This window comes from Blastococcus sp. SYSU DS0669 (genome assembly GCF_054050895.1).
This window is the reverse complement of record NZ_JBJHAE010000022.1, coordinates 1-57,671: the sequence shown is the minus strand read 5'-3', so window position 1 is coordinate 57,671 and position 57,671 is coordinate 1. Positions and strand designations below refer to the sequence as shown.

Annotated in this window: 45 protein-coding genes and 1 pseudogene (1 of these 46 running past the window's edge); 18 read left to right on the top strand and 28 right to left on the bottom strand. The window is 71.2% G+C overall.

Features of this window, described 5'->3' with window-relative positions; all coding sequences use genetic code 11:
• The 4 genes from ACI792_RS17710 to ACI792_RS17695 form a co-directional block, all read right to left on the bottom strand.
• On the bottom strand, positions 1-343 hold the 5' portion of the coding sequence (locus tag ACI792_RS17710; protein ID WP_456603756.1) for an AIPR family protein. It extends 1,613 nt beyond the left edge of the window; 343 of the gene's 1,956 nt are visible here — the first part of the coding sequence; its start codon is at positions 341-343; its stop codon lies beyond the left edge, outside the window.
• 101 nt (positions 344-444) lie between these two features.
• The gene (locus tag ACI792_RS17705; RefSeq protein WP_456603755.1) at positions 445-1,455 is read right to left on the bottom strand and encodes a PD-(D/E)XK motif protein; all 1,011 of its coding nucleotides are present in this window, start codon (positions 1,453-1,455) and stop codon (positions 445-447) included.
• Positions 1,452-4,271 carry a Z1 domain-containing protein gene (locus ACI792_RS17700; RefSeq protein ID WP_456603754.1) on the bottom strand — a complete coding sequence of 940 codons (2,820 nt, stop codon included), beginning with the start codon at positions 4,269-4,271 and terminating at the stop codon, positions 1,452-1,454. Before ACI792_RS17700 ends, ACI792_RS17705 begins: the two co-directional genes overlap by 4 nt.
• A gap of 16 nt (positions 4,272-4,287) precedes the next feature.
• Positions 4,288-5,832: an ATP-binding protein gene (locus tag ACI792_RS17695; RefSeq protein WP_456603753.1), complete on the bottom strand. Its 1,545-nt coding sequence runs from the start codon at positions 5,830-5,832 to the stop codon at positions 4,288-4,290.
• Between the two features lie 296 nt (positions 5,833-6,128).
• Here ACI792_RS17695 and ACI792_RS17690 point away from each other — a divergent pair, with 296 nt between their 5' ends.
• Positions 6,129-7,121, top strand: a complete 993-nt coding sequence (locus ACI792_RS17690) for an IS481 family transposase (protein WP_456603752.1) — start codon at positions 6,129-6,131, stop codon at positions 7,119-7,121.
• Here the strand turns inward: ACI792_RS17690 and dcm are convergent.
• From dcm to ACI792_RS17650, 8 genes and pseudogenes are all read right to left on the bottom strand, one after another.
• On the bottom strand, positions 7,118-9,130 hold the full coding sequence (gene dcm, locus ACI792_RS17685; RefSeq protein ID WP_456603751.1) for a DNA (cytosine-5-)-methyltransferase: 2,013 nt from the start codon (positions 9,128-9,130) through the stop codon (positions 7,118-7,120). The genes ACI792_RS17690 and dcm overlap by 4 nt on opposite strands.
• On the bottom strand, positions 9,127-10,407 hold the full coding sequence (locus tag ACI792_RS17680; RefSeq protein WP_456603750.1) for an ATP-binding protein: 1,281 nt from the start codon (positions 10,405-10,407) through the stop codon (positions 9,127-9,129). The genes dcm and ACI792_RS17680 overlap by 4 nt, the downstream gene beginning before the upstream one ends.
• Positions 10,408-10,455: 48 nt before the next feature.
• Positions 10,456-10,839 carry a very short patch repair endonuclease gene (locus ACI792_RS17675; RefSeq protein WP_456603749.1) on the bottom strand — a complete coding sequence of 128 codons (384 nt, stop codon included), beginning with the start codon at positions 10,837-10,839 and terminating at the stop codon, positions 10,456-10,458.
• A 152-nt stretch (positions 10,840-10,991) separates the two neighbouring features.
• On the bottom strand, positions 10,992-12,308 hold the full coding sequence (locus ACI792_RS17670; protein WP_456603748.1) for a hypothetical protein: 1,317 nt from the start codon (positions 12,306-12,308) through the stop codon (positions 10,992-10,994).
• The gene (locus ACI792_RS17665) at positions 12,305-14,377 is read right to left on the bottom strand and encodes a sensor histidine kinase (RefSeq protein WP_456603747.1); all 2,073 of its coding nucleotides are present in this window, start codon (positions 14,375-14,377) and stop codon (positions 12,305-12,307) included. Before ACI792_RS17665 ends, ACI792_RS17670 begins: the two co-directional genes overlap by 4 nt.
• Before the next feature lie 202 nt (positions 14,378-14,579).
• Positions 14,580-15,295 (bottom strand): annotated as a pseudogene (locus ACI792_RS17660) (enoyl-CoA hydratase/isomerase family protein).
• A 155-nt stretch (positions 15,296-15,450) separates the two neighbouring features.
• Entirely contained in the window at positions 15,451-18,732 is a 3,282-nt protein-coding gene (locus tag ACI792_RS17655; RefSeq protein WP_456603746.1) for a TM0106 family RecB-like putative nuclease, read from the bottom strand.
• A gap of 751 nt (positions 18,733-19,483) precedes the next feature.
• Positions 19,484-19,831, bottom strand: a complete 348-nt coding sequence (locus ACI792_RS17650) for a nucleotide pyrophosphohydrolase (RefSeq protein WP_456603745.1) — start codon at positions 19,829-19,831, stop codon at positions 19,484-19,486.
• A gap of 128 nt (positions 19,832-19,959) precedes the next feature.
• Here ACI792_RS17650 and ACI792_RS17645 point away from each other — a divergent pair, with 128 nt between their 5' ends.
• Both ACI792_RS17645 and ACI792_RS17640 read left to right on the top strand, forming a co-directional pair.
• Positions 19,960-21,834: a DNA/RNA helicase domain-containing protein gene (locus ACI792_RS17645; protein WP_456603744.1), complete on the top strand. Its 1,875-nt coding sequence runs from the start codon at positions 19,960-19,962 to the stop codon at positions 21,832-21,834.
• 51 nt (positions 21,835-21,885) lie between these two features.
• On the top strand, positions 21,886-22,797 hold the full coding sequence (locus tag ACI792_RS17640) for a phosphorothioated DNA-binding restriction endonuclease (RefSeq protein WP_456603743.1): 912 nt from the start codon (positions 21,886-21,888) through the stop codon (positions 22,795-22,797).
• Here the strand turns inward: ACI792_RS17640 and ACI792_RS17635 are convergent.
• The 4 genes from ACI792_RS17635 to ACI792_RS17620 form a co-directional block, all read right to left on the bottom strand.
• Complete coding sequence (locus ACI792_RS17635; RefSeq protein ID WP_456603742.1) at positions 22,780-23,301, bottom strand: hypothetical protein; 522 nt, start codon at positions 23,299-23,301, stop codon at positions 22,780-22,782. The two genes, ACI792_RS17640 and ACI792_RS17635, sit on opposite strands and share 18 nt — an antisense overlap.
• Before the next feature lie 80 nt (positions 23,302-23,381).
• Entirely contained in the window at positions 23,382-24,146 is a 765-nt protein-coding gene (locus ACI792_RS17630) for an endonuclease/exonuclease/phosphatase family protein (protein ID WP_456603741.1), read from the bottom strand.
• A gap of 5 nt (positions 24,147-24,151) precedes the next feature.
• The gene (locus ACI792_RS17625; protein ID WP_456603740.1) at positions 24,152-25,024 is read right to left on the bottom strand and encodes a hypothetical protein; all 873 of its coding nucleotides are present in this window, start codon (positions 25,022-25,024) and stop codon (positions 24,152-24,154) included.
• Between the two features lie 150 nt (positions 25,025-25,174).
• A complete protein-coding gene (locus tag ACI792_RS17620) occupies positions 25,175-25,408 on the bottom strand; it encodes a hypothetical protein (RefSeq protein ID WP_456603739.1) in 234 nt (77 codons plus the stop codon).
• Positions 25,409-25,860: 452 nt separating this feature from the next.
• Here ACI792_RS17620 and ACI792_RS17615 point away from each other — a divergent pair, with 452 nt between their 5' ends.
• On the top strand, positions 25,861-26,877 hold the full coding sequence (locus ACI792_RS17615) for a patatin-like phospholipase family protein (RefSeq protein WP_456603738.1): 1,017 nt from the start codon (positions 25,861-25,863) through the stop codon (positions 26,875-26,877).
• A gap of 87 nt (positions 26,878-26,964) precedes the next feature.
• Here the strand turns inward: ACI792_RS17615 and ACI792_RS17610 are convergent, their stop codons facing one another.
• The 3 genes from ACI792_RS17610 to ACI792_RS17600 form a co-directional block, all read right to left on the bottom strand.
• On the bottom strand, positions 26,965-27,684 hold the full coding sequence (locus ACI792_RS17610; RefSeq protein WP_456603737.1) for an alanyl-tRNA editing protein: 720 nt from the start codon (positions 27,682-27,684) through the stop codon (positions 26,965-26,967).
• A gap of 112 nt (positions 27,685-27,796) precedes the next feature.
• A complete protein-coding gene (locus ACI792_RS17605; RefSeq protein WP_456603736.1) occupies positions 27,797-28,174 on the bottom strand; it encodes a YybH family protein in 378 nt (125 codons plus the stop codon).
• 192 nt (positions 28,175-28,366) lie between these two features.
• Positions 28,367-29,119, bottom strand: a complete 753-nt coding sequence (locus ACI792_RS17600) for a hypothetical protein (protein WP_456603735.1) — start codon at positions 29,117-29,119, stop codon at positions 28,367-28,369.
• A 117-nt stretch (positions 29,120-29,236) separates the two neighbouring features.
• On the opposite strand from ACI792_RS17600, the gene ACI792_RS17595 reads away from it, so the two are divergent.
• The 4 genes from ACI792_RS17595 to ACI792_RS17580 all read left to right on the top strand — a co-directional run bounded on the left by ACI792_RS17595 (position 29,237) and on the right by ACI792_RS17580 (position 32,191).
• Positions 29,237-30,559 (top strand): ABC1 kinase family protein, encoded by a 1,323-nt coding sequence (locus ACI792_RS17595; RefSeq protein WP_456603734.1) that lies wholly within the window; start codon positions 29,237-29,239, stop codon positions 30,557-30,559.
• A 257-nt stretch (positions 30,560-30,816) separates the two neighbouring features.
• On the top strand, positions 30,817-31,440 hold the full coding sequence (locus tag ACI792_RS17590; RefSeq protein WP_456603733.1) for an antibiotic biosynthesis monooxygenase: 624 nt from the start codon (positions 30,817-30,819) through the stop codon (positions 31,438-31,440).
• A gap of 260 nt (positions 31,441-31,700) precedes the next feature.
• Positions 31,701-31,934 (top strand): hypothetical protein, encoded by a 234-nt coding sequence (locus tag ACI792_RS17585; RefSeq protein ID WP_456603732.1) that lies wholly within the window; start codon positions 31,701-31,703, stop codon positions 31,932-31,934.
• 50 nt (positions 31,935-31,984) lie between these two features.
• On the top strand, positions 31,985-32,191 hold the full coding sequence (locus ACI792_RS17580) for a tautomerase family protein (RefSeq protein ID WP_456603731.1): 207 nt from the start codon (positions 31,985-31,987) through the stop codon (positions 32,189-32,191).
• Between the two features lie 21 nt (positions 32,192-32,212).
• Here ACI792_RS17580 and ACI792_RS17575 read toward each other — a convergent pair whose 3' ends face one another.
• The gene (locus tag ACI792_RS17575; protein ID WP_456579863.1) at positions 32,213-32,599 is read right to left on the bottom strand and encodes a hypothetical protein; all 387 of its coding nucleotides are present in this window, start codon (positions 32,597-32,599) and stop codon (positions 32,213-32,215) included.
• Between the two features lie 147 nt (positions 32,600-32,746).
• Here ACI792_RS17575 and ACI792_RS17570 point away from each other — a divergent pair, with 147 nt between their 5' ends.
• From ACI792_RS17570 to ACI792_RS17560, 3 genes are all read left to right on the top strand, one after another.
• Positions 32,747-33,547, top strand: coding sequence for an alpha/beta fold hydrolase (locus tag ACI792_RS17570; RefSeq protein ID WP_456603730.1), 801 nt, complete (start codon positions 32,747-32,749; stop codon positions 33,545-33,547).
• An 8-nt stretch (positions 33,548-33,555) separates the two neighbouring features.
• Positions 33,556-34,443, top strand: coding sequence for an alpha/beta fold hydrolase (locus ACI792_RS17565; RefSeq protein ID WP_456603729.1), 888 nt, complete (start codon positions 33,556-33,558; stop codon positions 34,441-34,443).
• 120 nt (positions 34,444-34,563) lie between these two features.
• Positions 34,564-35,808, top strand: a complete 1,245-nt coding sequence (locus tag ACI792_RS17560; protein ID WP_456603728.1) for an MFS transporter — start codon at positions 34,564-34,566, stop codon at positions 35,806-35,808.
• 60 nt (positions 35,809-35,868) lie between these two features.
• Here the strand turns inward: ACI792_RS17560 and ACI792_RS17555 are convergent, their stop codons facing one another.
• The gene (locus ACI792_RS17555) at positions 35,869-36,951 is read right to left on the bottom strand and encodes a hypothetical protein (protein WP_456603727.1); all 1,083 of its coding nucleotides are present in this window, start codon (positions 36,949-36,951) and stop codon (positions 35,869-35,871) included.
• Positions 36,952-37,038: 87 nt separating this feature from the next.
• Complete coding sequence (locus ACI792_RS17550) at positions 37,039-37,956, bottom strand: hypothetical protein (protein WP_456603726.1); 918 nt, start codon at positions 37,954-37,956, stop codon at positions 37,039-37,041.
• Positions 37,957-38,251: 295 nt separating this feature from the next.
• On the opposite strand from ACI792_RS17550, the gene ACI792_RS17545 reads away from it, so the two are divergent.
• Both ACI792_RS17545 and ACI792_RS17540 read left to right on the top strand, forming a co-directional pair.
• Positions 38,252-40,006 (top strand): putative bifunctional diguanylate cyclase/phosphodiesterase, encoded by a 1,755-nt coding sequence (locus tag ACI792_RS17545; protein ID WP_456603725.1) that lies wholly within the window; start codon positions 38,252-38,254, stop codon positions 40,004-40,006.
• A 122-nt stretch (positions 40,007-40,128) separates the two neighbouring features.
• Positions 40,129-41,367, top strand: a complete 1,239-nt coding sequence (locus tag ACI792_RS17540; RefSeq protein ID WP_456603724.1) for a polyhydroxyalkanoate depolymerase — start codon at positions 40,129-40,131, stop codon at positions 41,365-41,367.
• Positions 41,368-41,386: 19 nt separating this feature from the next.
• Here ACI792_RS17540 and ACI792_RS17535 read toward each other — a convergent pair whose 3' ends face one another.
• The 5 genes from ACI792_RS17535 to ACI792_RS17515 form a co-directional block, all read right to left on the bottom strand.
• Entirely contained in the window at positions 41,387-42,517 is a 1,131-nt protein-coding gene (locus ACI792_RS17535) for an aromatic ring-hydroxylating oxygenase subunit alpha (RefSeq protein ID WP_456603723.1), read from the bottom strand.
• Positions 42,514-43,665 carry an N-methyl-L-tryptophan oxidase gene (gene solA / locus ACI792_RS17530; protein ID WP_456603722.1) on the bottom strand — a complete coding sequence of 384 codons (1,152 nt, stop codon included), beginning with the start codon at positions 43,663-43,665 and terminating at the stop codon, positions 42,514-42,516. The genes ACI792_RS17535 and solA overlap by 4 nt, the downstream gene beginning before the upstream one ends.
• 2 nt (positions 43,666-43,667) lie before the next feature.
• A complete protein-coding gene (locus ACI792_RS17525) occupies positions 43,668-46,097 on the bottom strand; it encodes a GcvT family protein (protein WP_456603758.1) in 2,430 nt (809 codons plus the stop codon).
• A gap of 154 nt (positions 46,098-46,251) precedes the next feature.
• Positions 46,252-47,025, bottom strand: a complete 774-nt coding sequence (locus ACI792_RS17520) for an IclR family transcriptional regulator (protein WP_456603721.1) — start codon at positions 47,023-47,025, stop codon at positions 46,252-46,254.
• Positions 47,026-47,185: 160 nt separating this feature from the next.
• Positions 47,186-47,719 carry an NUDIX hydrolase family protein gene (locus ACI792_RS17515; protein ID WP_456579877.1) on the bottom strand — a complete coding sequence of 178 codons (534 nt, stop codon included), beginning with the start codon at positions 47,717-47,719 and terminating at the stop codon, positions 47,186-47,188.
• 117 nt (positions 47,720-47,836) lie between these two features.
• On the opposite strand from ACI792_RS17515, the gene ACI792_RS17510 reads away from it, so the two are divergent.
• From ACI792_RS17510 to fmdA, 5 genes are all read left to right on the top strand, one after another.
• Positions 47,837-49,771, top strand: a complete 1,935-nt coding sequence (locus ACI792_RS17510; RefSeq protein WP_456603720.1) for a primary-amine oxidase — start codon at positions 47,837-47,839, stop codon at positions 49,769-49,771.
• A gap of 108 nt (positions 49,772-49,879) precedes the next feature.
• Positions 49,880-54,388: an HAD-IC family P-type ATPase gene (locus ACI792_RS17505; protein WP_456603719.1), complete on the top strand. Its 4,509-nt coding sequence runs from the start codon at positions 49,880-49,882 to the stop codon at positions 54,386-54,388.
• Positions 54,389-54,564: 176 nt separating this feature from the next.
• Complete coding sequence (locus ACI792_RS17500) at positions 54,565-54,849, top strand: zinc ribbon domain-containing protein (protein ID WP_456603718.1); 285 nt, start codon at positions 54,565-54,567, stop codon at positions 54,847-54,849.
• Positions 54,850-54,935: 86 nt separating this feature from the next.
• Positions 54,936-55,619, top strand: a complete 684-nt coding sequence (locus tag ACI792_RS17495) for an AmiS/UreI family transporter (RefSeq protein WP_456603717.1) — start codon at positions 54,936-54,938, stop codon at positions 55,617-55,619.
• Between the two features lie 69 nt (positions 55,620-55,688).
• Entirely contained in the window at positions 55,689-56,942 is a 1,254-nt protein-coding gene (gene fmdA / locus ACI792_RS17490) for a formamidase (RefSeq protein WP_456603716.1), read from the top strand.
• A gap of 58 nt (positions 56,943-57,000) precedes the next feature.
• Here fmdA and ACI792_RS17485 read toward each other — a convergent pair whose 3' ends face one another.
• Positions 57,001-57,480 carry a hypothetical protein gene (locus ACI792_RS17485; protein WP_456603715.1) on the bottom strand — a complete coding sequence of 160 codons (480 nt, stop codon included), beginning with the start codon at positions 57,478-57,480 and terminating at the stop codon, positions 57,001-57,003.
• Between the last annotated feature and the right edge of the window lie 191 nt (positions 57,481-57,671).

Sequence of the window (57,671 nt, the reverse complement as noted above, 5' to 3'; positions counted from 1 at the left end):
GAGTCGTGGCGTTAGTGAAGAGAAAGAAGCGGACCTGCGTGGCTGCTTTGAGAGTCCGCTCGATGTCTTGAACCATATCGAACACCGGCGATGAGTCATCGACGTCCAGCCGATACCCGCCGCGGCACTTCGTCATGAAGCTCTTGAGCCTTCTGGAGAGGGCCTCGAGTTCGGTCGCCGGCAGCGTCGGGTTCGCCACATCGTGACGAAAATGTGTGATGAATACATCCACTCGGGACTCGTCCGCCGCGATGGCGTAGCCGCTCACTTCTAGGCCGCGTGCACGGTGATAGCAGACCAACCCGTCGTCGAGTTCGCCAGCTTCCGTGAGGTGCTCGATCATTCGCTGAGTGAAGGCATCTGGGAGGGTGACGTCTGTGGCCTCCGCGGTGGCGAGGACGTCTTGGACGAGGCCTCCGGCGAAGTCGGCTAGCTCGTTCACCATCACTGCACTTCCCAGTCCTTGATCCGACGATGAACGACCGCCCGGTCAACCTCGTACGGAGCGCAGGCAGCCAAGGTGACCGTATACCGCACCTGACCCACCCCTTCTCGGAGGTCGCGTTCGGTTATGCGCGGAAAAGAGCCTTGGATGTCGTAATACCGACGCGACCGCATTCGATAGCGCGGCTCGCTGTACAGGCCCTTGTCGCCCTTCACATATCCGGCACGGGCCAAACGGGTCAGGAAGACTTGAGGCGCTGCGGGATGTGTCGAGAGTAGGGCCTCAACATCGGCGACGAGGTCATTAAGAGTTACCCCGTCTCCACCGCGCCTTTCGTCGAGCGATACATGAACCAGGTGTAGACGGCCCGCTCCCTGCTCGTCGAGCTCACGCTCATTGCTGACCACGAAGCCCAACGGGTTAAGTCCGGCAGTCGCCTTTACCTCGAGTGCCACCCCGGGGAGTTGGAAGTCCTGGTTCTTCCGTAGCGGACCAGTCCATGCTGCGATCGCGGCCGCGGGCGGGACGTGAGGCAGGATGTCGTCGCGCAAGATCATCAGCTCGGCGAACAGTCCGCGTCGCTCGAGGTCCCCCAGACCCCGACGGGACAGCGCTCGGAAAAGCTCCTGCCAGCTCTCCAGACGGCTCGCCAGGGCCTTGACGGCTTGGTCGTCCGACTGGGCGTCCACGACTGACGCAGCCAGGTCTCCGGCGACCGTAGTGAACACGTCGGCGAGCGCTGGGACGTGCAAGTCGACGCTGATCGTCAATGAGTCGCCAGTGTCGCTGAGCCGACAGGCTGAGTCGAGTGCCTGAGTGCGTGGCAGCGTGGGGAGTTGGCTCGTCCCCCCCGGCCACGGTCGCCTGTAGATAAGCCGTCGGACGCGAGTGCCGAGGTCTACAGCGACGTACAGATCTCTATCCGAGTCGGGATGGATCCGCCGTAGGACCGTGCCTGTAGCGCCCGGCTGCTCCTCCAGCGCCAGCCAGTCATCGGCGGTGATCGTCATTCGCTGTCCTCGTCGACAGCCATGCCCGCCGCCTGCAGCTGCTGCCAGATGGGGTTGACGAGGTACTCCGCCGTCACATTGCGCTTGGAGTGCGGAAAACTGACGTAGAAGCCGACCATAGGTCGGTCGACTACTTCCTGGTACTTGCTGTTGTCGATGATGTACAGCAGTAGCAGTGCCTGCTCGGGTCGCCGCTGGAACCGGATTGCGGGACCGCTCGGTGTTTTCGGCCGAGTTGTCCGCTTACCGGGGTCGTCGTCGTACCACTCCTGGGTCAAGGCCAGCGCGGCGTCGCGTTGTTCCTGGGTGAGGTCGAGAAGCTCGTCGGCAGGACTCAGAACGCGTCTGATCGCGTACCGGCTTTCGGCGTGTAGCTCTCGTTCCCGCTGACCGGGCTCACCATCGGGGATCAACGAGCGGGTCACGGGCCTCAGCTTGAGGTTCGCGAACTCCACTTCCGGTCGCGATTCCCCCTGTCCGACCGCCCTCTTCGAGTTCGAGACGAGGACTACGGTCCAGTCAGAAAGCTCGTCGGCTCGGACACAGGCCTTGATGTACTGAGAGATGAGGTCGGGTCGAACACGCCACGCCATCGGGTCGGAATTGTATGCATCGAAGAACTCGCGCGCGACAAGATCCCCCTCGATGTGGCGCCAAACGTAGTTCCCCTGCTCTTGGCTGGGCTGCCCCTGACCGTGCGGGAGCTGCTCCAAGAACGAGGCCACAACTTGTTCGTTGTTCGCGAGAGTGCTGGGGCGGACATCGAACAGAACCGTCTCGGGGTTGGCGCCACTGAACGAAAGCTTGACCTTCTGCGCCCTGCGCATCTTGTTGGCCGCCGTGACGCTGAGACCGGCCGGTGAGGTACGAACGCGCAGTCCATAGTCGATGGGGGTTGCTCCCTGGGCGGCCATCTCCTCCAACTCAGCCCGCAGCTCGTTGGCAGCGAGTGTGATCTCGCGATACCACGACCTCAGGTCCGGCGTGGTGTAGAGCCGGCAGAGGTCCTCGTAGCCCGGGCGGTAGCCGAACCAGCGCCCCATCTGCATCAGGGTGTCGTACATGCGGGATGCGCGGAGGTAATAGCTGACGCTGAGGCCCTCGAGCGTCAGCCCACGTGACAGTTTGTCGCCTCCTACGGCTATGACCGACAGTCCCGAAGCTCGGTTCTCATAGTAGTCGAGCGATTCCTTGGAGTAGCCGTTCATGGTCCTGACCTTGATCTTCTCGACCGCGGGCAGGATATGCGGCTCTACGTCGTGCCAAGACAATGGTTCGACTGGGTCACCCGAGACGTGGAACCACTCGGTGGTGGGAACGAAGTCGTTCTCCCAACGCTCTCGGAGCTCGTCTCTGATCTGAGACTCTGAGCGCGCGTCGCCGTAACGGAGACGGTCCCGGATGGTCAGCAACGCGTCGTTGACTTGTTCGGTCACTCGCTGTTGGACGTCCTGGAAGCGAGTCACGTGAACCAGCATGGAGTTGTGCGCGGTTCCCTGCCCGCGGGCACGGCGTACTGCGTTGGAGAGGACGAAGTCGAGCATGGCCGCTGCCAAGGAGGCGGGAAAGTCCTCCGCCGCCGGCTGCCAGTCCTTGCGATGCCCCGCCGGCATCCAAGCGGACTCATCCTGGATTGCTCGGTGAATCGGTACGGCGCCCATACCGTCCGAGTCGTCGAGGCCGAAGACGCGGTCAGGACCGAAGTAGTTGCTCGGCGCTTGGAGAACCTCGATGAAGCTTCGAGGGAAGATGTCGTCTCCGAAGTCCTCGTGGTCCTCGTGCGGATCCGCGTAGATGTTCGCGAACGGCGTGGCCGTATAGCCGACATAGGCGGACCGATCGAAGGCGTGCAGAAGTCTTCTGATCTCTCGGTTGATGGCAGAAGGAGTGTCGGAATCCTCGCTACTCGTGTCGATGGACGCGTTGTCCGCCTCATCATCTATGAGGAGCAGCGGCACGTCGCGGACAATCTTGCGGCCAGACTCTGGGTCAACGGTTCCCTGCATACCGGTGATCCAACTGTGGATGTAACGGATGATCTTTGCGTGCTTCTTGACCACGAGAAGGACAGGTACGTCGACGACGGGCAGAGCCAGGCTCTTGGCGCGGGCGGCCTTGAAGTCACCGCTTTCCAGGCTCGTGGTCAATGATCCTGCATACAAGCGCTCGAAGCCGGGTAGCAGACCGGCGCCGATGAAGTGGTTTTCGCCGGCCTCGTCACTTCGGGTTTGGAATTGGCTGTCGAAACCGAGGAATCCCTCGTCGAGCCGCAGCTGAGTCTGGCTCCGCAGGCTGTTATGGACGCCTGCGAGGACAACGATCAACCGGTAACCGGCGTCTGCCGCCTTGCAGATGAGGCCGGTGTAGTTGCTTGTCTTCCCCGACTGGACGTGACCGACGACCAGGCCACGCCGGTCCCACGGGCCCGGCCTGAGCGGATCCTCGAGCTTGCTCAAGATGCTGTCGGTGACGTCGTCTAGGCGCCGCACCACCTTCGGTGGCATGAGGAGCTGGTCCTCCATGTAGCGGCGGTAGCGCTCCCAGAACTTCCACTGGGTCTCGGCTCGGCGTTCGCTCAGCCACTCCTCATGACCCTTGGTGTCAACGAGCGACGTGCCGACGTCTTGAAAGACGATGGTCAGCGATTCGACGTGCCGGACAAGCTCCTCAAGGCTGGGGACATCGCCTCGGCGTGACAGCATCAAGTGGACGTCTTCTGCTGCTCCGCGGATATCCTCGGTTGTCACTCCCTGCTCGGGTAGCAGGTTGAGGACCAGCCGAACGGCTGTCTGCAGGCCATCGTCATTGGATGTCACTGTTCTCCCCCGTGAATCATGCTGGGTTTGTTCCGCTCAGCAGAGACGCAAGAGCGGGGTACTCACTGAACGGCGGCATGCGGGTCACTCGCGCGAGGGCCTCCGCCGCGGCCACGCGGCGGTTAAGGAGCACTTCGAGCATGCGTGACGCCATATCGAGGACATCGTCTGGGACCACGTCGTCGCCGAGTGCTGAGGGGCGAGCGCTGGCCTCGGGCGTGGCGCGGATCAGTCCAACTGGGAGCGTGGACTCGATCATGGTGAAGAGCGCGTTCAGGTCACTGCGCGCGGTGGGATTCCGCTCGATCAGCTCGCGGACTAAGGCGTGCTCGCGGTTGATTACGAACCGAGTCTGCCCGAACTGGCTAAGGGTCTTCCACGTGAAGTCCTCAGACGTCGTCTGCCGGTCGCGCACAACCCGCCCCCGGTGACTGATTACGGCGCCGGCTCTCTCGCGAGTCGCCTTGCCCACTCTGGTGAGGTGTCTCACGAGCGCGGCTGGAGGCGTCGCGCTCGACTTCTTGACGTCCAGTCCCCACTCGAGGTCCTGCTCTGGGGGCAGATCAACGGCGATTCGGGCGAGAACGTGCTTCTCATCCTTGCGGAAGCCGCCAAGCTTCAGCCAGTCGCCGGCCACGATCAAGCGGTCTCGCCGATACACGTAGAAGCCCTGTTGGTCCAGCCATCCTCGGGGTCCGCCTCCTTGGAGGTGTTCCTCCTCTGTCAGGCGGCTGCGGTGCGGAAGGACGAATCCTTGGACTGCGACTCCCGGGAGCGGCCTTTCTAGCGGCAGTTCCTCGACGAACTTGTGTCCCGCAAGAAATGGGTCCCATGCGGCCACGGGCCTGCCGTTAAGCGTCATCGAGAGCTTTGACGAGCGCTTGCTCAGATAACGAGCGAACACCATCCCGAGATGCCGTTCGATCCTCTCAACCAGCCCGTAGAATTCCTTCTTTGCCCAGTCGTCGCCAGGGCGACTGTCGGGAGCAACGAGCCGGGTGAGCCGCCTCCACAGAACAACCGTTCCGGCCCCCTCGACCGCTGCCGTCAGTTCGTCAAGGACAGACGCCGCCGAGGGCGGGCAGCCCCTCATCAGCTCCCAGTCGCCGACGGCCAAGACGTGGTCCACGTCCCAGGTCCTGATCGACCAGGGCCCCGGGTCGGTGCGAGACGCGACAATCAGCTGGCGAGCTTGGGAGAAAGACGCAGTCTTGAGCCCCATGCCGAAGCGGCCTAAGTCCTCCCGGCTGCGGTCGTCCAAGCCTCGACCGCCGACGGTAAGCCCCTTGACGAGCGCAGGCTCGTCCATCCCGTCGCCGTCGTCGACGATGGCGGCCCAAGACTCGTCGGCACCCTCCCATCGGAACTCGACACGGATGCGCTGGGCGTTGGCGGCGACGCTGTTGTCGACGAGGTCAGCTACAGCGGCTTCGGGTGTATACCCAAGCGATGCGAGCGATTGGATGGTCCCAGCGGGGTCAGGCCTAACCACTTCGAACATCGCCTCGGAGGACGACTCGGGATGCCCGGTCCGGCCTGCCGTCTTAGTGAGTCGCGCCATAGCTGTGGCAGCGTAACCCGCAGCGACTCGGAACAGCGACGTTCCGAAGGCGGGTCGCTCCGAAGAGTCACGCCAGTTCTAGAAGCCGGCGAAACATCCGGCGCTTACAGCGCGCTCAGGCTGCTGACGGCCGTGCGAACCCGGTTCGCGGTCTCGTCGGACCTAGATGTACTGACCGGAGACGTTGGTCAAGGACGTGTGACGACGAGATCTGAGTAGGTCTTGTCCGGGGAGGACCTCCGGGCGTGGATTGGAGCTGTCGAAGGCACCCATTCCACGAGCACCGGAGGTCCTCGGTGTCCCACGCTAATGCCGCCCTGACCCCGCGTCATCGACTGCGTCTGGCCCGAGCTGTGGTCGAGGACGGCTGGTCGATTGCCTATGCCGCGGCGGTATTCAACGTCGCCTGGCCCACCGCCAAGCGGTGGGCCGACCGCTACCGGCTCGAGGGGCCGGCCGGGATGGTCGACCGCAGCTCGCGGCCGCACTCCTCACCACGCCGCACGCCGCAGCCGGTGGTGCGCAAGATCGTGCACCTGCGGTGGAAGCAGCGGTTGGGCCCGGTGGCGATCGCCGACCGGGTCGGCGTGGCGCCCTCGACGGCGCACGCGGTGCTGCGCCGGTGCCGGATCAACCGGCTCTCCCACGTCGACCGGGCCACCGGGGAGCCGATCCGCCGCTACGAACGCGATCGGCCCGGTGAGCTGATCCACGTCGATGTGAAGAAGCTGGGCAACATCCCCGACGGCGGCGGCTGGCGCTACGTCGGCCGCGCCCAAGGCGACAAGAACCGGATCGCCACTCCGGGCAAGCCGCGCAACGCCCACCGCAACCCGAAGATGGGCACCGCGTTCGTGCACACCGTGATCGACGACCACAGCCGGGTCGCCTACGCCGAGATCCACGACGACGAGACCGCCGCCACCGCCATCGGCGTGCTGCGCAACGCCATGGCCTGGTTCGCCGCCCGGGGCATCACCGTCGAACGCGTGCTGAGCGACAACGGCTCGGCCTACCGCTCCCACGCCTGGCGCGACGCCTGCGCCGAGCTGGCCATCACCCCCAAGCGCACCCGCCCCTACCGCCCGCAGACCAACGGCAAGATCGACCGCTTCCACCGCACCATGTCCGACGGCTGGGCCTTCCGACGGCAGTACCTCAGCGAGTCAGCCCGACGCAAAGCACTGCCGGCCTGGCTGCACAAGTACAACCATCACCGGCCCCACACCGCGACCGACAACCGCCCACCCATCACCCGCTTGACCAACCTGTCCGGTCAGTACACCTAGAACAGCATCGAAGCGCGGCGTTCGTCCGCTCTTGAGCTTGCGCAGGCGCCTTGAATCGGACAGATGTCGCAGAGCGGCTCCACAGGGCGACACACGCTGGCGGCCACCTCAATCAAAGCGAGGTGGGCAGCGCGCGCCTCGCTACCGCCACCGATGAGACGGGCAACGGCCAAACGGCCGTCGGTCAGTCGGTTCTTCCGGTCGACGTTCTCACCCGTGACTCTGGCCGCCACACGTAGAACGCCCTTGGTCGAGAGGACCGGTTCCTCTGAGTCGTCGACGCCCGCCACTGGCACGATCAGTGCCGCCAACTCCCGTACGGCAGATGAGACGTGCGGAATCGCACCCGAGGCGTCCTCTGTCTCCTCTAGGGCGCCCGGGTGCTCGACGAGCCAGTCAGCAAGCTCGAGTAGTTGCGTTGCCCGTGCGCTGCGCCCGATGAGCGTGCCCATCTCGCGAAGCAGCTCATCGTTGTCCTGCGTCAGCTCTGGCGTTCCCCACGCAGCCAGGACTGGCCACACCAGCTTGATCACGTCCGCTGTCGCGCGGTCGAGTAACAACTCGGCTGACACCACCTGCCACCTCGTTGAGGCCTTGAGCCAGGGGACGCTCCGAGGCTCGACGTCCCGGAACCATCCCTGCAGCATCGCGGCAATTTCTCGGGTTGGTGGACCCGCCTTCTCCCCGCCGTCCAGCGCTGCGAGGATAGCGTTTCCCAGGTTCTCCGCGAGCAGTGGCGGAACCGCATTTCCGATCTGCTTGAACGCCGCGGACGGCGGTCCTGCAAATCGGTACCAATCCGGGAAGGTCTGCAGTCGGGCGGCCTCTCTGACGGTAATGGTGCGACTCTGACGCGGATGGATATACCAGTATCCATCTTTGGCGATGTGTGCGGTGATAGTTCGGGACAGGTCGTTTTCGTCGAGACGCTTATACTTGTCGTCGAAGATGTCGTCCCGGTAGCGCTTCATCTCCGCCGGCAGATCGGAGTATCGCGTGTTCGAGTCCATAAGATCGAACGCGCGCGCGTCGTCCTCGCGCACGGGCCGAGTGATGTGATCGTAGAGTTTCGAACGCTCACTGGGCTTGACACCCGCACGCATGTTCTTCTGGAACGTCGTCAGCGGACCGTCATAGTCGGCCCAGCCGTGCTCCCCGCCTTCAGGACGCCAACCGCCGTCCACCTCCGGCAGGTCACCGATTGCATTCCAGACGGACACGCGCTCAGCCGACTCCCTCGGCCACTCAAACCGGAGACCGCCACGGAGCGCGACCAGAATGAGGCGTTGGCGAAACTGGGGCACGCCGTAGCGCCACGTGTCGACAATTCGCTCCTCGACGCTGTATTCGAGTGCCTCCAGCTCTTCCACCATTGCGCGCAGGATGAACATCTCGCGATCCAAGGCCATGTCCGGAACGTTCTCCATTAGAACGGCCGGCGGCTGGACCAGCTGGATGACCTCTAGGAACGATCGCCACAGATCACGGCGCTGATCATGGGGGTCGCGAAGCCCGTTGCGCACGCGGTGGCGGATGCCGGACCGGCCTGCCTTAGAAAACGGCTGACAGGGAGGCCCGCCGGCAATGACATCCACCTTGATCTCCGACAGCATGTCAGCCAACTCTTCAACGCGATCGACATGCGAAAGATCCCAGTCGACACTCATGCCCGCAAAGTGATGACCATGCGTCTCGACCGCCTCCGAATAGTGGTCGACCGCTACGACAGTCGTAAAGCCGGCGCGCTCAAGCCCAAGGCTGATCCCCCCCGCACCACTGAACAGGTCCGCCGCCAACCGGATGTTCGGGTTGTCCGCGCGAAGTCGCCCTACCAGGTCGACCAGCTCGGCGCGCGAGGATGCTCGATCAGGGTTCGAGGGCAGCCTCAGGAAGGGCCCGCGCACCAACTTGACTCCGTAGGGAGCCCTCGGGGATGTCGTCGGAGCTCCCGCGACGTGCGTTTCGAAGGTCTCGGTGGGGGCGGTGAACATCTTCTCAAGTTCTGTCATGACGACGCGAACCCAAGGGCGCGCCAAACATCTGGGGCGACGTCCTTCAGGCGGCTCGCTATCCGTTTAAACGCGTCATACTCGCCGGCTTGCAGGGCCGCCGACCTCAGAGCCAACCCAGCCATGGCGGGAAGCTCTCCCGCAGCAGCTGCTTCGGCCCGATCCGCGGGCGACCGTCGCGCCGAATGCTCCCGGTAAACTTGGTTGGCCACAATGCAAAGATCGTTGACGGGGCGCTCCAGCAGCTGCTTTAACTGGACCGGTACGGACACTCGCATCTTTGCGACATTGATTTGAAACAGGTCGTCGAGTTCAGTGTCGAAGTCAAGCGACGCGCGACCCAGCTTTGTGTGCTCATCGATTCCCCGGATCCCAGCCCAGCCGCCCCACTGAACTAGCCGGTTCGCGCGATACACATAAAGACCCTGCTGGCGGTTCCACTTCAGCGGTCCCGACATCGCCTCGAACTTCGCGAGAGAACTGAACTGGTCCTTCGCCGGAAGAACGTAGCGATTTAGCGTGACGGTACCGACTCGCTCGCCCGCCGCTAGTTCGAACGTTTGGCGCCCCAAGCTCTTAGTGTGCTCCTCGTTACGAGCAAAGGGGTCCCAAGGTGCCAGCTTCTCGCCGTTCACGAGAATCGTGAGATCTCGAACAGTGGCTCCCTCGAGGAAGCGATGAAAGACCATTGATAGGTGATCCGCCGTTTTCTTCGCCAGACTCTCAAGGCGCCGCTTCGCCCAGCCGCCATCTGGGTTCCGCTCGGGCAGCACGCGGTCGAGATTTCTCCATACAACAACGGTCCCTTGACTATCCCCGAGGAGTGCCCGCGCCGGTGCGGTCCTTTTCTTATCGGGCGCCGTAATGAGCCAGTCGTCCCACTCGATGATCGTGTCAAGGTCGAGTTCTCGGGCGGCGACAGGACCGTTCGCGATGCGACGGCTAACAACCATCACGCTGCGGCACTGTGACAAGGAAGCGGTCTTCAGCCCCAACCCATACCGGCCCAAGTCGCCTTGCTCGTAGCTACGCCTACTTCCAAAGCGGAGCGCCTCAACGAGGCCGTTCGGACTCAGGCCTGACCCGTCGTCAGCGATGGCGACCGTGGACGCCGAGCCGTCGAACTGTATGACGACCTCGATGCGCTCGGCGCCGGCCATCACGCTGTTGTCCACGAGGTCCGCGACAGCGGATGGGAAGTCGTACCCGATGTCGCGCAGCGACTCCGTCAGTCGTGCTGCGGAAGGAGCTACGGACCGGTGTCGGCTGGATGGCACACATACTCCTTGTCGCTACCTACGGGTCCAGGCTCTCACATCTGCGGCTCAGGCTCTCGGTGGCTCGCCCAGTAGCACTCGCCACGTCGCCTCGATGCGATCACACGCCTCGCCTACCACTTCATGCTCCCAGACCCGTATGACAGTCCAGCCTTGGTCCACAAGCTCTTGGTCCTGTCGCCGGTCCCTGGCGACGTTGGCGTCGAGCTTCGCCGCCCACCACGCCCCGTTGTTCTTGGGCTGGGTCCCGTGCTGCGGGCAGCGATGCCAGAAGCAGCCATCGACGAAGACCGCAAGCCGAGCCCGCGTGAACGCGATGTCGGGCCGACCAGGCGGAAGTGCGTAATTTTTCCGAAATCTAAGCCCGCGGCGGTGGAGCTCCTTGCGCAACTCCAACTCCGGCCGAGTGTCTTGCCGGCGCATTCGAGCCATCTGCTGACTGACATCTCGGTTTAGGGGCAGTGGGCGTTGAGTCATCCTTCATACCCGCGATCACATCCGCGCCTTGCGCCACGATGAGGTGCAGAGCCTCCAGAACCGGTAGGAATCACGACTGTCGGGGACGACCGTGTTCTGTACGCAGTCTAGTTCTGGTCGTCCACCTCCGAGGCTTGCCGCTCTCGAAGACCACCCAAGACCCAGTCAACGTCCGGGTCGTCCAGTCCGATCCGACCGATATACCCAAGGTAACGACTCAGAAGCGCTTGCGCATAGGGAGGATTCAGGGAAGCGATCAGTGCGTAACCTCCCAGCGTCTCACTAGGGGGAGCCGCTATGCGCTGTAGGTCGACAAGTAGATCCGGTATTTCTAAGAACGCGGGGAGGTGGAAGTAGCGGTCCCTCGAACCCCGCAGAATGTCCTTGATCTCGCCTAATGACTCATTCGCCCGACGCTGGATAGATTTGCGCTCTTCCTTGCGCTCCCTACTGAACCCACCCCGAGGCTCCGGCTCGCCCTCAAGTGCCCGGCTCGCCCGATCGGCCTCCTGCCAATCCTTGAAAACCGGCACGTCGAAGAGCGGGCGCGCCTCGGCCAGCAACAGTCGCTCGGCTTTGCGTCGACCATCTTTGCGCTGGACCAAGTCGCAAGCTGGGGTCAGAAGGACATACCAGGTGCCATCTTCGCCTCGCACGATGTCGCCCGTGCTGTGTTCTGACGTCATAGGCGGCAACACGTACATCCGACTGGGATGCCATTTGCGGGACTGGGACTGCGCAGATTGCAGACTTTCTTGAAGAACAGCAGGTGTACCGTCTTCCAGCGACTTGGCGAGTCGGCCGACCAGCAAGTAGCCAAGTTCCTCGCGAGGCGCGTCGCCATAGGAGCTCCACCTCGGGCCTACGTGCTCCCAGAGATACTGCCGCATCACCTCGCGCACGTGGTCGCCCAGCGCGCGCACCACGGAGGGCAGCCCACTAGCGAAGGCCGCGGCCACAGCGTCCGCCGCCGCCTCGCTCCCTCTCCCCTTACTTGTCACTTGCACGAGTGGAGGTTCATCTTGATCCTCCACTCGCCCCTCCACGGCAGTGAAGAAGACGACTGGAAGAAATCGCACAGCTTTGAGCTGCTCAAAGATGTGGACGCCACGGTCCTCGTCAGGTGTGCTGCCTGGCGCCCTGCCCTCATCGCGTACGTCCAGCACAGCGACGTCCACAGTTCGCGTCAGGAGAACAGCCAATGCCTCTGAGAAGGAGGAAACCTGGACGACGTCGGGCGTACCCCCATCGGGGGCGCAGGGTCGCGATGCGACTTCCGCGGCAGTATCCCGAAGGTAGTCGGGGTCGTCGTCGACGATTAGCACAGTCCAAGGGGGGATCGGTGTGCGCGAGCCATGCGTTGCAAGCCCGGCAGTCGGCAAACCTCGGCCCTCGAGAGCGACAGCATCGTCCATCTCAGTCACGCCCGCCTCCGGAAGGTGGCACGGAAGGTGGCTCCGCCAAGCTCGCTGTCTAGCAATGCAAGGTCTCCGTCGTAATAGTCAGCGAGAAGCTCGCCGACAATTGCTAGTCCGAGTCCCGTCCCCTCTGGTTTCGTGGAGAAGTACGGCTCGAAGATGAGATCGCGGATTTCCTCCGGGACACCGGGTCCTGTGTCGCTCACGGTAACAGCGACCTGGCCGTGCTCCGGCTTTGAGACATCCACCCGCACAAGTCGCCGTTTACCCTCAGGCATCTGCCCCACCCAGTACAGTGCGTTATCAACGAGATTTACGACGACATCTTGAATTTCCACTGGGTCGATCGTCACCCTACTTCCGGAGCCTTGAACGATGACGTCGGCACCCACCTTCTGAGCCCTATATGCAAGGACGCCCAAGCTTTCCTTAATTGCCTCCTCGAGGATAAGCTCCTTAGGTCGTCCACGGCGCCGTCCACCGAAGGGAGCGATACGACGAAAGACGGTCGCGAGAACCTCCGCCTGGGTGGTTACCGACTGCGCCGCGGACTTTAGCGTCTCATCCCGTTCCGTCGAAGCAGGACTACTCAGACCGCGCTCGATGGTGCGGATGCGATTGCGGATCAGCCCGACAGCGTGTTGCCCCTGGTGGATCACGTCATCAACCAAGCGACCAAGGGTCGCGAGACGCGTGTAGCGCGCTAACACCTCCTTTACCTTCGAGATGTTCTCGTCGATCTCCTTCTCGCGCTTCGTCACCATTGCCACGAGTTCGCGGTCGTCCTTATGGCGGACAGCGACGGCTTGGGCGATGTCGGAGATCCGCAAGTCCTCGAACAACCGAGTCCCTGTTCTAGCGGGGTCCGGCTTTGTCTCAGACCGCCGATACGCGAATCGTCGGTGTTCCAGCTCGTTGATTATGTCGATCACGGCACCAACAAGGGTGTCGTACGCGGGCCCCTCGATGAGGCCCTCCCGGTTCGTCTGATCCCGCAAGCCCGGATTCTGTTCGTGGCTGATAAATACTTCGCCCACTATTTGGTTATTACTGATCCTGAGACTGGGATTATTGATGCGTCGCTTGTCCAGTCCCAACCAGTCGTCGCCTGGTTCACCGAAAGGCAGAACGCGGAAGCCGTCCCTGTAAACACTGACGCCGCTAGCATCATCTAAGAGCCGCCCAAACTCCCTGGGGCTTAGGTCCTCGCCTGCCTGTCGAGCCATGGCGGCCCTATCTCTGTCCCAGACTCGAAGTTCCATGGAGAACGGTCCGCACTTGATTGTTCCATCCTCACGGAACCACTCCGGAACCGCGGCGCGCAGGTCTCGTCTAACCACCTGCTCGGCGGATGCGACTTTGACAAGGATCTCGGCAATACCGTTTTCGTCTACCGTGGCGATCAGCGAGTAAGGGGAATGCTTCAATTCTTCCGGCGCGGCGACTGGACCGCTCAGGTCTCCCCACTCTACTGGAGCTTCCTCTAGAATTAAGGTGATGGAGAACTCTTGATGCGTTCCAGGTATGCGCAGGGACACGAGCCGGGACAAGTCTCGCCTTAGGTCGTAGGCGTCCTGGTACGACCATGTGCTGGAGAGATTCGTCAATTCGATCAACGTTCCATGGTCGGCGGTCGCTTCTCCCGCAGACGCCCAGACAACTGATGCGTCGCCGGTCGGCGTGATGGTTTGAGGGACTCGGGACGACCAGTCGACGGGAATTTCGTCAAGGAATCTGTCTGGGTTACGAAAATCGTCCCAGTTGAGTTCCATGACTACTTCGGCGTCCTCGCCGCGGCGGCGACTGACGAGGCGCATTCGGTCTGCGAGCCGAGCGGCGGCGAAACGGCCAATCCCCTTCTCGCCCAGCACTCGACGGCCGCGCCCTTCGGACTGGCGCTGCCGCGCGCGATGCGGGGTTGCAATCTCAAGCCAGGTGGTCCGAAGCGTGTCGGCCGTCATGCCATGGCCATCGTCCAACACTTGAAGGCATCCGTCGCCTTGCTGGAGCGGACCGATCAGCCGGACGACTACTCGATCGGCGTCTGCGTCGTAGGCATTCTTCACAAGCTCCACGACCGCGACACGCTCGCTACTGATCAGATCCGTGCCGATTGTGTGAAGTAGACGGGCACGGGGTCTCAGCGCCCCGGTGCTTCCAGATCGCTCCGACACAGATCCTCCAAATCGCCCTGACTGACGCAGCCTGCGAGGCCAGTGAAACCTAACGTGTGGGGCTGTCTAGGCTGGGGAGGCACGATGTGGGGGGTATCCCTTCTCAGACTTGCTGAGATGGGGAAGGTTCAGCCGAACGGCGCATGGACCACATCTGGGCGGGGCGCTCGGACTGCATGGCGACGTCCCAGGAAGCCGCGCCGTTGACGACCTCCTTGCGGAAGTTGCCCACCGCCACGCGGGCGAGTTCGGGGTCGGCCGCCACACGCTGCGCCAGCTCGATCGCACGGCCCTCGACGGCGGCGTCGTCCAGCGACTCCCAGGCCAGCCCGAGCTCGAGGGCCTTGTCGCCGTTGATCTCCTCGCCGAACAGCGCCATCGCCGCCGCCGCCTCGCGGCCGATCAGCCGCGACAGGATGACGAAGTGCCCGCCACCGGGGTGCATGCCGCGCTTGAGGAAGCCCGCCAGCAGCCGCGCCTCACGGGCGATGATCCGCAGGTCGGTCGCCAGCAGCATGTTCATGCCCGCGCCCACCGCCGACCCCTGCACCGCCGCCACCGCGGCACCTTCACCTGGCCCAGGCGGTAGAAGGAGTCGTAGATCTTCCCCATGCCCTCGTAGGCGTCCGGCGCCGCCGGGTCCTTGCCGGCCGAGGTCAGCGTCGCCACGTCGCCGCCCGCGCAGAACGACTCGCCGACACCGCGGATGACCAGCGCGCCGACCTCCGGCTTGGCGTCCACCTCGTCGAACGTGGCGATGAGCTCGTCGGCCATCCCGGGCGTCAGCGCGTTGCGCCGGTCGGGCGCGTTGAGCGTCACGATCGCGACGCCGCCGTCCACCTCGAGCTGAACCTCACCGGTACCGGTCACGAGCCCACCAACCTGGCGAGCGGACCGGCCCCAGCGCCGACCCGCACTTCAACTGCCCGGCATCACACCACGGGCCCGCACGAGCCCGCGCACCGCCGTCGGGATCAGACGACGTTCGCCGACTCCACCAGCCGGCACAGCGCGTTGACCCGCCGAAGCTGCTCCGGCGTGCGGACCGGCGCGTCGAGCAGGAGCGGGCTGAGCACCACGACGGCCAGCGCCTGTGCCCGCGACACCGCCACGTTGAGCCGGTTCAGGTCGTAGAGGAACGACACGCCCCGCGGTGCGTCGTCGGCGCTCGTGCTCGTCATCGAGTAGAGGACCACCGGCGCCTCCTGACCCTGGAACTTGTCCACGGTGCCGACCCGCGCCCCGTCCGGCAGCGCCGCCTTGATCAGCGCGACCTGGGCGTTGTAGGGGGCCACGACCAGCACGTCCCCCGGCCCGATCGGCGCCTCCTCCCCCAGGTGATTCCGCCACCTCGAGCCCTGCACCGACCGCCACAGCCGCGCGACGGCGTCGGCCTCCTGCTGGCACTTGTCCGCCGCCGTCAGCACGTGCTCCACCGGGTGCACCCGCAACCCGCTGCCGGTGAGCAGCCCCTCCCCCAGCACCGCCACCCGCTCGCGCCCGTCCGCCGCCTCCAGCCGGCCCTCGTAGGCCAGGTCGGAGACGAACGCCGTCAGCGAGGGGTGCATCCGGTACGAGCGGTGGAGAAACACCCCGCGGTCGGCCGGGATGGTCGGGTGGCCGTCGAGCAGGTGCTCAAGCGCCGAAGCCCCGGAGCCGCCCGGGTGCACCGCCTGGGTCGGCTGGGCCAGCTGCTGCGGGTCGCCCAGCAGCACCATCGACCGCGCCCCCCGCGCCACGGCGACGGCGTTCGCGAGCGAGAACTGCCCGGCCTCGTCGACCACGAGCACGTCGACCGCCTCGGCCACATCGGCCCGGGTCCAGAACCACGCCGTTCCGCCGACCAGCCGGGCGCTGCCGTCCGCCAGCGCCCGCGCCACGAAGACGTTGTCCTTCGACCACGCCACACCGTCCGCGCCGCAGTGCTGGTGCTCCTCGCACTTCTGCAGAGCCGGCCGCCCCACCGCCTTGAGCAGGTTGCCGATGACCGCGTGGGATGTCGCCGTGACGCCGACCTTCTTCCCGGCGTCCAGCAGCTCCCGGATCAGCGCGGCCGCGGCCGTCGTCTTCCCACTGCCCGGCGGCCCCTGAATCGCCAGCACCTCGCCGTCCAGCGCCAGGCCCAGCCTCACGATGGCGTCCGTCGTCGTCTCACCCTCACGCAGCCGCGTTCCCGCGGAAACGCGGCGCTCCACCAGCGCCTGCCCGAGGCAGTCCCGGCCGGCGAGCACGTCCTCGCCGGTGTCCGCGATTGCCGCCCGCAGGCCCGCGGTGTTGAGCGGCCCACCGGGCCCGAGCCCGCGCGGCTGCGGCGGCTCGGCGGCCGTCGTCTTCAGCACCAGCCGCCCAGCCGCGGCGTCCAGCTCGAACACCGTGCCGACCTTCTTTGCGGTGTCCACGTCGAACGCCTCGTCACCGGCGGAGAGCTTCGTGTCCTGCACCGGGAACATGTACTCGTACAGCGAGCTCTTCTTCTCCGGCCCGAGGTAGCGGACGAAGGTCAGGCCGCCCAGCGCCGTCCCGTCCCGCTCCAGCTCCTCGGCGTCGAGGTCCTGCAGCCGGTAGACCTCCCACCACGCCGGCCGGTCCTCGCGGCGGTGCCAGCCGACGAGGTCGCCCAGCAGCTCGTGCCCGGCCGCGTGCAGCCGGTCGGTCAGCTCCTGCTCGGCGGCCTGCGCCTCGGTCACCTTCGCGTCCGGCGCCACCACCGAGACCGAGGGCCGCGGCAACGGCCCGTGCAGCGCCTCCAGCTCGGCGCGCTGCTGCTCCAGCCAGTCGTGCAGCTCGCGGGTCGAGTCGACGTCGTCCTTGTTGTAGGCCTCGATGCCGTCCAGCCGCGCCTGGTCGCCGTCCTCGAGCCAGGCCTCGTACTCCAGAACGCTGCCCAGCGCGCTGGCCACCGAGCCCTCGTGCGAGCGCCCGTAGAACGCCTCGACCTTCTTGATCGAGTACGACTCCTTGCTGATCCGCATCGACTGCCGGACGACGGGATAGAGGTCGACGAACCGCTCCTCGCGGAGCAGCTGGTCGAGTTCCGCCTCGCGGACGCCGTAGCCGCCGGTCAGCTTCTTGAGCGCGGTCACCTCGTAGGGCGCGTAGTGGTAGACGTGCATCGCCGGGTCGGCCTGCACCGCCGAGACGATCCGGTCGACGAGGTCGGCGACCAGCTGCTTCTCCGCCAAGCGGTCGTGCGCCCACAGCGCGGTGAAATCGCCGGCCCGGTCACCGATGCCGGCGAGGTACTCGATGCCCGCGCCGTCCTCGAACCAGGGATCGCCCTCGAAGTCGAGGTACAGGTCGCCGGGGCTCGGCGTCGGCAGCCGGAGCAGCCCCAGGCCGTCGACCGGGTCGAGCAGCGTCCGCGACGACTCCCCCGTCGTCCGCTCCTTCAGCTGCTCGGCCGCCTGCTGCTGCAGCCGGTTGCGCGCATCGGCGCCGATGCCCGACGCCGCGAGCTGCTCCGGCGACGCCGTGGCCAGCGCCGCCAGCGTCGGGATGCCCGCCGCACGGAGGGCATCCCGGTGGTCGCCGCGCATGAAGGCGACCAGGCCCAGGTCGTCGGCCTCGCGGAGCTCGGTCGTGCACTTCTCCGCCCAGCGGCACTGATCGCAGTAGGAGATCGGCGCGGGACCGGTCGACGGCGGAGCGGCGGTGAACACCTCCAGCCGGGCCCGCGCGGGGCGGGCGTACGCGGCGACGTCGACCAGCCGCCACGGACGCGAGACGCCGTCGCCGGTGACGACGTGGATCCCGCGCGGCGCCACGCCCTGCAGCACGGTGAGCCGCTCGGCGTAGGTCGCCATCTGCAGCAGCGCGGCGACCTTCAGCTTCCGAGCGAGCTTGGTGTCGGCGATCTCGTATGACCAGCCGCCGAAGGACGACGGCACCTCGACCCGGAGCAGGAAGTCGGCCTGCCCGCCCCAGGCGCCGTCGAAGAAGGTCCCCTGGTAGACGACGTCGACGCCGCTGCGCATCGCCTCGACCGTCTCGGCCTCCGCCCGGCGGCGACCGGCCGCGTCGAAGACGGTGTCGATCTCGGCGACGGTCTTCCCGGCAGCCCGCAGCGACTCCAGGTACTTCTTCTCGTGGGCCACGCCGCGGTCGAAGACCAGCTGCAGCTCGTCGGTCGTCTCGGCCTCCGGCGCCGCCCACTCCCCCGCGGCGACGCCGAGGTCGAGCCGGGTCAGGTGCCGGCACTCCTGGTGGTGGGTCAGGTCGGTCGGGCTGAGCACCAGCCGTCCGTCGAGTCGCTGCATCGCCTCGTGCCTCCCGATCGCTGTCGCCGTCGGCAGACTGCCGGACGTGACCGCTCCCCACCCTGCCTGGCACCAGGAGTAGCGGAGACCAATGACACGACTGCGGTCATCCCGACGCCGGTGGCCGAGTTGTCACCCGGTCGGGCGTCCCAGCTCGATGGTCGCTCCGAGTGATCCGCCAGATCGGCGGCGTCCTCAGCTGCCCGTCCGGGCGACAGCGATGCCGGGCCAGCCGGCGCCCGGCCGGAAGGTCCCGCGATGCGACGCCTGGGCGGCTACCGGGCGCGGTGTGACGACGACCCACAGGGCGGGCACCTCTGCGTCTGCCTGACCCCTCACTCCGCGGGGAGGCAGCGTGTCCCGGCACCACCGTTCGCAGTCGGCGAGCAGATTGCCGGTCCGGAGCGGGCGAGGTGCCCCGTCCGATGACGTGCCGAACAAGTTCCAGCCTCCTCCGAGATGGATGCGGTCCCGAGATCCACCCCCGCTGCACGGCTGCGCTAGACAAGGAGAGCCACCGGTCGACGGAACCCGCAGGCGAGCCGGTAACGCCCGGAAGACGGGCGAGGACGTATCCCCAACGGTAGGCGACGCCCCCGCTCCCGCCCCGGACCGCGACCCTCGGCGTGCCTCTGAGCGCCGCCGGGTCGAGGGGCCGCTCCAGCTGGATGGCAACGCTCTCCGGACCCGTCGGGGGCACGCGGCGCTGTCAAGCTTCACCAGTCGAGCGACTGAGTCCCGTCCGGTCCGGTCAAGGACGACGGGGGGCCTTGCCGTGGTGGTCAGCGACCGGATACCGATCCCTGTTCGACTGGAGCTTCGCGCGTGCTGCCCCAGGCAGATCGACGCCAGTCACATCTGCCAGTCGAAGAAGGTAGAGGAGCACGTCGGCCAACTCCTCACCCAGACGGCCAGACAACTCAGGCCCTCGTGCCAGCGCCTCGACATCGGCCGCCGGGAGCCACTGCAGGAGCTCCGCGACCTCCCCGACCTCGCCTACGAGGGCGAGCGCAAGAGACTTCGGGTCGTGGAAGCGCGTCCAGTCGCGCTCCTGGCTGAACTGGCGCATCGCCTCGGTGAGCTCGCGGATGTCCGACACGGCGCCAGTATCGATCCACTGAGTCAGCGATCCGGCCCGTTACTGTCTCGGGAGCGGCTCGACAGGCTTCCGCACCCAGGACATGCCTCCACCCGCACGAATCGATTCGTGCTGCCTGGGGACTGTCCTTGCCACTGCTGCGCACCTCCGCGCGAGGTCTGGCCGACCTGTCGTCGGCCGGCCGCCTGAGCACCGTCCTCGCCGAGCAGATGTCCTTCCAGATGAAGCGTCGCGCCTCCGCCTCCGAGATGCGGTCCTGGGATTCCAGCCTCCGGGTGCTGGCCTCCGACCTGCTCCAGGCCGGTCTGGAGAACGTCGAGGTGCTGCTGGAGTACCAGCTGCCCCTGAGCAGCAAGCGCATCGACGCCATCCTGGCCGGACGTCATCCGCGGCGGGACGCCCCGTCGTACGTCGTGCTCGAGCTGAAGCAGTGGACGGACGCCCAGCTCTTCGAGGACGACGCCGAACTCGTGGTCCAGCCGACCTACGGACGCCGGCCGATCCTCCACCCGGTCGCCCAGGTGCGCGCATACGGCGAGTACCTGCTGGACTTCGTCGCCTCGCTGCACGGGGCGACGGACGTGCTGGCCGGCGCCGCCTACCTGCACAACGCGACGCACAACCAGGTCGGCGAGCTCTACAACTACCCGCAGGACGAGCTCGGCCGCCTGTTCACCCAGCAGAGCCGCGGGGAGTTTCTCGACTTCCTCCGCAGCCGGCTGGCGCCCAGCGACGGCAGCCACTACGCCGACCGCCTGCTGCACTCGACCATCGCCCCGAGCAAGCAGCTCATGCAGGTGGCGGCGCTCGAGATCCAGCACCGCGAGCAGTTCGTGCTGCTCGACGAACAACGCGTGGCCTTCGACCTGGTCCTCCACGAGGTCGAGAAGGCCAGGGGAGGCGACCACAAGAGCGTTGTCGTCGTCAGCGGCGGACCGGGCAGCGGGAAGAGCGTCATCGCCCTCTCACTGCTCGGCGAGCTGAACAGGCGTGGCCGGACGGCCATCCATGCGACGGGATCACGGTCGTTCACCCAGACCCTGCGCAAGGTGGCCGGCAAAGGCTCCCGCCAGGTGCAGTCGCTGTTCAAGTACTTCAACAGCTTCATGGACGCCGACAGGAACGGCTTCGACGTCCTCATCGCCGACGAGGCGCACCGACTTCGGGAGACCTCGGCCAACCGATGGACGAAGGCGGAGTTCCGCACCGACAAGCGGCAGGTCGACGAGCTCATCGACGCGGCGCGCGTGCCGGTGTTCCTGCTCGACCAGAACCAGGTCGTGCGCCCCGGTGAGCTCGGCACCGTACAGGACATCGAGAAGGCCGCCCGCGAGCGCGGGCTCGACGTGCACCACGTCGACCTGAGCACCCAGTACCGGTGCGGCGGCTCGGAGGCCTACATCGACTGGGTCGAACGGCTCCTCGGATTGAGGCCGGGCGGGCCGGTCCCCTGGACCGGGGACGAGAACTTCGAGGTCCGCGTCGCGGCTTCTCCCTCGGCGATGGAGACGGAATTGCGGCGGTACCTGGACGAGAACTACGGCGCGCGCATGGCCGCCGGCTACTGCTGGCCGTGGAGTGACCCCCAGAAGGACGGGTCGCTGGTACCGGACGTGCGCATCGGGGACTGGCAGCGTCCGTGGAACCTCAAAGGTGAGCGATCAGTCGGCGGCGCGCCACCGTCGGCCCTGTGGGCGAGCGATCCGGCCGGCTTCGGCCAGGTCGGCTGCGTCTACACCGCGCAGGGCTTCGAGTACGACTGGAACGGCGTCCTGATCGGTCCCGACCTCGTCTGGCGCACCGACCGCTGGGTCGCCGTCCGCTCGAACAACAAGGACCCCGATTTCCGCAACCGTTCCAAGGTCAGCGACCAGGAGTTCGACGCCCTGGTCCGCAACGTCTACAAGGTCCTCCTGAGCCGGGGCATGCGCGGAACGCTGCTCTTCTCCACCGACCCCGAGACCCAGGCGCTCCTCCAGCGACTGGTGCCGGCAACGGCCTGATCCTGCGGGTCGATCCGCGGGGAGCGGCTGTCCGGCAGGGAGAGTGCTCGCATGCCATCGGCGAACCCGGCGCTGGACGAGGTAATGGAGCGGCTGGCTTCGCTCCGTCAGCATGAGCGCGATGGTCGTCGCTCTCCGCACAAGCCGCTGCTGGTCCTACTGGCTCTCGGCCGACTCGCGAACGAGGGATCCAGCCGCGTCCCGTGGTCGGTCGCCGAGGAACGGCTCGCGGATCTGATCGCCGAATTCGGACCGCCGTCCGGGACAGGTCGCGCGCAGAGCGCCGCCTATCCGTTCACCCGTCTCCGCAGGGACGGCGTCTGGACCTTGGACAGAGACGTCCCGGACGACCGCGTGAGCCCCCTGCGCACTGGCGTCACCGGGCAGCTCGAGAGCAGCCTCGAACGCCTGCTGCGTGCGCAGCCCGCACTGGTGTCGAGCGCCGCACGGACCCTGGTGAACGCCCACTTCCCGTCCACGATCGCACCGGACGTGCTGCTCGCTGTCGGGCTGGACCCCGAGCTCGTCGACGACGATGCCGGCGGAGCGCCGCTACCGAAGGGCGAACGACGACGCAGCCACACCTGGCCGGCAGCCGTCCTGGAGGCGTGGGACCGGCAATGCGCGTTCTGCGGCTTCGACGGCCAGGCGGGAGGCGTGCCGGTAGGGTTGGAGGCCGCCCACATCCGCTGGTTCAAGCTGGACGGCCCCGACTCGCTCGACAACGGGCTGGCCCTCTGCTCGCTGCACCACAAGCTGTTCGACCGCGGGATGCTCGGGCTGGACGACGACCTGGCGGTCGTGGTGTCCCAGCGCTTCTCCGCCCGGACGACGCAGGGACGCGCGATCTACAACCTCCACGGCCGTCGACTGTCCCCACGTCCCGGCACGACCTTGCCTGCGGAGAGGCACGTCGTGTGGCACCGGGAGCAGGTCTTCCACGGATCACCCCTGGAGGTCTGACGACCGTGGTTCCCACGCCGCATGCACGGCTTCTGCCAGGCCGTTGTGCGACACCGCCTTGCCGGCCAGGGCCTCCACCCGGGACAGCGCCAGGCTCTTTTGACCTGTCTCCTCGACGGTTCGGCGCGGCAGGACCCAGTACGTCCACTGCGCCAGGTCGAGCGGATCGTACGAGGCGTGATCTCGAGTGGTCACGAGGGCAAAGACGTAGACGTCGGCGTTGTAGGTCGCCGAGGTCGCGTAACCCGCCGTCTCGTCCCACGTGCGCCCGTTCAGCCCGCCGAACCGGATCGACGACGGCCGAGCCTGCGCCCACGCCTGCACGTAGGCACTGGACTTGACCTCCACGCGGATGCCGTCCGGTGTGACGACGTCGTAGGCATCCCACTCGATCCGTGGCCTGCTTTCGGCGCCCAGAGCCTGTGCGACCAGGAACTCGGCGAGCATCGGACGGACCGTGTTCGCGCGCAGGTCCGACAGCGCCCAGGCCCAGAAGTCCCGCACCGTCCCCGTCGATCCTTGGATCGGTTCGTCTCCCCGCAACAGACGGGTGGGCGGTGGCTGGAGTCGGGGAACCGCGGAGATCACGGCGCCGGCACCTCAACGTCCACGACGTAGCAGTCGTGGTAATCGCTCAGTCCGGTCGCATCCAGGCGCCTGGCATCGCGCACCGTCCAGGACATTGGCACGGCGATGTGGTCGATGCTTAGGGCCCCGTCCCGTCGATGTGACAGCGCAGCCGTGGGCACCTGCAGGCCCAACTCCCTGACAGCTGCGACGACGTGACCACGCCCGCCAAGAGAACCCGCGGTTTCCTCGCCCGAGAGGGCGTGGTTCCAGTCTCCGCCCCACACGAGGTCCTGGCGCGGCAATTCCTGCAGGAGCACATCAACGGCGTACTGCGTCCGTCCGGAGTGCATGTTGGGGCGGGGCCTCGCTCCGGGCCAGGTCGGCTCACCGCCCGAGCCTTGCCACGGCAAGATTGACGAGCAGTACGTGATGCCGTCGACGACCGCGGCGGCGCTCGCGACGTGCGGGTCCGGCAGAGGCGTCAGCGGCGCTCGGCTGAAGACAGCCGCCCAGTTTCGGCGCGCAGCCACCCGCGCGTTCCCGCGGTGCATGCAGTAGTCGGGCAACTGGACCGCCTCGTTGACCTCCGTCAACAGCCAGACGTCGCAGTCGGCGTCCAGCAGCAGGTCGCGCCAGCCGGGCTTCAGCCAGCCCGCCATGTTCCACGTGCCGATGCGCACGCCCGAAGAGTTCGACGGCACCTGCTGGGCACCGGGAACGGCACGAAGTGCGCCCATCACGTCATGGGCTCCGTCGGTCGGGTCATTGCGCAGCTCCACGGTGGTCAGCCGACCTGCTCGTCGCTCTGCTCCTCGACCCCGCGGCGACGGAACGCCCGCCCGGCGATGCCGCTGGAGAGCTTGCCTGTCACCGACTTCGCTCGGCCGAAGGTCTCGGTGCCGAGGTACTTGGCAGCACCGGACCCCTCTGCCCCCGTCGCGAGCACGGTGTCCCTGGCCTCCGTGGCCGCGGCCGACCAGGCCTTCGCCTCCACCGACTCGCCACCGAACTCGATCCCGAGACTCCCGCGGAAGTCCGCGACGACGAGCGCGACGTGTTCCCTGGACCGCACGATGGCCGGGGACTGGATCGGGTTCAGCAGCACCTTCGCGTTGGCCGTGCCAGCAGCCGCATCCATCCGGGCCACCAGTTCCTCCGTGCACTGCGAGATGGTCTCGAGGCGCTTCTGCCGGACGGCCTTCAGTCCGAGACGGTGCCCGTCCAGATCGTCTGGAGCCACCTCCAGGACGCAGTCGAGCTCGAGCACCGCGATGGCGTCCTGGAGCTGGAAGCACCGAGCGAGGACGGCGAGCCACTCCTGAGCCTTGGACTCGGCCTCCTTGGCCGACTTGGCCAGATCGGCGACGCTCGTCCCGCGCTCCAGCTTCTCCGCGAGTGCATCGAGCTGGCGCAGCGCGTAGGCCTGAGTCCGCCCGATCGTCGCCGATGAGGCCTGCACCTTTGACCACGTGACCTCGTTGACCCGGCCCCCGTGCTCGCGGAGCGTCATGGCCTCGTCGATGTCGAAGCCCACCCCGATCATGTCTGCGAGGACGGCGTCCTCGTGGGCGCGGAGCACGTCATCGAGCTTCCGGTCAATCGTGGCGAGGTACTTGGTGATCTCGTCCATGGTCTGCTTCATCGCGAGCTGCGCCATCATCCCCGCAGCACCGGTCAGCAGGGCCGGGTTCGGCGCGACGGACCCGGGCGCCTTCACGGACTGGAGGAACTAGCCGACCTGGCCCACGCCCTTGCCCTGCGTCACCGCACCGGTGCTGAGGCCCGACGTCGCACTCTTCTTCAGCCCCTAGACCAGGTGCTTGGACTCCTTGGTCAGCTTCACCCAGCGACCCGCCATGTCCGCGACCTCGGGATACAGCTCAGCGACCTTCGCGCCGGTCGCGAAGGCGGCCGCGAGACGAGGCAGGTTGAGGTCCTCCGACGCCAGCCGCTCGGCGGCGAGGAAGAGATCGACGGCTGTCGGGCTACCGATGACCGCCACGCCGTCGCCGTCGCTGATCAGCTGAATCTCGTGGTCCATCGTCGACTCTCCTCGAGCGTGGGCAGGGAGAGCAACGCTCGTTCCCCCCGCATGGAGGCACCTCGATGGAGACCGAAGGCGCACCAGGCGGTTCGGCCGAATCGTTCATCGCCCGAAAGCCGTGGTGTGCGGACACTAACGACGCGGAGCGTTTCCGCTGGGATGCGCAGAGGTGTCCAGCACCGGCTGACGCAGCACGCCACTCGCGTCCCGCCGATAGCTGACGTCACGCGTCCGAACCGCACCGGCATCGTCCGCACCGGTGGTCGAGCGAGCCGTTCGCAGGCGCATCCGCCGCAGCGAGCTCCCTGTCCCGGCGGCCGCGATCAAGGGCATCTCCGCCAGGGCGACCCGGCCCCCCACCCCGCCGGCGCGGCCGGTTCTGACCGCGGCACCGCGCCGCCCACCCAGCCGCAGAGCGGCAACGCCCGGGGGCGGTCCTACGGTGAGGCATGACCTCGCCGCGCCCCCTGCCGGCCGACCTGGTGCTCGAGGGCGGCGGCGTCAAGGGCATCGCGCTCACGGGCGCCGCCGTCGAACTGCTGGGCCGGTACCGGTTCGAGCGGGTGGCGGGCTCCTCGGCGGGCGCCGTCCTCGCCGCCTTCCTCGCCGCTGGCCTCTCCGCCGACGGGATCCGGGCGGCGGCGGCCCGGCTGGAGTACGACCGCATCCCGGACTCCTGGGCGCCGGTGCCCCTGCTGGCGCCGGCGGCCGGGCTGCTGCTCCGGTCGGGGCTGCACCCGGGCCGCTACATCACCGAGTGGGTGCGCCGGGAGCTGGCCGAGCTCGGCATCGTGACGTTCGGGGATCTGCGCCGCGAGGACCCCGGCGACGACCCCGCGCTGGAGCCGTGGCAGCGCTACCGCCTGGTGGTGACGGCGACCGACGTCACCCGGGGCCGGCTGCTGCGCCTGCCGTGGGACTACCGCGAGTACGGCCTGGACCCCGACCGCCAGCCGGTGGCCGAGGCCGTCCGTGCGTCGCTGGCGATCCCCTACTTCTTCGCCCCCCGGAGCCTGCGGGACCCGCGCACGGGGCGGCGGTCGACCCTGGTGGACGGCGGGGTGCTGTCCAACTTCCCGATCGAGATCTTCGACCGCACGGACGCGGCCACCCCGCGCTGGCCGACCTTCGGCGTGGGCGTGGGCGACACGCTCGCCGACGAGGACGTCTCGGTGTTCGGCGGCCGGCACCTGCTGCCGCCGCTGCGGCTGCTGGACTCCCTGGTCGCCACCACGGTCACCGGGCGGGACCGCACCTACCTGGCCACCCCCTGCGTTCGCCGCCGGGCCTTCTCGATCGGCACGGTCGGCACCGGGCTCACCGAGTTCGACATCGACGCGGCCGAACGGGCCCGGCTGATCGCGTCCGGTGAACGGGCCGCGCGCGAGTTCCTGGCCCGCTGGGACTGGGGCACCTACCTGCGCGAGTGCCGCGGCGTCGCCCTCCCCCCGGCGCCGCCGGCGTAGCAGTCCCGCGAGAACAGGTCACGGGCGCGACCACGGCGCCGAGGGCGGCGGTCTGGGTCACCGGCGGACCCAAGCGGAAGCCCTGCGTCAGACGATCCGGATCCGCAGCCGCCGGAAGCCCCGGCCCTTGTTCTCCATCTTGGTCACCTCGACCCGACCCACCATCGACGTCGAAGCGACGTGCGTGCCGCCGTCCGCCTGGGTGTCCAGACCCACGATGTCGACGATCCGCACCGTCTCGATGTCGGGCGGCAGCAGGTTGGTCGCCGTCCGGATGATGTCCGGGATGGCGAACGCCTCCTCGCGCGGCAGCACCGACACCTGGATCGGCCGGTCCCTCTCGATCTCCGCGTTCACCGCGGCAGCCACCCGGTCCTTGAAGTCGGCGGGGACCTCAACCAGGTCGAAGTCCATCCGTGCCGACAGCGGCTCCATGTTGCCGCCGGTCACCAGTGCCCCGAAGTCGCGGAACACCACGCCGCATAGCACGTGCAGCCCCGAGTGCGTGCGCATCAGCGCCGTCCGCCGCTCGTCGTCCAGCGCCCCGCGGACCGCGGTCCCCACCGGGGGCAGTGGATCCTCCGGAGCGGGGATCAGGTAGAGCTCGTCGCCCTTGCGGGTCCCGACGATCCGCGTGCGGACCCCGCCCCACAGCAGCACGCCCTCGTCCGGCGGCTGTCCGCCGCCGCCCGGGTAGAACGCCGACCGGTCCAGCACGATGCCCTGCTCGGGGTCGCTCGCCAGGACGGCGGCGTCCCAGGAGCGCACCGACGCATCGTCCAGGTCGAGTCGGTGGGTGTGCAGCATGCCGCTCATCGTGCCTGCACCGGCCGGCTCCTGGCCGCGGACCATCCGCGGTATCGGGCGCCGTCCGCGCCCGGTGAGCTCCGACGACCCCCGGGAGTGCGCGGCTCGAGCGCTACGGCTGCTGCGGCGGGGAGTCGGAGTTCCAGATGTCGAGGCCCATGCGCCACCCACCGTCGGGCTGCCGGCGATGGACGACGACGTAGCTGCCGTTGTCGACGACGTCGGCACCCACACGCATCTCGTACTGCCCCTCCTCGACCGCGAGGTCGTCCCTCTCGTCGAGCGACACGGTCTTCAGGACGGCGCCGGTGACCCCCATCTCCAGGACGCCTGCCCAGAACTGCTCGATCCCCTCGCCGGTGACCACCGGCGAGCCCGGCGGCATGATCTTGGCGTCCGGCGCGTAGACCGACGCGATCAGCGCGGCGTCCCCGGTCTCCACCCCCTTCATGAACGTGGCGTTCCCGGCATCGATGTCACTCCGGCTCATGGCCTCCCCCTCGCATCCGAGGACAGCAGCGTCGCGACGGCGGGGCGGCCCGGTCAACGCATGCGGAGGTCGTGACACGCCGGCATGGGGGCTGCGAGCGCTGCGCGCCCCCGCGGTGACCGGGCGTCTGGACGGCGTGCGTACCCGGCCGGTGACCCGCCCCTCAGCCTGCAGGACGCGCCTCGGCCAGGATCAGGCCGCGTCGAGCCGGTAGAGCGCGGTGTGGTGCACCTGCAGCACCGGCTCGTCGCCGGCCAGCACCAGCGCGTCGTAGCGGACCTCGTCGTGGCGTCCACGCCGGCCCACGTCGGTGACCCGCCCGTGCGCGGTCAGCTCCACCGGCAACCGGGCGGCGCCGAGGAAGCGGCAGTCGCTGGACGTGTGGATCCACGGCCCCAGGGCGACGTTCTGCATGAGCAGCTCGTTGACCAGCCGCAGCAGCAGCCCGGGATGGACCAAGCCCTCCTGCCGGTACAGCTCCAGGGGCTCGCCGATCGCATCCAGGTACCAGTCGTTGCGCTCCGCGGTGCCGGCCTCGGAGACGCTGCCCATCGGACCGACGACCGGGTCGGTCAGGAGCTCGCGCGGCGCGGGCACCGGGGCGTACCCGGCGAGATCAAGGCGGTCCGCGCCGAGCCCGGCCGAGCCGACGCACCGCACCTCCCCGGACGGGCCGCTCACCGTCAGCCGGCCGTCCGCCGGGTCGACCAGCAGCTCGTCGCCGTCGTAGGTGGGCCGCCGGAAGCGCAGGTCGATCCGGCCCCGGGAGAGCCACTCGGCTCCCCAGGCCGCCACCAGCGGCGTCGTCGTGCGGGCGAACAGCTCGACGCCGGGGACCAGCGCCCCGGCGAAGCCGTACCGCCGCGCGATGTCGTCCTCGTGGATCTTGTTGGTCGACTCCTCGACGACGTGGGCCACGAAGCGGTGCGGTTCAGGAGCGGTCACATCGCCGGATGCTGCCGTGAAGGTCCGCCCACGTCGACACGGAGCCCGCTGCGGCGGCGCGACGCGTTCAGCAGCCGAGGCGGCTCCGGGACCACCGCCCGGCGCTACCGTCCCTCCGTGGACCCCGACCCGACGGAGGGCCGGCCGCCGCCCAGCCGCCTGGGCCGCATGGCCCGCCTCGCCGCGCTCCCTGCCGCGCACGCGGGGCGCACCGCCGTCGGGCTGGGAAAGCGGATCGGGGGGCGTCCCGCCGACGCGGTCGCAGCGCAGGTGCAGCAACGCACCGCGGCGCAGCTGTTCGCCACGCTCGGCCAGCTCAAGGGCGGCGCCATGAAGGTCGGCCAGGCGATGTCGGCGATGGAGGCCGCGTTGCCCGAGCAGCTGGTCGGCCCCTACCGCGAGGCACTGGTCCGGCTGCAGGAGGCGGCCCCGCCCATGCCGACGGCGATGGTCCACGCTCAGCTCGACCGCGCCTTCCCCGGCGGCTGGGAACGACACCTGCACGACTTCGACGACCGGCACGTCGCGGCGGCCAGCGTCGGCCAGGTGCACCGCGCGACCTGGTCCGACGGCACCCCGGTCGCGGTGAAGATCCAGTACCCGGGCGCCGGCGAGGCGCTGGTCGCCGACATCGGCATGCTGCAACCCCTGGCCCCGGTGATCCACACAGCCATGCCCGACCTCGACGCCCGGGAGCTGATCGCCGAGCTGCGGACCCGCCTGGTCGAGGAGCTCGACTACGCCCGCGAGGCCGACAACCAGACCGCCTTCGCCGCCGCCTACCGCGACGACCCCGACATCGCCGTTCCCGAGGTGCTCGCCGCCGAGGACGTCGTGCTGGTCACCCGCTGGCTCGACGGGACCCCTCTGTCGCAGGTGATCGCCACCGGCACCCCGGACGACCGCGACCGCGCCGGGCTGCTCCTGGTACGCCTGCTCCTCTCCGCCCCCGTCCGCGCCCGCCGGCTCCACGGCGACCCCCACCCCGGCAACTTCCGGCTGCTGCCCGACGGACGGCTCGGCGTCCTCGACTTCGGCGCCACCGAGCCGCTGCCGACCGGCTGGCCGTCCCGGCTCGGCCCGCTGCTGGCCGCCGGCCGCGACCGGGACACGCCGGCGCTGCACCGCATCGCCACCGACGCCGGCCTGCTGCAGCCGGCCAGGGTCGACCCGGCCGCGCTGATGGCGCTGCTCGATCCCTATCTCGAGCCGCTGCGCGCGTCCGGGTACCGCTTCACGCGTAGCTGGCTGCAGGAGCAGACAAGGCGGGCCTCCGATCCGCTCACCAGCGCCGCCCGCACCCAGCGCCGGCTGAGCATCCCCGCTCGCCATCTGCTGCTCCAGCGAGTCACCACGGGCCTCGTGGGCGTGCTGTGCTCGCTGGGCGCCACGGTTCCCGTGGACGAGGAGGCTCGGCGGTGGCTGCCGGGATACGACTGAGCCGACCACGTATGCACCGGGCGGTCGGACTGCGTGCCGTTCACTGCGCTGACCACCTGTCCGCCTGCTCCAGCCGCGCCTCGCAGGCCGGGCCGTCGACGAAGGCCACCGGTAAGGGGGCAAGCGCTCGGCATCCTCGAAGCGAGCCAGGACACTGCCCGCGCTCGCTCCAGTTGACAGCGGTCGGCGCTTGGGCACTATGACCTGGGGCGACGCCGTCGGGGCGCCGCGCGCCTGTCCCCGGAAGGGAGGGCGTCATGCACGCCCGATCCACCACGATCACCGCCGACCCGAACCGCATCGACGCCGGCATCGCCGACGTCCGCGACAACGTCATGTCCGCCGTCAGCGGCATGGAGGGCTACGTCGGGCTGTCGATGCTGTGCGACCGCGACTCCGGCCGCTGCATCGTCACCACGGCCTGGGAGAACGAGGAGGCGATGGCCGCGACCCGCGAGGCGGTCCTCCGGATGCGCGAGCAGGCGACGGAGCAGTTCGGCGCGGAAGCGCCCGAGGTGCGCGAGTGGGAGATCGCCGCGATGCACCGGCTGCACCCCGCGGGTGACAACTCCTGCGCCCGGGTCACCTGGTCCCGCGTCGACCCGGCCAGAATCGACAAGGTCCTCGACGTCTTCCGCACCGACCTCATCCCGCGGATGGACGAGATGCCCGGCTTCTGCAGCCTCAGCCTGATGCTCGACCGGCAGACCGGCGACAACTCCCTCACCGCCGTCTACACCGACCGCCGCGCCCTGGAGGCGACCCGCCAGCGAGCCATGTACATCCGCGACGAGTTCCGCCGGGCATTGCGCATGTCGGCCACGGACGTGGCCGAGTTCGACGTCGTCCTGCACCACCTGCGCGTCCCCGAGTTGGTCTGACCCGCACCGGCTGCTCACCGCACCGGCGACAGCCGCCTCGGCGGATCCCGGGTCCGGCGGGTGCCAGGCCTTCGGCCAGGGCGTCAGCACGCTGGCCAACACGGTCTTTCCGGAGGGTCAGTTCGGCGAGAACGCATCCACGGTGGCGACGTCGGGGCCGCGAGCCTTCCCGGAGGTGATCGTCCACCCGGAGCAGGACGCCGCCTGCCCGTAGGGCACCACCGGTCATGCAGTCCCGGCCGCCCGCCGATGAGGCAGCCATGACCAGTCGACATGTCGGTCCTGCGGAAGCGGCGCACGCGGCGGCGGCCAGCGCCATCCAGGAGCTCTACGACGAGGCCCTCCGCCACCTCGACGAGTTGGCTCGCTCCCTGGAGTCAGCCGCCCCGGCGGCGCAGGAGGCCGGCGAGCCGCAGGAGCCCCACACCGATGCGGTTCACGCGACCCTGGAGCTCCCCCGCCGGCTGCTCTCGCCGGTGGCCGACGCGGCTTGACCCCACCGCGCCGAGTGGTCGTCCGCGGCCGGCTGGGTTAGGGATGCCTCATGCCCTTCATCCAGATCACCATGATCGCCGGCCGCACCGAGGAGCAGAAGCGCGACCTGCTCGCCGCGGTCAGCCAGGCCACGACCGACAGCATCGGCGCTCCGCCGGAGACGGTGCGGGCCTGGATCGTCGAGGTGCCGCCCACCGACATCGCGGTGGCCGGCGAGACGCATGCGGAGCGCCGCGCGAAGGCCGACCAGACCTGAGGTGCCGGACGCCGGGGTGCTTCAGTCGTCCAGCGAGCGGATCCACAGCGCCGCCGCGCCGTAGGCCAGCGAGCTGACGACGGCGCGCGTGGTGGTCCGGCCGCCGGCCTTCCCCGCGGTCGCCAGCGCGGTCAGCGTGTCGAGCGCGTTCATCGCCGCGACCGCCATCAGCCCGCGGTCGACCTCCTCGTCGGTCTTCGCGGTCAGCGCCAGGGCGGAGACCACGAGCGCGCGGCTGCCGAAGAGCCGCTGCAGCTGCAGCCCCGACGGCGTCACCGGGACGCCGTAGCCGTTCGCCACCTTGCGCGGCGCCAGGACGCTGATCGCCCCGAACGCGACCCCCACCGCACCCAGCGCCTGCGCCATCGACTTCTTCGACGTCTCCGCCGCGGTCTTCTTCTTGGCCATCGTCAACTCCCAGAACGAAGAGGGACGGCGTGCGCTCACCGCCACCGGCCACTCAACCAGCGGCGTCCCCGACCCGCAGCGCGAGCGACCCCGCCCGCGGCTAGCGTCCGAGCCATGACCGTCCGGCCGACCCGCGACCGGTAGACCGTGCCCGTCGAGCTGCAGCACCGCGCCACCCCGTGGGGCGTGATGCGCAGCCGCGTGGCCGGCACCCCGCGGCCGGGCGTCCCCGAGGTCGTCGTCGTCCACGGGCTGGCGGTGGCCGACTACCTGGAGCCCGCCGTCCGCGAGCTCGGCACCTGGACCCGCGCCCACCTGGTCGAGCTGCCCGGTTTCTCCGGCAGCGCCGACCCGCCGCGGCCCATGGACGTGGCCGACCACGCCGACGCCGTCGTCGAGTGGCTGGCCGCGAGTGAGATGACCGACGTCGTCCTCGTCGGGCACTCCAGCGGCACCCAGGTCGCCGCGCACGTCGCCGTCCGGGACCCCGACCGGGTGAGGGCGCTGGTCCTCGCCAGCCCGACCATCGACCCCGCCTACCGCAGCATGCGCCGGGTCCTGCTCGCCTGGCGCCGCAACCACGAACTCGAGCCGCCCGACCTCGACGTCGCCCACACCCCCGACCGCCGGCGCGCCGGGCTGCGCCGGGTCCGCCACGCCCTCGCCGTCCACCTCCGCGACCGACTCGAGGACACCGTCGAGCGCGTCCCCCAGCCGGTGCTCGTCCTGCACGGCGACCGCGACCGCCTCTGCACCGAGGCCTGGGCTCGCGAGCTGGGCGAGCGGGCCAGGGACGGCCGGTTCCGCAGCGTCCCCGGCGCGCACAGCTTCGTCTGGACGGCGCCGCACGCCTGGTCCACCCCGATCGCCGAGCTCGCCGGCGTCCCGACGATTGACCCCCAGCGACCCGGCCGCCACGATGACCCGACCGCCGACCGAGAACCGTGAGGGACACCATGAGCAGCACGGAGACGATCCAGATCCCCCACCTCGGTGGCTCGACCATCGGTCACCGGTTCGGCAAGGCCTACGACCCGTCGCTCCCGACGCTGGTGATGGTCAACTCCTTCACCACCTCCGTCGAGCTGTACCGGCCGCAGTTCGCCGACGAGCAGCTCTCCGCCACCGCCAACCTGCTCGCGATCGAGCCCTACGGGCACGGGCAGACCCGCGCCACCTACCGGCAGTACACCTACTGGGACACCGCCATCGCCGGGCTCCAGGTGCTCGACGCACTCGGCATCCCCGACGCGTTCGTCCTGGGCACTTCGCAGGGCGGCTGGATCGCGGCCCGCATGGCGATGCTGGCCCCCGACCGGATCAAGGGCATCGTCCCGCTCGGCACCTCGATGGACTTCGAGAGCGAGCGCAGCCGCGAGCTGGGCTGCTGGAACGGCGTCGAGTTCTGCACCCCCGCCATCGACGCCCTCGCCCAGCCCGTCGGCGACGACTGGGTCGTCCCGACCGAGCTCGTCGACGCCACCCTCGCCGAGGGCATGGGCGACGACGTCCCGGACGACGAGCGCGCCTTCTGGCACGAGACCCACCAGCAGAACTACACCGGCGACGCCGGGCGCGAGCGGCTCCGGATCAGCAGCATCAACCTGCGCGACCGGGACGGCCTGCACGGCCGGCTGGACAGCGTCCGGTGCCCCGTCCTGTGGATGCACGGCACGGCCGACCGGGTCTACTCCGTGGAGAACGCCGTGGACGAGATCAAGCTGTTCGTCGACAGCGCTCACGCCGAGCTCCGCGTCGTCGACGGCGGCCAGCACTTCCTCAGCGCCACCCACCCCGAGGTCGTGAACCCCGCGACGGTCGAGTTCATCGACCGCTGGAAGTAGCGGCGTCGGCGGGTCACCGCGCTAGGCTCGCGGGCGTTCCGAACGTCCGTGTGTAACTACCTGCTGCCGGCCCCGCCGGCGGATCAAGGCGGCACGCCCCGATCCGCAGCAGCAGAGGTCATGTTCCGCACGCGCCCCACCGACTCCGCGGTCATCCGCTCCGCCGGTCTCTCCTACTTCCCGCTCGCGTTCGTCGCGCGGCTCCCCTTCGCGATGATGATCGTCGGGGTCCTCACCCTGGTCGTCGCCGAGCGCGGCTCGGTCACCCTCGGCGGGCTCAACTCCGCCGTCGCGGGCATCGGCACCGCGTTCGCCGGCCCGCTCCTCGGTGCCGCGGCCGACCGGTTGGGCCAGCGCCGCGTGCTCGTCCCCGTGAGCCTGGTCCACGCGGCCCTGCTCGGCGCCTTCCCGCTGGTCGTCGCGAGCACCGCCGCCGACGCCGCCGTCCTCGCGCTCTCGGTGCTGATCGGCATGTCCGCCCCGCAGGTCGCCCCCATGTCCCGCACCCGCCTGATGGCGGTCATCCGCCGCTCGGTGCAGCGCGACCGCCGCCGGCGGGCGCTGGACGGCACCATGGCCTACGAGTCCGCCGCCGACGAGATGGTCTTCATCGTCGGACCGTTCCTCGTGGGGCTGCTGGCCACCGCGATCGCCCCGTGGGTCGCCATCGCCGGCGCCGCCGCCCTCACCCTCGTGTTCGTCACCGCCTTCGCGCTGCACCCCACCGGCCGGCTCCAGCCCGGCGCCCAGCACGGCAGGGCAGACCGGGCCCCCGCCCGCGAGCTGGCCCGCTTGCCGCTGCTCACCGTCGTCGCCGGCACCCTGGGCGTCGGCCTCTTCTTCGGCGCCACCCTCACCTCGCTCACCGGCTTCCTGGCCGCGGACGACGGCAGCGGCGAGCGGGCCGGCCTGCTCTACGGCGTCATGGGCATCGGGTCGGCCGTGCTGGCGCTGGGCACCGCGGCGCTCCCCCGGCGCTTCTCCCTGCGGGCGCGCTGGGCCACCTTCGGCACCCTGCTGCTCGCCGGCGCGATCCTCTACGCGACCGCGCGTTCGGTGCCGGCGCTCGTCGTCGCCCTCGCCGTCCTCGGCTGCGGGATCGGGCCGACGCTGGTCACCCTCTACAGCGTCGGCGCGCTGCTCAGCCCGGCCGGCCGCTCGGCCACCACCATGACGATGCTCAACTCCGCGGTCGTCGTCGGGCAGGCGCTCGCGGCCGCGGTGACCGGCGCCGTCGTCGACCGGCTCGGCGTGGGGACGGCGCTCGCCGCACCGGCGGTGGCCGCCGCGCTCGTGGTCGCCGCCGGCCTCACGCACCGCGCGCCCCGGACGCGCGTCGCGGAACGCGAGCTCGTGCCCGCCTGAACCCGGGCGCAGCCCGACGGGCCCGACCACCCGTGGGTGGCCGGGCCCGCCGTCCCGGCATCAGCTGCGGACGGCGACCCGGCGGCGGCTGAGCAGCGTCAGTCCGATACCGAGGGCGACGGCCAGCAGCCCGGCGAGCAGCGCCGGGTAGGCGGCGCTGCCGGTGTAGGCCAACGCCGAGTCGCTACCGGCGGCAGCGTCGGCGGTCTTCGTTCCGGCGCTGTCCCCCTCGCCCGTCGACACCGTGGTGCTCGCAGGAACCACGCCCGGGTGAGCGGCCGGCGGACCGGACGCCGGCTGGACGGGCGCCGCCGGCGCGACCGGGGTGCCCGGCGAGACCGGGGCGCCCGGCGCGACGGGAGCGGTGCACGTGGTCCCCGCACCACCCAGTACCGCGACGCCGATCCCGCAGACGCTCACGGGCGCATCGACGCCGACGACCGGGTCCGTGCCGTCCGTCGATCCACCCGCGGCCGGAGCCGGGGCGGCGCAGTCCGCGGCGGCGTCACCGAGGACACCGGCGGCGATGCCGCAGACGGTGATCGGCGCATCGACGCCGACGACCGGGTCGGTGCCGTCCGTCGATCCACCCGCCGCCGGAGTCGGGGCGGCGCAGTCCGCGGCGGCGTCGCCCAGCACGCCGACGGCGGTACCGCACACGGTGACCGGGACGTCGGCATCCACGAGGGAGGCACCGGCGTCGGGCTGTGCCGCCGGGGCGGCACCGGGCGAGGAACCACCGGCGGTGGCGTCGCCCAGCACCCAGACGGCGTTGCCGGTCACGGTCACCGGCACGTCGGCGTCGACCACCGAGCCGGAGGACCCGCCGGCCGCCGGAGCGGCCGCGGGCTGAGCTGCATCCACCCCGGCGACGTCGGCGGCGTTCCCGCCGATGCTGATCGGCACCTCGACCGCCAGGCCGCCGAGGTCGACGCCCACGGTGCCCTCGAGCACCGGCAGGTCGATCTCGGCCGGCGTGTTCCCGGGCGCGGTGCCCAGCACCGCCAGTGCGTTGTCGGTGACGGTGACCGGGACGGTCACCGCGACCGCGTTCTCGTCGGCGGACGCGAGGCCCGTGCCGGCGGCCAGCAGACCGCCGGTGAGCAGGGCCGTCTGCAGCCCGCGCTTCATCCACACGTTCATGAGCGATGTCCTTCTCTCTGACTGAGGGACCGGTCCGTCGGACCGGGTGGGATGGCCGCGGTCAGCGCGGGGCTGACCAGGGCGCCCTCAGTCGGGGGCGAAGGAAGGGTCGAGCGCGCGGTCGGCTGCCGTGCCGCGTGCGCCGTCGGCCGCGGCGGGCAGCGCGGCGGGGTCGACGAGACCGGCGGCCGGCGGCTGGTCCGCCGCCGGCTGGTCCGGGGACGACGGCCCGGAGGCCGCCGCCGGTGCCGGTGCGCCGGACGGCAGAGCCGGTCCGGGCACCGGCACGTGGTTCCCGCCGGGGACAGGGGCGGGAACGGCGGTGACGGCGTCGTCCACGTGCTCGGCGACGCCGACCCGAGCGGCCGGAGCGCGCCCGGCGATCGAGGGATCGGAGCTGGTCGGGACGGCGGACCCCGGACTCGTCGAGGAGGCGGCAGACGCCCCCACGACGGGCGATCCGGTGATCACCCCTGCGGCGACCGGCGCACCGGCCGCACGCGCGGGTTCCACGACCTCACGGATCACGGGCGCCAGCACCGGCGAGACCGCGGTGCTCACCGGCTCCAGCACCGGGGAGACGGAGTCGACCACCGGCGCGAGAGCAGTGATCACCGGCGCGGTGACCGGCTCGACCGCACGGAGGACGGGCACGACCACGGTTCTCCCGACCGGCGCCGGCACGTCCGTCACCGGCGCGGTGCTCCGGACGACCGGCGCCACGGCCTCGGCCGCCGGCGCCACGGTGGCGTCGACGACGGGCGCCACGACCGGTGCGACCGGAGAAGCGACCGGCGCCGGCAGGCTGCCGGCTCCATCCGCGATGTCCTGCACCGGGGCGGTCAGCGGAGCGAGTGGCGACGGCGGCGAGTCATCCGCGGCCGCCGACGCCGTCGCCGACCCCGCCACCCAGAGCCCGACGCCGAGGCCCACCAGCAGCAACGTGCGCCGGCCCAGGGGCGGGCCCCACGGCCGGCGGAGGGCGGCGGTCACACGCATGGCCATGCCGCCCCCCAACCGTCGGTGATCGATGTCTCACAGCCAGTCAAGACCTCGGTGCGCAGAGCCGCTATCCGAATCGTGTCGCTCGATGGGGTGACGGCACCAGCCACCCCTCGCGTGCGTGAGCATCGGCGCGAGCCGACGACGTGCGCGCGCCGCTGCAGAGCCGGCGCATCGTGCCCGACGCCGGCCGCTGACCGGTCGCGGCGGGAACCGGCGAGGCGCCCCGCCTGCCTCGGTCCCCCCGGACGGGTGAGCGGAGATCAACGGCCCGCACGTTCCGGTCGATGTCGTTTCCATGAGGTGGTCCGACGTCCCCGAGGTGGCGACACCGCGCGTCATGACCCAGACCGCCGCCGTCCTGTACCTGGTCGGCGGCATCGCCGGCATGCTCGCCACCCTGGGCACCGACCCCGGCGACCCGTCGCGCACCGCCCTCTTCGCCCTCGCCGGGGGCGTGCTCGTCACCTCCGGGATTGCCTTCCGATGGGGACGGAGCTGGCCCCGGCAGGCCTTCCACGTCGCCATCGGCACGGCGACCACGGTCATCCTCGTCGCCGTCACCCTGAGCCCGGACCCGGTGACGGCGGTCGTGATCGGCTCGCTGGCCAGCTTCATCGCGATCGACGCCTGCTTCTTCAGCCTCCGGCTCGCCGTCGTCCACGTGGTCGCGGTCCTCGGGACCCTCACGACCGCCCTCCTGCTCCGCGGCGACATCGCCCTGCCCACCGCCCTGGCGCTCGACGCGGTGGCCATCGGGCTGAGCACGATCACCCGCGGCCTGGTGATGCGGGCCTCCAGCGCCAGCCGCGACCCGCTCACCGGCCTGGCCAACCGGCGCGGCTTCGACCAGGCGATGGACGAGGCCATGGCAGCGGCCGCCCGCACCGGCGAGCCGTTGTCGGCAGCGCTCCTCGACCTCGACCACTTCAAGGCCCTCAACGACTCCCAGGGCCACGACGCCGGCGACCGGATCCTGCAGCGGGTGGCCGACGTCTGGCGCACGGCCCTGCCGGCACCCGCCGTCCTCGCCCGGCACGGGGGTGACGAGTTCGCCCTGCTGCTGCCCGGGCTGACCGGGCCGGCCGCCCTGGACGTCGTCAGCCGCGTCCGCGCCCTGCACCCGGACATCGGCATGTCCTGCGGCGTGGCCGAGCACCGCCCCGGCGACAGCGCCGCCCAGCTCATGCGCCGCGCCGACCTGGCGCTCTACGGCGTCAAGACGGCCGGCCGGGGCGGGTGCCGGCTCGAGTGCGGCCCCACCTCCGACCTGGCCACCGATCTCGCCGCGGCGCTCGACGCCGGCGCGGTGACGGTGCACTACCAGCCGATCCTCGACCTGCGCACCGACGAGGTGGTCGGCGTCGAGGCACTGGCCCGCTGGACGCACCCCCAGCGTGGCCCGGTGCCGCCGGGCGAGTTCGTCGCCGTCGCCGAGCAGCACGGCCTGATGCCCCGCCTCGGCGAGCACGTGTTCCGGACCGCCTGCACCGAACTGGCCGCGCTGCACGCCGCCACGGGGCGGCGGCTGCACGTCGGCATCAACGTGTCCGGCCGCGAGCTGTCCGACCCGGCCTACGTGCGGCGGGTCCGCGCCGTGCTGGCCGAGACCGGCTGGCGGTCCGCCGACACCGTGCTGGAGGTGACCGAGAGCCTCCTGGAGGCGGAGTCCTCCCTCGCCGTGGCGACGCTGCACGAGCTGCGCGCCCTGGGCTTCGTCGTCGCCATCGACGACTTCGGCACCGGCTACTCGTCCCTCAGCCGCCTGGACACCCTTCCCCTCGACGTCCTCAAGGTCGACGCGTCGTTCACCGCGACGATCACCAGCTCCCCGCGGCGGGCCACGATGCTGCGCAGCATCGTGGGCATGGCGCACGGCCTGGGTCTCGACGTCGTCGCCGAGGGCGTCGAGACGGCGGAGCAGGACGCCGAGCTCCGCGCGGTCGGCTGCAGCTTCGGCCAGGGCTGGCACTTCGGCCGGCCCGCACCCCTGGCGGACGTCGTCGCGTCGCTGGACGACCGGTCCGCCCGCACCCCGGCCCTGCGGGCCTGACCAGGCCCCCTGCGCGACGCGCACGAGCGAGCCGCCCTCCTGCGGGCGCACGGCTCGGCACCCGGTTACCGTGACGTGACGCAGATCTCACGCTGCGCCCGACGACGGAACAGGCGGATCGCATGCTCTACAGCGCCTACCAGTGGAACCGGCGGGCCACGGCGCCCCTCCTGACCGCATCGCAGCTGACCGCCCGGGCACTGGAGGCCGTCCCCGCCCCGCTGGCCCGTACGCCGGCCCTCCGCCACGTACGCGCGGCCTGCGACGTCCTCGGCCACGCGCGTCCGACGCACGACCGCCCGGCGTTCGGCATCGATTCGGTGCTCATCGACAACGAGCCCGTCGCCGTGCAGGAGCGCCCGACGATGCGGACGCCGTTCGCCACCCTCCTGCACTTCGAGAAGCCCGCGGTCGCCGGTCAACCGCGGGTGCTCGTCGTCGGGCCCATGTCCGGGCACTTCACGACGCTGATCCGCCCGACGATCCACACCCTCCTCGCCGACCACGACGTGCACGTCATCGACTGGCACAACGCCCGCGACATCCCGGTCGAGCACGGCCCGTTCGGGCTGGACGAGTACATCGAGCACGTGATGGAGGCCGTCCGGTTCCTCGGTCCGGACACCCACGTCGTCGCCGTCTGCCAGCCGGCCGTGCCGGTGCTGGCCGCGGTGGCCCTGCTCGCCGCCGCGGAGGACGCCGCTCAACCCCCGAGCGTCACGCTCATGGCAGGACCCATCGACACCCGGGTGAACCCGAACCGGATCAACACCAGGGCCGCCACCAAGCCGCTCTCCTGGTTCGAGCGACGCGTCGTCGACACCGTGCCGAAGGGATACGCGGGCGCCGGGCGCCGGGTGTACCCGGGTTTCGTCCAGCTGACCGCGTTCATGTCGATGCACCCGATCCGGCACCTGTCCGCCCACGGGCGGCTCTACCGGGACCTGGTCGCCGGCAACACGGAGCGGGCGGCCGCCACACGGGCCTTCTACGACGAGTACGGCGCCGTCATGGACGTCCCCGCGGAGTTCTACCTCGAGACCGTCGGCCGCGTCTTCCAGGAGCACGCCCTGCCGACCGGCCGACTCTCCTGGCGGGGGCAGCGCGTGGACCCCCGCGCGATCAGCCGGACCGCCCTCCTCACCGTCGAGGGCGAGAACGACGACATCTGCTCACCCGGGCAGACGGTGGCCGCCCACGAGCTGTGCAGCGGCATCCCGCAGGAGAAGAAGCACCACCACCTGCAGCCGGGGGTCGGCCACTACGGCGTCTTCAGCGGATCCCGCTGGGAGGCGGAGATCTACCCGGTCGTCCGTGCCTTCATCGACCGCTCCTCCCAGCGGCTGGCAGCTCCGGCCTGAGCGACCAGCCCGTCGAGGCTCAGCCCTCGCCGAGCCGGCCGCGCAGCCAGTCGTGGAACAGCCCGAGGTGGTGCTCGACGGGCACCAGCACGCCGCCGGCCGCGTAGGCCCGCGAGCTCATGCCGGGCTGGGTGCGCTCGCAGGCGGCGAAGTCCTGCTGGTTGACCCGGTGGAACAGCTCGACCGACCGGGAGACGTCCAGCCCGGCGGCGACCACCTCGGGTGCGTACAGCCAGTCGCACTCGACCACCGTCCGATCGACGGCCAGTGGGGTCATCCGCAGCAGGATCACGTGGTCGGGCACCAGGTTGAGGAAGACCGCCGGCTTGATCGTGGCCGCGTAGTACCGGCGGTCCCGGTCCGGGTCGATCCCCGGGAGCGCGGGGAACCCGGCGCTCCCGTCCACGGTGAAGCCCTCGGCGGCGGGGGCGAACTCCGCCCCGTGCCCGACGAAGGACTGCGCCGCGTACCCGCGGCTGAACTCCGGCAGGACGTCGGTCAGCTCGGGGTGGATCGTCGCGCAGTGGTAGCACTCCATGAAGTTCTCGACGACGAGCTTCCAGTTGGCCGCGACGTCGTAGCGGATCCGCCGGCCCAGGGCCAGCCGCCCGACGTCGTACTCCTCGATCGCCGCGGGGTCGCCGAGCCGCTCGGTCACCGCGCCGACGACGTCGTCCTCGAAGGAGGGCGGGGCGTCGGCCAGGCACACCCACGCGTAGCCCAGCCACTCGCGCAGGTGCACCGGCACCAGGCCGTTGGCGACCCGGTCGACGTCGGGCATCCGTGCCAGGTTGGGTGCGGCGACCAGCTCGCCGTCCAGCCCGAAGGACCACGCGTGGTACGGGCAGCGCAGCGTGCGGGTCACCTGCCCCGACTCCTCGCTGCACAGCTGCGCGCCGCGGTGCCGGCACACGTTGAGGAACGCCCGCAGCGCGCCGTCCCGGCCGCGCACCACCAGCACGCTCTCCCGGCCGACCTGCACCCGCCGGAAGCTGCCGGGGGCGGCGACCTCGTCGGTGCGGGCGACGCACTGCCACATCACCTCGAACACCCGCTCCTGCTCGCGGGTGAACAGCGCCGGGTCGGTGTAGTACCGCCCCGCCAGGGTCGGCATCAGGCTCGCGGACGCAGCAGGGAGGGTCGCGGTCATGGGGTGGCCTCCAGTGCGGGCCGGCGGGGGTCGAACAGGCCGATCGGGTGCTTCGTCGCTCCCGTCGTGGCGAGGTCGGCGAGGATCTCCCCGACCACCGGCACGAACTTGAAGCCGTGCCCGGAGAAGCCGCAGGCCACGGTCACCTGCGGGTGCGCGGGGTGCGGCGCGATGACGAAGTGCTCGTCGGGGGTCGTCGTGTACATGCACGTCGCGGCCTTCAGCAGCTCGCCCGGCAGGGTCGGCAGCACCCCGGCCAGGTGCCCGGCCATCGCGGCGACCTCCTCGGCGTGCACCTCCCGGTCGATCGTCTCCGGCGTGCACGGGATCCCGCGCCGGAAGAAGGCCACCTTCGCCCCGCCGTCCGGGCCGTCGATCGCCGGGAAGCCGTAGACCTGGGTGCCGTCGGCCGCCTCGTGGATGTAGATCGGGTGCCGGTCCGGCGTCCATGCGGCGGTGCCGCCGGTCGGCTGGAACCAGTACATGACCTGGCGCTCCACGGTGAGCGGGACGCCGAGGTCGGCCAGCACCTCGGGCGCCCACGAGCCGGGGCTGACCACGAGCGCGCCCGCCTCGTACTCCCCCGCCGCCGTCCGCACCCGCACCCCGCCGCCCGGGGTCGCCGTCCACTCCAGCGCCGGCTCCTGGAAGCGCAGCTCGGCGCCGCGGGAGAAGGCCAGGTCCAGGTGCGCGGCCACGGTCGCCTCCGGCCGGGCGAACCCGGCCGCGGCCTCGAACAGCCCGACCTCGTCGTCGGCCGGGGTCAGCGTCGGGAACCGGCGGCGGACCTCCGCCGCGTCGAGCAGTTCGTGCGCCAGTCCCCACTCGCGGGCGGCACCCAGGCTGCCGGCGACGGTGCGGCTGTCGGGCCGGCCGAGGAACACCCCGCCGGTGCGCACCAGCACGTCGGTGCCGGAGTCGGCGCACAGCTGGTCCCACAGCTCGTAGGCGCGCAGCAGCAGGGGCACGTAGGCCGGGTCCTCGAAGTAGGCCTGCCGGGTGATCCGCGAGCCGCCGTGGCTGGAGCCCTGGTCGTGCGCCGGGCCGAACCGCTCCAGCCCGAGCACCCGCTGCCCGCGGGCGGCCAGGTGCGCGGCGGCCGCGCTGCCCATGCCGCCCAGCCCCAGGACGATGACGTCGTAGGTCATGGTCAGCACCTCATCCGGGCGCCGGCGGGGTCGACGAGCGGGTCGGCGGCGACGGTCGCCCGGACCGGCTCCCCGAACCAGTCGATCGTCACCGCGGTGCCGGGGCCCGCCACCGACGCCGGCAGCCAGGCGTAGGCGATCGACCGGCCGATCGTGTAGCCGAAGCCCGCGCTGGTGACGTGGCCGACCGGTGTCCCGCCGATCCGCACCGGCTCGCGACCCAGCACCGTCGTCGCCGGGTCATCGAGGACGAGGCAGGCCAGCCGCCGGTCGTGCGGACGGCGTTCCAGCGCCTCCCTGCCGACGAAGTCCTCGTCCTGGCGGACGGCGAACGACAGCCCCGCCTCGACCGGGTCGTGCTCGGTCGTCATGTCGACCCCCCAGGCGCGGTAGCCCTTCTCCAGCCGCAGGCTGTCGAACGCCCGGCGCCCCGCGGCGACCAGCCCGTGCCGCTGCCCGGACTCCCAGAGCGCATCCCACAGCCGCAGCCCGGTGGCCGCCTCGGTGTACAGCTCCCAGCCGAGCTCGCCGACGTAGGAGACCCGCAGCGCGGTCACCGGCACGCCGTCGACGGACAGCTCGCACGCCCGGAACCAGCCGAACGCCTCGTGCGAGACGTCGGTGCGTGTCAGCACCTGGAGCACGTCGCGGGCCCGCGGCCCCCACAGCCCGATGCCGCAGGTGCCCGCGGTGGTGTCCCGCAGCTGCACCGATCCGTCGTCCGGCGCGTGCTGCCGGAACCAGTCGAGGTCGAGCGGGCCGTTGGCCCCCACCTGGAACCGCTGCTCGCCCAGCCGGGCGACCGTCAGGTCGCTGCGGATCCCGCCCGCGGCGTCCAGCAGCAGGGTGTAGGTCACGCGGCCGACGGGCCGGGCGACGTCGTTGGTGGTCAGCCGCTGCAGGAAGGCGCAGGCCCCCGGACCGGTCACCTCGATCCGGGTGAGCGGCGTCATGTCGTACATCGCGCCGTGCCTCCGGGTGGCCAGCGCCTCGGCGGCCACGGTCGGCGACCACCACCGCGCCGCCCAGGGGTGCCGCGGCGGCAGGTCCAGCCCCTCGGCCAGCGGCGCGTTGGCCTCGAACCACAGCGGCCGCTCCCAGCCGCCCGCCTCGGTGAAGACGGCGCCGAGCTCCTGCTGCCGGCCGTAGAACGGGCTGGTGCGCAGCGGACGCAGCACCGCGGGCGGGTCGAGCGGGTGCACGACGTCGTAGACCTCGACGAACTGCTGCGCCCCGCGCCCGGCCACGTACTCCGGCGAGAGCTGCACGTCGGTGAACCGGTGCAGGTCGCACTCGTGCACGTCGGTGCGCGGCTGGCCCTCGACCAGCCACTCGGCCAGCGCCTTCGCCACGCCCGCCGAGTGGGTCACCCACACCGCCTCGGCGACCCAGAAGCCGGGCAGGTCGCGGTGCTCGCCGAGCAGCGGCATGCCGTCGGGGGTGAAGGAGAAGACGCCGTTGATGCCGTCGGCGACCTCGGTGGCGGCGAGCCCGGGCAGCAGCGCCAGGCTCTGCTTCCAGGCGTCGGCGAAGTCGTCGGGGGTGAAGGGCAGGCAGCTGTTCGGGTGCTGCTCGGTCTCCGCGGCGGTGACCGGCATCGGCCGGTGGCCGTAGGAGCCGATGCCGATCCGGTCGCCGTGCTCCCGGTAGTAGAGGTCGGCGTCCTGGTGCCGCAGGATCGGCGCGCTGATCTCCCGCGTCGCACCGGCCAGCGCCGGCACCGGCGCCGTGGTGGCGTACTGGTGCGCCAGCGGCTGCAGCGGCACGGTCAGCCCGGCGAGCGCGCCGACGTCCGGGCCCCAGAAGCCGGCGGCGCAGACGACGACGTCGGCCGGCACGAAGCCCTGGTCGGTCTCCACGCCGCTGACCCGGCCGCGTTCCTGCGCGACCCCGGTGACCCGGTGCCGGGCGAGGAAGCGGGCGCCCCGCTCGATCGCCCGCCGCGCCTGCGCCTCCCCGGCCGGCACCGCGTGCGCCAGCCCGTCGCTCGGCACGTGCAGCCCGCCCAGCACGGCGGCCGGGTCCAGCAACGGGTGCAGCCGGGCGCACTCCTCCGGGTCGACCAGCCGAGCCTCGATGCCCCACGAGGTGGCCAGGCCGTGCCGGCGGGCCAGGTCGGCCCAGCGCTCCGGCGTCGTCGCCACCTCCAGGCCGCCGACCGGCCGGAATACGGGTGCGCCGTCGAGCGCGAGGTCGCCCAGCTTGCCGACGGTGTAGCTCGCGAACTCGGCCAACGTCTTCGAGGGGTTGGTCTGGAAGACCAGGCCCGGCGCGTGCGAGCTCGAACCGCCGGCCGCGAACAGCGGCCCCCGGTCGAGCACGGTGACGTCGGTCCAGCCGCGCGCGGTGAGCTCGTCGGCCAGCGAGCAACCGACGATCCCGGCGCCGATGACCACGACGCGGGGCGACGTCCTGCGGGGAGCCATGTCCATGGCCACGCCCTTCGCTCGTTGCGGATCCCGCAACGGCTCGCGGGATGCGCAACAGCGTCCGAAAGGCCTCCGCACCCCGTCAAGAGGCGTCCGCGTGTCGTCGCGCGTCCTGACACGGTGTTCACACCGCCGACACGGAACGCGGCTCCGGCGCTCAGCCCAGCTGCCGGCCGGTCTCCGTGGCGACGACGCACAGCCGCTCCGCGACCTCGGCGAACCGGTCGCGCGGCAGCCGGTAGGACGGCGCCGAGACGCTGAGCGCGGCGACCAGCCGCCCGTCCGGCGCGCACACCGGCGCGGCCACCGCGTTGAGGCCCAGCTCGAGCTCCCCCTCGGTGGCCGCCCACCCCTGCTCGCGCACCCCGGCCAGCACCTCGTCCAGGACCGCGGCCTCGGTGATCGTCGACGGCGTGTACCGCTCCAGCGGTGTGCCGGAGAGGGCCGCGCGCGCGGCCGCCGGCCCGAAAGCCAGCAGCACCTTGCCGCTGGAGGTGGCGTGCAGCGGGGTGCGCCGGCCGACCCAGTTCAGCACTCCCACCGAGGCGCTCCCCTGCACCTGGCTGATGTTGACCGCGCTGTCGCCGTCCAGGACCGCGAGGTTGACCGTCTCGTCGAGCTCGGCGGCCAGCCGCTCGCACACCTCGCGCCCCAGCCGGGTGAGGTCCAGCTGCGCCGCGCTCGCCCCGGCCAGGCGCACCAACCCGAACCCGAGCCGGTAGGTGCCCCGCTCCCCCAGCTGCTCGACCAGCCCGTGGGCCTCCAGGGTGGCCAGCAGCCGGAAGGCGGTGGACTTGTGCACCCCCAGCTCGGCGCCGAGGTCGGTGACACCCGCGCTGCCGCGGTCGGCCAGGACGGAGAGCATCGCCAGCGCCCGGTCGACGGACTGGACGAGCGGGGCTTGGCCGTCGCCGTCCGCACCGTTGCGCATGACGCAACGCTAGCCCAGCCCGTGCGCCGGCGGAGGCGTCGACCCCCACGCGCGCAGCGGGTGCTCCGGGCGGCGAGGCCGCCCGGCCCGAAGAGGCGTGCGCGGCCGGTGCCGGGAGAGCGTGCCCGCCCACCAGCTCCGCCACCGGGCGGGGCCGGGGTCAGACGCCGAGATGCGCGAGCGCCTGCAGCAGCAGGGTCGCCTGACCGTTCGTGAGCTCCGCGAGCACCGCCGGGTCGCGCGCCTCCAGCGGCGTGAACCAGGTCAGCTCGAGCGCGTCCTGCTGCGGCGAGCAGTCACCCTCCACCGGGACGACGTAGGCCAGCGAGACCGCGTGCTGGCGCGGGTCGTGGAACGGCGTCACCCCGGGGGTCGGGAAGTACTCGGCGACGGTGAACGGCTGCGGCGCCGGCGGGACGCGCGGCAGCGCCAGCGGGCCGAGGTCCTTCTCCAGGTGCCGCAGCAGCGCCGCGCGCACCCGCTCGTGGTACAGCACCCGCCCCGAGACCAGGGCCCGCTTGATCTGCCCGTCCTCGCCCGCGCGCAGCAGCAGCCCGATCGAGGTCACCGTGCCCTGCTCGTCCACCCGCACCGGCACCACGTCGACGTAGAGGATCGGCAGCCGCTCGCGCGCCGCGTCCATCTCCTCGCGGGCCAGCCAGCCCCCGCCTGTCGCCGTCGTCAGCTCGGTCATGGCACCTGTCTAGCCGACGCACCCGCCCGCCCGACACCCGCGCCGCCGGAGCGAGGACGTGCTCCCGGTCACGCGGGGCCCTTCCGCTCCGGCGCCACCGGGAGTAGGCACATCACCATGACCGCCGTCACCACGCGCACGACCGCCCACCCGCTCGCCCGGCTCACCGCCGAGGAGATCACGACCGCGACGGGGATCGTCCGCGCCGCGGGCCTCTGCGCCGGGTCGACGAAGGTCGTCTACGTCGGCCTCGAGGAGCCGCACAAGGCCCAGGTCCTGGCCTGGCAGCCCGGCGACGCCGTCGAGCGCCGGGTCCGGGCACTGCTGCTGGACCGGGCCACCGGCGGCGGGCGCGACGTCACCGTCTCGCTCACCGCCGGCGCCGTCGTCCGGGACGTCGAGCTCGACGCGGTCGCCGACGGGCAGGTGCCGATCCTCGACGCCGAGTTCGAGGCGATCGAGCCGATCCTCGCCGCCGACGAGCGCTGGGTCGCGGCGATGACCAAGCGCGGGCTCGACGTCGCCCAGGTGCGCTGCGTGCCCTTGTCGGCCGGCTCCTACTTCGCCGACGAGGAGGGGCACCGCATGATCCGCGTGCTCGGCTTCCACCAGGCCGACGACGCGGACCTGCCGTGGGCGCACCCCGTGGACGGCGTCGTCGCGTTCGTCGACATGACCCGCGGTGTCGCGACGGCGGTGCAGGACCACTACGACCTGGCGGTCCCCGCCGAGCGCGCCGACCTCACCCCCGACGTGCACCCCGCCCCGGTGCGCGACCTCAAGCCGATCGAGATCACCCAGCCCGAGGGGCCGAGCTTCACCGTCGTCGACGACGAGGTCAGCTGGGCCGGCTGGCGGTTCCGCATCGGGTTCGACATGCGGGAGGGGCTGGTCCTGCACCAGGTCTCGATCGACGGCCGGTCGGTGATCCACCGCGCGTCGATCGCGGAGATGGTCGTGCCCTACGCCGACCCCTCGCCGGTGCGGTTCTGGCAGAACTACTTCGACACCGGCGAGTACCTCTTCGCCCGGTACACCAACTCCCTGGAGCTGGGCTGCGACTGCCTGGGCGAGATCCACTACCTCGACGCCACGATCGCCGACGAGGACGGCGCCCCGCGCACCATCCGGAACGCGATCTGCATGCACGAGGAGGACTACGGCGTCCTCTTCAAGCACACCGACCTCTTCAACGGGATGGCCGAGACCCGGCGGCAGCGGCGGCTGGTGGTCAGCTTCTTCACCACCATCGGCAACTACGACTACGGCTTCTACTGGTACCTCTACCTCGACGGCACCATCCAGTTGGAGAGCAAGGCCACCGGCGTCGTCTTCACCTCCGCCTTCCGCGGCGAGGAGCACCCGTACGCCACCGAGATCGCCCCGGGCCTCGGCGCGCCGTTCCACCAGCACCTGTTCTCCGCCCGGCTGGACATGGCGGTCGACGGGGTGGACAACACCGTCTACGAGGTCGACGCCGTCCGGCAGCCGGTGAGCGACGCCAACCCGTACGGCAACGCCTTCACCCGGCGCAGCACCCCGCTGACCTCCGAGGCGGAGGCCGCCCGGCTGGCCGACAGCAGCGTCGGCCGGGTGTGGCACGTGGTCAACGAGTCGAAGCGCAACCGGCTCGGCCAGCCGGTGGCCTACGCGCTGCACCCGGAGGGCGGGCCGGTGCTGCTGGCCGACGAGAGCTCCTCGGTGCACGCCCGGGCCACCTTCTCGACCAGGCACCTGTGGGTGACGCGGTACGACCCGGCGGAGCGGTACGCGGCCGGTGACTTCGTGAACCAGCACCCGGGATCGGCCGGGCTGCCGGCGTTCGTCGCCGACGACGAGCCGCTCACCGACACCGACGTGGTGCTGTGGCACACCTTCGGCCTCACCCACTTCCCGCGGCCCGAGGACTGGCCGGTCATGCCGGTCGACTACGCCGGGTTCACGCTCAAGCCGGTCGGGTTCTTCGACCGCAACCCGGCCCTCGGCGTGCCGCGGTCGGCCTCCTCCCACTGCGCGCCGGCGGACGGGGAGCACGGCGGGCACTGCTCGTGACCCCCGACGGGCCGGCCGCGCTGCGCCGGTGAGACCGCCGGGCCGCGAACCCTGCGGTTCACCGGCCGTTCACGTACCGTTTCCCGTGACCGTCGTCACGGGGGCGCCATGACTCTGCTGCACCGGCTGGGCTCCGCCGCCCGCCAGGCCACGCAGGTGGCCACCGGTGCGGCCGCGCTGGCCGCCGTCCCGGTGGTCGTGGGTGCGGGCCTGCTGGGCGGGACGGCGTCGGCCACCACGCGGGCGGCGCGCGCCGGGGTCGCGGGGTCCCTGCACCTGGCCCACGGCGTCGCCGTCTCCGGCACCCGCGCGGTCGGCACCCTGGTCAGCGGCGCCGACCCGCTGCCCAGCGGCCACCTGCACGACCTGGTCGACGCCGCCCGCGGCCTGCTGGAGCCCCCGCAGACCCGGCACACGCGCCGCGTCTGGCGCGACCGCGACCGGCTGCAGATCGAGGTCGAGGACCCCGCCGACGACGATCCCCCCGCCGCCCGCGCCGCCCTGCGCCGCCAGCTCGAACGCCTCGAGGGCGTCGAGTGGGCCACGGTCAACGACGTCGTCGGCCGGGTGCTGGTCGCGGTCGACGCCCGCCGGGTCGGCATCGAGGACGTCGTCGGCGTGGTCACCGAGATCGAGCAGGCCCGCGGCGGCACCGGCGTCTTCCCGTACCGCCCCGACCACCCGGCCGACGTCGAGCCGCTGCTGGCCGCCGTGGCCGCCGCCGCCGTCGACGTCGCGGCCGTCGGCGTCGCCACCGCCGCGAAGTACCTGCCGATCCCCGCGGTGCACCGGCACGCCACGCTGGTCATGGCGCTGCTGGACACCCAGCAGTGGCTCAAGCGCGGGCTGTCGGACCGGATCGGCCCGGTCGGCACGGACCTGGTCTTCGAGGGCACCAGCGCGCTGCTGCACTCGCTCACCCAGAGCCCCACCCTGCCCGCGATCAACGCCGCCGCCGCGGTGCAGCGAGCGCTGGAGGTGCGCGCCCGCCGCCGGGTGTGGTGCCGACGCGAGCGGGAGCTGTGCGGCCCGGAGCCCGACGACGACCGCTCCCCCGCGCCGCCGCCCGGCCCGCGGCCCGGCGAGCCGCCGCGCGGCCCGATCGAGACCTACCGCGACCGCCTCGGCCCCACCGAGCTCGGCGCGGCGCTCGGCCTGCTCGCACTCACCGGGCGCCCCGGACGCTCGGCCGACCTCATCCGGGCGCTCACCCCCAAGGCCGCCGTGCAGGGCCGCGAGTCCTTCGCCGCCACGCTCGACCTGCTGCTGTGCCGGCAGGGCGTGCTGCCGATGGACGGCTCGGTCTACCGCCGGCTCGACCGGGTCGACGCCGCCGTCGTCGACGCCGCCGCGCTCTGCACCGGCCCGCCGGTGGTCGTCGAGGCCGTCGCGGACGCCGACGGGTGGGACGACGCCGCCGTCTGGTCGGCCGCCACCCGCCTGCTCACCGGCGACGGCGACGGCGACGACCGGCTCCGCCTCGGGCCGGTGCGCCGCGGCGACGACGCCCCCGGCGGCGAGGTGCGCTCGCTGCTGCAGGGCCGCCGCCGGGTCGGCACGGTCACCGTCGCCGCCGAGCTCGACCCGCACGCCGAGTCGCTGCTCACCACCGTCGCCGACGCGGGCCTGCGGCTGGTGCTCACCCGGCACGTCGGGGCCCGCGACATCGCCGGGCTCGCCGACGACGTCGCCGATGCGGGGACGGCGCTCGTCGACACCGTGCGGGGGCTGCAGGAGGAGGGGCACGGCGTCCTGGTGGTCTCGGCCACCGACGGGCCCGCGCTGATGGCCGCCGACGTCGCGGTCGCCCCGGTGCTGCCGGGCCGCGCGCCGGTGTGGGGCGCCGACCTGGTCACCGATCCCGGCCTCGCCGACGCCTGCCGCATTGTCGCCGCGGTCCCCGACGCCCGGACGGTCAGCCGCCGGGCGACCGCGGCCGCGCTCACCGGGAACGTCCTCGGCGGGCTGCTCGCCGCCGTCGGCAGCCCGCGTGCCGGCCAGCAGCGGGCCACGACACCGGGCAAGTGGGCGACCGTCACCACGATGGTCACCGGCACCCGCGCCGCCGTGGTGGCCGCCCGCCGCCCGGTGCCGGCCCCGACCGCGCACACCCCCTGGCACGCGCTCGACCCCGACGAGGTGCTGCGCCGGCTGGCCGACGTCCCGGCTCCGCCCGAGCACCCCTCGGGCCGGGTGACCGCGGCCGCGCGGCGGGCCGCCGCCTCCCGCGCCGTCCGGGTCCCGGCCCGGTTCGGCCGCACCGTCGGCGCGGAGCTCGCCGACCCGCTCACCCCGATCCTGGCCACCGGCGCCGCGGCCACCGCCGTGCTCGGCGAGGTCACCGACGCGGTGCTGGTCGGCAGCGTCACCGCCATCAACGCCGTCGTCAGCGGCCTGCAGCGGATGCGCGCCGAGAGCACGCTGGAGGCGCTGCTGCTCGAGCAGGCGCACTGCGCCCGCCGCGAGACCGGCCGCGGCACCGAGGAGGTGCCCGCCACCGCGCTGCGCCTGGGCGACGTGCTCCTCGTCGAGCCCGGCGACGTGATCGGCGCCGACGCCCGGTTGCTGGAGGCCGAGGACCTGGAGGTCGACGAGTCGAGCCTCACCGGGGAGTCGCTGTCGGTCGCCAAGTCGGTGCCCGCCACGCCGGGGGCGGAGCTCGCCGACCGCACCTGCATGCTCTTCGACGGCACCACGGTGGTCGCCGGGCACGGGCGGGCCGCCGTCGTCGCCGTCGGGGCCGCCACCCAGGCCGGGCGCGCGGCCCGCGCCGCCGGGGGCGCCGCACCCCCGGCCGGCGTCCAGGCCCGGCTGGCCGAGCTCACCCGCGCCGTGCTGCCCCTCACCCTCGCCGGCGGCGGCGCGGTCACCCTGCTCGGCGTGCTGTGGGGTCGCCCGCTGCGGGAGTCGGTCGCATCGGGGCTCGCGATCGCGGTCGCCGCGGTGCCCGAGGGGCTGCCGCTGGTCGCCACCGTGGCCCAGCAGGCCGCGGCCCGACGGCTGTCCCGGCGCGGCGCGGTGGTGCGCAGCGCGCGGGTGCTCGAGGCGCTCGGCCGGGTGGACACCGTCTGCTTCGACAAGACCGGCACGCTGACCGAGAACCGGCTGCGGGTCGCCCGGCTGCTCCCCCTGGACGACGGCACCGAGGAGGAGCTCCTCCGGCTCGCCGCCGCCGGCATGGGCAACGGCGACGACCGCTCCCACGAGACCGACCGGGCGGTGCTGGAGGCCGCCGGCGACGCGTGGAGCTCCCCGCCCGACGCGTGCCTGGCCTTCGCCGCCGGCCGCGGCTTCTCCGCCGCCGTCCGCGACGGCCGGCTGGTCGTGAAGGGCGCGCCCGAGGTGGTGCTGCGCCGGTGCGACGGCGCCCCGGAGCTGCGCGACCGCATCCGGCAGCTGGCCGGCGAGGGGTTGCGGGTGCTCGCCGTCGCCGACCGCGCCGTCGACGGGACACCCGAGGACCTGGACGGGGCGGCCACCGGGCTGGCGCTGCGCGGGCTGGTCGGGCTCTCGGACACCCTGCGCGAGTCCTCGGTGCGCGCCGTCGAGCAGCTGCGGGCGGCCGGCGTGCGGGTGGTGGTGGCCACCGGCGACCACCCCGAGACGGCGAGCGCGATCGCCGCGCAGGCCGGGGTCCCGGACGCCGACCGGGTGGTCACCGGCGCGCAGCTGGCCCGGGCCACCGACGCCGAGCGGGCGCGGCTGGTCGCCGGGACCGCCGTCTTCGCCCGGCTCAGCCCCGAGCAGAAGGTCACGCTGGTGCAGGCGCTGCGCCGGGCGGGGGCGACGCTCGCGATGACCGGCGACGGGGTGAACGACGCCGCCGCGATCCGGCTGGCCGACGTCGGCGTCGGCGTCGAGGGCGCGGAGTCCCCCGCCGCCCGCACCGCCGCCGACCTGGTGCTCACCGACCTCGACCTCACCCGGCTGGTCGACGCGATCGCCGAGGGCCGGGCCATGTGGTCGCGGGTGCGCGACGCGGTGTCTGTCCTGGTCGGCGGGAACGCCGGCGAGGTGGCGTTCACCGTGCTCGGCACCGCCGTCGGGGGCCGGGCGCCGGTGAACACCCGCCAGCTGCTGCTGGTCAACCTGCTCACCGACATGTTCCCGGCGCTCGCCGTCGCGGTGGCCGCACCCCGGCAGGCCCCGGCGGGCGACGACGACGGGCCGCTGGCCGGTCACCCGCTGGCGCCGGTGCTGCGGGCCGGCCCGCACCGGGGTTTCACCGCGGCGGTGCGGCGGATGGTGCTCGTGCGGGGTGCCGCGACGACGGCCGGCGCCACCGCTGCGTGGTTCGTGGGCCGTGCGACGCCGGTGTTCCCCGGCCGGGCCAGCACGATGGGGCTGGCCGCGCTGATCACCACGCAGCTGGCGCAGACCGCGTGGTCGGGGCGGCGCAACCCGCTGGTGCTGGTCACCGTGGCCGGCTCGCTGGCAGCCCTGGTCGCGATCGTGCAGACCCCGGGGGTGAGCCGGTTCTTCGGCTGCACGCCGCTGGACCCGGTCTCGTGGGCCGTGGTGCTGGGCTGCGCCGCCGCGGCCGCCGCGGGTGCCGAGCTCGTGCCGGGGGTCGTGACCCGGTGGCGGGCGGCGGGGCCGTCGGTCCCCCGCCCGTGACCAGCAGTCCCTGCGGTCGGTGACGGGGCAGCACGGCGGGTGAGGGCGCGCGCATGCGCCATCCCGGACGGTCGGCCGTGCCTGCGTCGCCGTCGCCCGAGGGGTTGACCAGCACTTCCACACGCGAGCAGCGTGGCCGACCTCGATCACCGCACCCGGCTCGACGGAGGACGGCGATGGCGCAGTACGTGTACCGCTGCGACGACCACGGGCTCACCGAGCGCTCGCACCCGATCGGCACCGCCGGGCCGACGACGCCCTGCCCCACCTGCGGGTCCGCCGCCGCGCGGGTCATCACCGCACCGCGGCTCTCCCTCGGTGACGCCACCCGCCGGGCGCTGATCGACCGCACCGAGCGCACGCGCGACGAACCCCGGGTCGTCTCCTCCCCCGGCCCGCGGCCGGCCCGATCCTCCCCGGTGGCCGCCAACCCGGCGCTGCGCCGGCTCCCCCGGCCCTGACCCAGGGGCACCACGACACCGCACCACGCGACACCGCTACGCCGAACGGGGACCACGACGCCGACCAGCGATGAGGGGATGTCCAGATGGCCAGCGTGGGACTCCTGTACGTCGGAGCCGTCCTGATCCTCAACGGCCTGATGCTCCTGGGCCGGGTGGACGCCCGGGCGGCCGCGCCGCTGAACTTCTTCGTCGGTGGGTTGCAGGTGATCACCCCGACGTACCTGATCTTCACCTCCGGTGGGAACCCCGACGCGGTCCTCGCCGCATCGGGGCTGTACCTGTTCGGCTTCACCTACCTCTACGTCGGGTTCAACCTGCTCGGCGGCCTGGACGGCACCGGGCTCGGGTGGTTCTCGGCGTTCGTCGCCGGGTGCGCCCTGGTCTACGCCGGCCTGAACTTCGGGCGCCTCGACGACCCGGCCTTCGGCGTCATCTGGCTCTACTGGGCCGTCCTCTGGGCGCTGTTCTGGGTGGTGCTCGGGCTCAAGCGCGAGGAGTGGACGCGCTTCACCGGCCTGGTCGCCGTCGTCGCCGGGGTGTTCACCGCCGCGATCCCCGCCTTCATGCTGCTCACCGGCGTCTGGGGCGACTACCTCACCGAGTCCGCGATCGTCCTCGCGGTGATCTGCCTGGCGTCGCTCGCGCTCGCCCCCAGGCTGCGCGTGCCCCAGCCGGCGGAGGCGAGGGCACCCGCGCCGGAACTCCGGGAGCCCGACGCGCCGCCGTCCCCCCGCTCCGGCACCCCCGCCGCCCACGAGAGGAGGTGACCGCGCCCGCTGCCGGATCCACCCCCCGCTGCACCGGCGGTGCAGCGTCGCCCGACCAGGAGGCAAGCCGTGCCGAAAGTCGTCTACCCGCTGGACTCGTCCAAGAAGTTCACCGACCAGAAGTACGTGGGCCACAACCGCTGGCACCCCGACATCCCGACCAACGTCACCGTCCGCCCCGGCGACACGTTCCGCGTCGACTGCCGGGAGTGGTTCGACGGGGCGATCCACAACGACGACTCCGCCGACGACGTCCGGGACGCCCCGCTCTCGACGGTGCACTGCCTGAGCGGCCCGTTCTCCGTCGAAGGCGCGCAGCCCGGTGACCTCCTGATCGTGGACATCCTCGACGTCGGCCCCATCCCCCAGGAGGACTCCGGGCCGCTCGCCGGGCAGGGCTGGGGCTACACCGGCATCTTCGCCAAGCAGAACGGCGGCGGCTTCCTCACCGACCAGTTCCCCGACGCCTACAAGGTGATCTGGGACTTCTCCGGTCAGACCGCCACCTCCCGGCACGTCCCCGGGGTCTCGTTCACCGGCATCGTGCACCCGGGACTGATGGGCACCGCGCCGTCGGCCGACCTGCTGGCCCGCTGGAACCGCCGCGAGCAGGCGCTGATCGACACCGACCCCGACCGCGTGCCGCCGCTGGCGCTGCCGCCGCTCCCCCAGGACGCCATCCTCGGCACGCTCGAGGGCGCGGAGTACGACCGGGTGGCGGGCGAGGCCGCGCGGACGGCACCGCCCCGGGAGAACGGCGGCAACCAGGACATCAAGAACCTGACCAAGGGCAGCCGCGTCTTCTACCCGGTGTTCGTCGACGGCGCGAAGCTGTCGCTCGGCGACCTGCACTTCTCCCAGGGCGACGGCGAGATCACCTTCTGCGGCGCCATCGAGATGGGCGGCTTCATCGACCTGCACGTCGACCTGATCAAGGGCGGCATGGAGACCTACGGGGTGAGCGAGAACGCCATCTTCATGCCGGGCAACGTCGACCCCCGGTACGAGCGCTGGCTGGCCTTCTCCGGGACGTCGGTCACCCTGGACGACGAGCAGCGCTACCTGGACTCGCACCTGTCCTACCAGCGCGCCTGCCTGCACGCGATCGACTACCTCACGAAGTTCGGCTACACGCCGGAGCAGGGCTACATGATCCTCGGCGCCGCGCCGATCGAGGGCCGGCTGTCCGGGGTGGTCGACATCCCGAACTCCTGCTCCACGGTCTACCTGCCGACCGGGATCTTCGACTTCGACGTGACGCCGTCGGCGTCGGGCCCCACCCGGATCGACCCCGGCATGGGCGTTCCGCGGTCGAGCTTCTGATCCGGAGAACCCGCGAGCCCCGCACCCGGTCGGGTGCGGGGCTCGCGTCGGGTCCGGATCAGTCGCCGGTGTAGGCGGCCACGCCGAAGTGCTGCTCGCCGTCCTCGTCCACCTGGACCAGCACGGTGTAGGCCTGACCGCCGATGATCGCGTCGCAGGTGTCGCCGTCGCACTCGATGGTCTCCACCTCACCGCCCTGCTCGGCCAGCGCGCGGGTGACGGCGGCCTCGGTGGCGGCGTCGTCCTCGTCGATGCCGCCGCGCCACAGGACGAGGCCGGCGATGGCGATCGCCGCCACGACGACGGCGACCAGCGCGGCGATCAGCAGGCCGCTGTTGCGCGCCGCCCAGCCCGGCTCGCCGGAGCCTTCCGGCTGCCCGCCCGGGGCGGATGCGCCGGCGACACCGCCGCCGTCGAGGACGCCGCTGGTCACGCCGTCGGTCGGCCCGGCGACCGCCGGCACGGGCGGCGGGAAGGACGGGTTCGGCTGGCCCTCGCCCGCCGGGGGGCCGGTCGGGTTCGGGGTGTCGGTGCTCATGGGAGGTCGTCCTTCATCGGGGGTGCGGGGTCGTCGGGGTGCGGGTCATCGGGTGCGAGAGCGTCCGGCCGGCCGACTCCGGAAACCCTGCCACAGCGCAGGGGCGGGGCGGGGGCGCGCGCGGCGGCCACGCCGGGAACCCGCCCCACCCGCGGCGGGGGCGGGGGGGGCGCCGGGGGGGGGGCGGGGGG

Bases quoted from the DNA above. Each gene is read 5' to 3' on its own strand.
- ACI792_RS17705 (WP_456603755.1), bottom strand. From the start codon at position 1,455: ATGACGATCACCGCCGATGACTGGCTGGCGCTGGAGGAGCAGCCGGGC.
- ACI792_RS17695 (WP_456603753.1), bottom strand. From the start codon at position 5,832: ATGGCGCGACTCACTAAGACGGCAGGCCGGACCGGGCATCCCGAGTCG.
- dcm (WP_456603751.1), bottom strand. From the start codon at position 9,130: ATGACAGAACTTGAGAAGATGTTCACCGCCCCCACCGAGACCTTCGAA.
- ACI792_RS17675 (WP_456603749.1), bottom strand. From the start codon at position 10,839: ATGGCTCGAATGCGCCGGCAAGACACTCGGCCGGAGTTGGAGTTGCGC.
- ACI792_RS17655 (WP_456603746.1), bottom strand. From the start codon at position 18,732: ATGCAGCGACTCGACGGACGGCTGGTGCTCAGCCCGACCGACCTGACC.
- ACI792_RS17640 (WP_456603743.1), top strand. From the start codon at position 21,886: ATGCCATCGGCGAACCCGGCGCTGGACGAGGTAATGGAGCGGCTGGCT.
- ACI792_RS17625 (WP_456603740.1), bottom strand. From the start codon at position 25,024: ATGGCGCAGCTCGCGATGAAGCAGACCATGGACGAGATCACCAAGTAC.
- ACI792_RS17620 (WP_456603739.1), bottom strand. From the start codon at position 25,408: ATGGACCACGAGATTCAGCTGATCAGCGACGGCGACGGCGTGGCGGTC.
- ACI792_RS17615 (WP_456603738.1), top strand. From the start codon at position 25,861: ATGACCTCGCCGCGCCCCCTGCCGGCCGACCTGGTGCTCGAGGGCGGC.
- ACI792_RS17610 (WP_456603737.1), bottom strand. From the start codon at position 27,684: ATGCTGCACACCCACCGACTCGACCTGGACGATGCGTCGGTGCGCTCC.
- ACI792_RS17605 (WP_456603736.1), bottom strand. From the start codon at position 28,174: ATGAGCCGGAGTGACATCGATGCCGGGAACGCCACGTTCATGAAGGGG.
- ACI792_RS17590 (WP_456603733.1), top strand. From the start codon at position 30,817: ATGCACGCCCGATCCACCACGATCACCGCCGACCCGAACCGCATCGAC.
- ACI792_RS17585 (WP_456603732.1), top strand. From the start codon at position 31,701: ATGACCAGTCGACATGTCGGTCCTGCGGAAGCGGCGCACGCGGCGGCG.
- ACI792_RS17580 (WP_456603731.1), top strand. From the start codon at position 31,985: ATGCCCTTCATCCAGATCACCATGATCGCCGGCCGCACCGAGGAGCAG.
- ACI792_RS17575 (WP_456579863.1), bottom strand. From the start codon at position 32,599: ATGGCCAAGAAGAAGACCGCGGCGGAGACGTCGAAGAAGTCGATGGCG.
- ACI792_RS17565 (WP_456603729.1), top strand. From the start codon at position 33,556: ATGAGCAGCACGGAGACGATCCAGATCCCCCACCTCGGTGGCTCGACC.
- ACI792_RS17560 (WP_456603728.1), top strand. From the start codon at position 34,564: ATGTTCCGCACGCGCCCCACCGACTCCGCGGTCATCCGCTCCGCCGGT.
- ACI792_RS17555 (WP_456603727.1), bottom strand. From the start codon at position 36,951: ATGAACGTGTGGATGAAGCGCGGGCTGCAGACGGCCCTGCTCACCGGC.
- ACI792_RS17550 (WP_456603726.1), bottom strand. From the start codon at position 37,956: ATGGCCATGCGTGTGACCGCCGCCCTCCGCCGGCCGTGGGGCCCGCCC.
- ACI792_RS17545 (WP_456603725.1), top strand. From the start codon at position 38,252: ATGAGGTGGTCCGACGTCCCCGAGGTGGCGACACCGCGCGTCATGACC.
- ACI792_RS17540 (WP_456603724.1), top strand. From the start codon at position 40,129: ATGCTCTACAGCGCCTACCAGTGGAACCGGCGGGCCACGGCGCCCCTC.
- ACI792_RS17535 (WP_456603723.1), bottom strand. From the start codon at position 42,517: ATGACCGCGACCCTCCCTGCTGCGTCCGCGAGCCTGATGCCGACCCTG.
- solA (WP_456603722.1), bottom strand. From the start codon at position 43,665: ATGACCTACGACGTCATCGTCCTGGGGCTGGGCGGCATGGGCAGCGCG.
- ACI792_RS17525 (WP_456603758.1), bottom strand. From the start codon at position 46,097: ATGGACATGGCTCCCCGCAGGACGTCGCCCCGCGTCGTGGTCATCGGC.
- ACI792_RS17520 (WP_456603721.1), bottom strand. From the start codon at position 47,025: ATGCGCAACGGTGCGGACGGCGACGGCCAAGCCCCGCTCGTCCAGTCC.
- ACI792_RS17515 (WP_456579877.1), bottom strand. From the start codon at position 47,719: ATGACCGAGCTGACGACGGCGACAGGCGGGGGCTGGCTGGCCCGCGAG.
- ACI792_RS17510 (WP_456603720.1), top strand. From the start codon at position 47,837: ATGACCGCCGTCACCACGCGCACGACCGCCCACCCGCTCGCCCGGCTC.
- ACI792_RS17505 (WP_456603719.1), top strand. From the start codon at position 49,880: ATGACTCTGCTGCACCGGCTGGGCTCCGCCGCCCGCCAGGCCACGCAG.
- ACI792_RS17500 (WP_456603718.1), top strand. From the start codon at position 54,565: ATGGCGCAGTACGTGTACCGCTGCGACGACCACGGGCTCACCGAGCGC.
- ACI792_RS17495 (WP_456603717.1), top strand. From the start codon at position 54,936: ATGGCCAGCGTGGGACTCCTGTACGTCGGAGCCGTCCTGATCCTCAAC.
- ACI792_RS17485 (WP_456603715.1), bottom strand. From the start codon at position 57,480: ATGAGCACCGACACCCCGAACCCGACCGGCCCCCCGGCGGGCGAGGGC.